The sequence below is a fragment of the Agrobacterium leguminum genome (assembly GCF_015704895.1).
GTDB lineage: Bacteria > Pseudomonadota > Alphaproteobacteria > Rhizobiales > Rhizobiaceae > Agrobacterium > Agrobacterium leguminum.
Window position 1 is genome coordinate 228,262 of sequence record NZ_JADQWB010000006.1, and the last position, 56,343, is coordinate 284,604.

Below are 56,343 nucleotides of genomic sequence, written 5' to 3' on the forward strand. Positions count from 1 at the left end.
GAGCTCGGTTATGCCCTGCTGCTGAAACGATATGTCGACGATCCGCGCCAGGCGAATGAAGAGCAGATCGCCAGGGCGGCGGCGGATACCATTCCGCATGTTCCGACCCTGTTCTGGGCGTTCCGCATCATGGTCGGCCTTGGCATCTTCTTCATCCTGCTGACGGCGACGTTCTTTTATCTTTCGGCCCGCCGCCGTCTGGATCATTATCCGTTGCTGCTGAAAGTGGCGGTCTTCGCCATTCCCCTGCCGTGGATCGCTGCGGAAATGGGCTGGGTGGTGGCCGAATTCGGCCGTCAGCCATGGATCATCGAGGGCGTGCTGCCCACGGCGGCGGCCGTCTCCAGCCTCAGCGCCTCCACGGTCCTCATCACGCTCCTGTGTTTCATCGCCATCTACACGGTGCTGTTCATCGTCGAAATGGGGCTGATGCTGAAGGCGATCCGCAAGGGGCCTGAGCCGGACCATGAGCCGGAAGCGCCGCTCGTTCCTGAAAAACTCGTCGCTGCGGAGTAAACGATCATGATATTGCACCAACTCATCGACTACGAAATCCTCCGCGTCATCTGGTGGCTGCTGCTCGGCGTGGTGCTGATCGGTTTTGCCGTGACCGGCGGTTTCGATCTCGGCACCGGCGCGCTGCTGCCCTTCGTGGCGAAAACGGACATTGAGCGGCGTGTCGTCATCAATTCCATCGGCCCCGTCTGGGAAGGCAATCAGGTCTGGCTCATCCTTGGCGGCGGCGCGATCTTCGCCGCCTGGCCGCCGCTTTATGCGGTGTCGTTTTCAGGGTTTTACCTGGCGATGTTCGCCACCCTGTTTGCGCTGATCCTGCGGCCGGTCGGTTTCAAATATCGCTCCAAGCGTGAAAGCGCCGCCTGGCGCACCGGCTGGGACTGGGCGCTCTTCATCGGCGGCTTCGTTCCCGCGCTGATCTTCGGTGTGGCCATCGGCAATGTGCTGCAGGGCGTTCCCTTCCACCTCAATGACGACCTCAGAATTTTCTATGACGGCACGACGCTGTTCGAGCTTCTGAACCCCTACGCCATCCTCTGCGGTCTCGTTTCCGTCGCCATGCTCATCATGCACGGGGCGGCATGGCTGGTGCTGAAGACGGATGGTCCGGTCGCGGCCCGCGCGCGCGGTTTCGGCAGCATTGCGGCGCTTGCCACCACCGTTCTTTTTGCGCTCGGCGGCGTCTTTCTGTGGCTCGGTGTCGATGGCTATCGCTTCACCTCGGAGGTCGTGACCGACGGTCCGTCCAATCCGCTGTCGAAGACGGTGGAGGTTGCGGGCGGTGTCTGGTTTGCCAATTATGCGGCGCATCCCTGGATGATGCTGGCGCCGGCGCTCGGTCTTGTCTTCCCGCTCGTCGCTTTCGTCTTGTTCCGGGCCCGCAGGGAAGTGCTGGCGCTGCTTTCCAGCTCGCTTGCCATTTTCGGCATCATCGCAACGGTGGGGCTGACGATGTTTCCCTTCATCCTGCCGTCTTCGGTCGATCCGAAATCGAGCCTGACGGTCTGGGATGCATCTTCCAGCCATATGACGCTGTTCATCATGCTGGTCGTCGCCCTCATCTTCATCCCGATCATCGTCGCCTATACGTCATGGGTCTATCGCGTGCTGTGGGGCAAGGTGGATGAAAAGGCGATCCGCGACGACAGCGGTCATGCTTATTGATTGAGAAAGAAGGAGATCGAACATGTGGTATTTCGCCTGGCTGCTCGGCCTGCCTCTTGCCGCCATCTTCGCCGTCATGAACGCCATGTGGTATGAGTTGATGGAAGAAAACGCGAAAAAGGCCGAAGCGAAGCTGGATAAATAGGGCCTCGGCGGAAGCCTCTCCTCCGTCATGCCGGATCTGGTCGGGGGTGACGGAGTGCGGATGATGCAACTCCGCCAAATATAAAAGGGCGGCATCCGGTTGGGATGCCGTCCTTTTGGGTACACAGCCGTGCCTGCGACGCGCGACGTCAGTGGATCGCGATGCCGCGCTTGTCCGCTTCTTCCTTGATGATGTCTTCGACGATGGCTCTCTTGAGATTTGGATTTCCCAGAAGATAGTCGTCGGCGATCTCGAAGATCGATTTCGGATTCTCGGTCCTGTGCAGGGTGTCGAGGTCCTGGCCGATCTGCTCTCGAAGGCTGTAATAGTCGTCCATCGCGGCGCTCCCGTTTATCGGTTCAATCCAGAAGGTCGGCCGGAACCTTGCCGCCATTTTCGGACAGTTTCTTGATGACGGCCTTGTGCAGCCAGATGTTCATGGTCGCCGAATCCGAAGTATCGCCGGTATAGCCGAGTTCACCGGCCAGCTCCTTTCGGGCGCTGAGGCTGCTGTCCAGATTGAGCGCTTTCAGAAGGTCGACGATCGAATGTTTCCAGTCGAGTTTCTGGCCATTCTGCTTGACCGCCGCATCGAGGATCGAAGCGACGTCGACATTGCCGGCGGGGGCCGGAGCCGCGGCTGTCGGCGCCGGTGCTGCCGGTGCGGCCGGGCTTGCCGTGGCTGCCGGCGTGCCGGCCGGAGCCGAAGTCTGCGGTGCGGCCTCGGCCTTGCCGAAAATAGCGTTCTTGATCTTGTCGAAAAAGCTCATGGTGTCCTCCCCTTAGCGGCGAAATGCCCGCCCGACGGCGATGAGAATGCAGGCGCCGATGAAACCGGCGATGAGATAGCCAATCCAGCCTCCGAGCGAAATGCCCACGAGCCCCAGAAGGAAATTGGCGACGATGGCGCCGACAATGCCGAGGATAATGTTCATGAAAAGACCCATATTGCTTTTCATGAACTGTTCGGCGAGCCAACCGGCTACGCCGCCGATGATGATTGCTGCAATCCAGCCAACTTGTGCGTCTTCCATAACAAGCCTTTCCTTTGTGAGAGAGGTCCGCAGGCATATGGACAGGCTTTTGCGCGCACTGATCCCCCCGCCTTGAATAGACCTCAGGCGGAGCAATAACGGCGATATGGGCGATTGGTTCCGTGCGGCGAACTATGCGCCGCATATTCTTTAGCTCTGGCTTTGAAAGTCGAGGCCGATATCGAGAACCGGCGCGCTGTGGGTCAGCCAGCCGACGGAGATGAGATCGATGCCGGTTGCGGCGATGGCTGCGGCCGTCTGCGGATTGATGCGGCCGGACGCTTCGGTAATGGCGCGACCGGCGACGATCCCCACCGCCTCGCGTAGCTGTTCGGGTGTCATATTGTCGAGAAGAACCGCATCGACGCCCTCATCCATGACCTCGCGCAACTGCGCAAGCGTATCGACCTCCACCTCGATCTTGACGAGATGCCCCACGCCCTGCCGGGCGCGGTGGATGGCGTCGCGCACGCCGCCCGCTACCGCGATATGGTTGTCCTTGATGAGAACGGCGTCATAAAGCGCAAACCGGTGGTTCATGCCGCCGCCGGCGCGCACGGCATATTTTTCCAGCGCTCTCAGCCCCGGCGTCGTCTTGCGGGTGCAGGCGACCGAGGCCTTGGTGCCGGCAATGGCGGCAGCGATTTTTGCGGTGACGGAAGCGATGCCCGACAGGTGGCCGAGAAAATTCAGCGCCGTGCGCTCCGCCGTCAGAAGGCCGCGCGAGGGGCCTTCGATCGTTGCGATGATATCGCCGGGCGCCACGGCGGCCCCATCCTGCACATGCCGTTTCATCACGATGGCCGGATCCACGAGCTGGAAAGCCAGTTCCGCCGCGTCGAGACCGGCAATAACGCCCGGTTCGCGCGCGGCCATGACGACGACCGAGCGATGATCGGCGGGAATGACGGCGGCGGACGTGATGTCGCCCGCCAGTCCAAGGTCTTCCAGAAGAGCGTTGCGCACGAGCGGTTCGATGATGAGGCGTGGCAAGGGTGAAAGGGTCATGTCAGGCGCTCCGCGCAAGGCTGGCCGAAGAATGGCTGGAAGAGGAGAATTCATGGGCGATGGTGAGGACGTCGCTGAGGTTCAGCCTGCGCCTCGTGGCCGTTGTATGTTTTTCAGGGAAATCGTCACGGAAATGCGCGCCGCGCGATTCCGTGCGCAGCGCCGCAAAGACGGCGATGGCCAGCGCGACAAGGGCAGGATCGGATGCCGGGCCGCTCCGCTCAGCCAGTGGCAGAAGATCGCGGATCGCGCCCGTCAGCCCTTCCGCATGTCTTACGATGCCGAGATGGCGGGAAACGATGGGCCGGACGGGGGAGAGGTCGGCTGCCGGGAAATCGGGCACTGGAAGTGCCGCGATATCCGCTGCCTGTTTTCCCACATATGCCGGCCTGCCGGCAATGTCTTGCGCCGCGCGCATGCCCATGGCCGCCGCTTCCAGCAGGGAATTGCTGGCAAGCCGGTTCGCGCCATGCAGACCCGTGCAGGCGGTTTCGCCGGCAACCCACAGGCCCGGCACCGTGCTTCGGCCTTTACCATCGGTGGCGACGCCGCCCATATGGTAATGCACCGCCGGGCGCACCGGAACAAGCTCACGGGCGGGGTCTATCCCGGCTTCGCGGCAGAGCAGGTCGATCGAGGGGAAGCGGGCGGAAAAGCCGGAGCCGAGCGCCTTGCGGGCATCGAGAAAGACCTTGCCGCCACGCAATATTTCGCGGTCGATGGCGCGGGCGACAATATCGCGGGAGGCGAGTTCCGCACCCGGAACGGCAGCCATGAAACGTTCGCCGTTTTCGTTGAGAAGCAGCGCGCCTTCGCCCCGCACCGCTTCGCTCACCAGCGCCAGCGGCCGTCTGGGCGAGGAAAGCGCCGTTGGGTGGAATTGCACGAATTCCATATCGGCGAGGATGGCGCCGGCGCGGGCGGCGAGCATGATGCCCTGCCCGAAATTGCCTGAGGGATTGGTCGTCGCCTCATAAAGCCCGCCGAGGCCGCCGGTGGCGAGAACAATCTGATTTGCCGGCAAAGTGAAGCAGCCTTTTGGCCCGATGCAGGCGAGGCCGGCGATGACACCGTCTTCCGTCAGCAGGCGGCGAACCTCCGTGCCTTCCAGAACGGTTATAGAGGGCGTGCGAAGAACGGCGGCGGCGAGAGCCCTGACGATGGCCGCGCCCGACCCGTCGCCTTCGGCATGCAGGATGCGCCTTCTGCCATGGGCGGCCTCCAGCCCGAAAACGAGCCTGCCCTCGGCATCCCGGTCGAAGCGCACCCCGGCCCGCTCCAGCGCCTCGATGACGGCGGGAGCGGCGGAAACGATCTCTGCGGCCATTTCCGCGTCGCAGAGGCCGTCGCCAGCGGCGAGCGTATCGGCAAGATGCAGCGCGGCGCTATCGTCCGGCCCGAGGCTGGCGGCAATGCCGCCCTGCGCCCAGGCGCTGGAGGTCTCGCCGCCGAGAACGCCGCGTGTCAGAAGCAGTACGGGCTGCGGCGCGAGCGTCAGCGCTGCCATCAGGCCCGCAATGCCGCTGCCGACAATCACCGTCCAGCCCGTATGCGACGGGAGGCGTTCGCTCATACTTCCAGCATCCTTTCCACGGCGCGGCGGGCGGCGACAGCGATGGCCGGGTCGACCGTCACTTCGTGGCGGTTTTCCTCAAGGGCCGTGCGGATATTGCCAAGCGTGATGCGCTTCATATGCGGGCAGAGATTGCAGGGGCGGATGAATTCGACATCCGGGTGATGCACGGCGACATTGTCGCTCATCGAGCATTCCGTCAAAAGCACCACGCGGGCGGGGCGCTCGCGGCCGACATAATCCGACATGACGGCGGTGGAGCCGGAAAAATCCGCAGCCTCGACGACATCGGGCGGACATTCCGGATGCGCCAGCACGGTGACGCCCGGATGGCTTTCGCGCAATTCGCGAATATCATCGGCGGTGAAAAGCTCGTGCACCTCGCAATGGCCGCGCCAGGCGATCAGTTCGACATTGGTTTCCCGCGCCACGTTCTTCGCCAGATATTCATCCGGCAACATCAGCACGCGCGGCACGCCGAGCGATTCCACCACCTGGCGGGCATTGCCGGAGGTGCAGCAGATGTCAGACGCCGCCTTCACCGCCGCAGACGTATTCACATAGGTCACGACCGGAACGCCGGGATAGGCCTTGCGCAGAAGCGCGATGTCCTCGGGCGTGATGGAATCGGCCAGCGAACAACCGGCGGCCATATCCGGAATGAGCACGGTTTTCTCCGGATTGAGCAGCTTTGCCGTCTCGGCCATGAAATGCACGCCGGCCAGAACGATGACATCCGCCTCCACTTCCATCGCCTTGCGGGCAAGGGCGAGGCTGTCGCCAACGATATCGGCGACGCCGTGGAAGATTTCCGGTGTCTGGTAATTATGGGCGAGGATGACGGCGTTGCGCTTGCGCTTCAGCTCGAGGATCGCCTCCACATCGTCCTGAAAGCCCATCCATTCGGCCTTGGGAATGACGCGGGCAACGCGGTCATAAAGGCTTGCGGCGGAAATCTGCTCGTTCACGGTGCTCTCCCATTTATACTCTTTTTGAGTATATCTAGGACAAAGACATATTCTCATTGTGAGCATATGTCAATTGCGGGAGAGCGGCAGTTTCGTTCCGGAAAGGGCGCGTTCATCGAGAACGGTCTGTCGGAAGCGGAAGAGCTTTGCCGGGCGTCCGCCGGTTTCGGTCGCCATCTCGCCGGTCTCTTCCACCAGCTGCTGCTGTTCGATCAGCCGACGGAAGTTCTGCTTGTGCAGCGTAAGCCCCGCCAGCGCCTCGATGGCGCGCTGTAGCTGCAGGAGCGTGAAGGCGTCGGCCATCAGTTCGAACACCACCGGGCGATATTTGATCTTGGCCCGCAGACGCGCGATGCCGGTGGCAAGGATGCGGCGGTGATCGGCAAACATCGGCCTGCCGAAATTGATCCGCGGTTCGCCCTGCGCCTCTTCGACCAGCCCGGCTTCATACAGCAACTCGTAACGCTGCAGGGTCAATTCCTCGTTCCAGCCGCCGCCATCGAGGCCGAAGGTGAAATCGGCCCGTAAATGGCGCTGGCTTTTGGAGGCGGGATCGGAATCCGCCCAGGCGCGCAGCCTGTCGATGATGCTGTCCAGAACTTCCGGGCGTCCCTGACGGTGATCCTCCCAGGGGAAATATTCGTACCAGCCGTGCCAGAGCGGGCGTTTGCCGCCGGAGGCTTCCTGTTCGCGAACCAGCCCGAGATAACCGATTGAGATGGTTCTGCCGCCTAAAATGTCGTTGTTGCGGTCGCGATCGGCGAAAGTATAGAGCTGTTCGAGATAACCGACGGGGTGATGGGTCTGTTCGTGAATCCATTCCCGCAAGCCGCTCTGGAGGGTTCTGTGCCCGAATTCGAACGGTCCCGACGGAAGTGCCGCACCTTCCCGAACGGTCATGACCCGCGGCTCATCCGTGGTGATGGCGGTGACGACGGCGATGAGTTCGGCATGGGCAAGCCCGATGGTCACGGCGGCTCCTCTGGTCGTTGGCGCAAGATCAATCTTCTTTGGCACAGGAAGGTTGCTTCGCCAACATGGCGGCCGAAAAGGGCTGTCGATAAGTAGTCTGACTGAAAACGGGACGCCATCAGATAAAAGGATGAATTCTTGTGGTTAGTCGTCCGTCATCTGATATGTTACAGACCCGCACGAGCATTTCAGACTGTAGAAGGCCGATGTTGGAAAACATATCTCTCGAAGAGACACTTGTGGGTTACTACACCTGGAATGTCGGGCAAAATCTGGTTTATCTGGATGCCGTGGCCGCCCGCCTGCGCGAATTTTCGCCGGAAGAAGCCGCCTGCGGCATTCCGGTCGAAGATTTCATCGCGCAGATCGAAAGCGGCTCGCGGGCGCGTGTCGCCAAGGCGGTCTATAATTCGCTGACGAATGGCGTGTTTTATGATCAGGAATACCGTATTGAGCTCAAAGTTGGCGGTTTCCGCTGGCTGCGGACAACGGGAAGAGTGATCCTGGATGGCGACCGGATCCCGATCATGGCCATGGGCACGGTGCGGGATGTCAGTGCCGGCAAGATTTTATTGATGTGATAAGCGGCGGACCTCTTCGCGAGGCGGCGGCCGATCGATTTTAAGTCGTTCATTGTTTTGATGTTGCGGTGACATGGTCCGGCAGATCGCAATTTTGCTGTTTCAGATCGTTCTGGCCATTGGCCTCGGCATAGCCGGCATCCGCATCGCCTCGCTCATCAATGGCGAGGCGACATCGGCGCCAGCAGGCCTTGCGGCCAATACGGAACTGCTGTGGACGACCTCGCCGGTGCGGGTCGATCCGCGTAGCCAAAATTACGAGCGCATTCCGACGCCTCCCGATCTCTATCCGCTGAAAATGCATGCGGACCAGCGCCTGCGCGTGATTTCCAGCAGCCGCTTCACTTTCAAGGGCAAGGAATTCCGCCTCGCCGGCGTGGAGGATGTCGAGCGCAACCGCGTCTGCACCGGCCTCGACGGCCGCCGTTACGCCTGCGGCCTCAACGCTTTCAAGGCGCTGGAGAACCGGCTGCGCGGCAGATATCTCGAATGTCGGACGGTGGAGGAAGGTGGTGCCGGCGGTTCCGTGGAGTGCCGGATCAACGGGCAGGATGTGCGGGCGCTGCTGCAATAGGCGATCAGCTTGCGAGATGCGCGAGAGCGACTGGCCGAAGAGAAGATATTTTTTGTCTGGGAAGGTTTGGTGGAGCTAAGCGGGATCGAACCGCTGACCTCTTGCATGCCATGCAAGCGCTCTCCCAGCTGAGCTATAGCCCCATAAGGGTTCCGGCATTTCTTCCGGTTCCGGGAACCGAAGCGGTTGTTGTTCCGTTCGGTGGCGGCTTACTACTGCGGCTTTCCGACGAGTGCAAGCATAAAAAACGGCCCGGCGTCATTTTTTTGTCGTCGGGCCGAATTATCAAGTAAAATCAAGCTTCTTCGTCGTCGCCCGATACGCCGATGATGCCGGACATGTCGTCGTCGTCATCTTCGTCGTCGGTTTCGAGGAAGGTGTCGTCGTCGTCATCGATTTCGACGTCATCGTCGTCGCCGAGATCGGGGATATCGTCGCCGTTGTTGTCGCCATCGGCATCTTCCAGCGAGACGAGTTCGACTTCTGTGTTTTCGGTATCGACTTCCGCCACTTCCTCTTCTTCAGCCTGCTCCATCTTGGCCTGGGCGGTGCTTTCCTCGAAGAAGGAGAGCGGCCAGGACTTGCCGGTGTAGGGAGAAACGACCGGATCGCGGTTCAGATCGTAGAACTTCTTGCCGGTATCGGGGTCTGTGCGCTTGGTACCAAGTTCCGCTTTTGCCACTGTCTAAGCCTCAAATTGTCGAATGAGTTTCGGTGTGTACGCCGTAAAACCGGCATAGACGGTAAAATTTATAGCCGGTCCCCTTAATCGTTGCGCTCTTTCGTGTCAAAGACAAACTTCGGGTGCCGCCTGCCTCGGCGCAACCCCTATGCGGGGATGCTGATATAAATAGGAAGGCGTTGCGCACTCTATTATATGAATGACGAATGCACAGGCGGAAAGCTTCATGACCTTCACGATCGCCATAGACGGGCCGGCTGCGGCGGGCAAAGGAACCCTGTCGCGCAGGATTGCCGAGACCTATGGTTTCCACCATCTCGATACCGGGCTGACCTACAGGGCGACCGCCAAGGCGCTTCTGGATGCCGGCCTGCCGCTCGATGACGAAGCCGTGGCTGAGAAGATCGCGCTGGAAGTCGATCTTGCAGGGCTCGATCGCGCCGTTCTTTCCCGGCACGATATCGGCGAGGCCGCATCCAAAATCGCCGTGATGACGCCGGTGAGGCGTGCGCTCGTGAAGGCGCAGCAGCGTTTTGCCGCAAAGGAACCGGGCACGGTGCTTGACGGCCGTGACATCGGCACGGTGGTGTGCCCGCAGGCGCCGGTGAAGCTCTACGTCACGGCCTCTGCGGACGTGCGGGCGCGACGCCGTTACGATGAAATTCTGGCCAATGGCGGCAGCGGCGATTATGATGCAATTTTCGCTGAAGTGAAAAAACGCGACGAGCGCGACATGGGCCGCGCCGACAGCCCGTTGAAGCCGGCTGAAGACGCGCACTTGCTAGATACGTCGGAAATGAGTATAGAGGCGGCGTTTCAGGCCGCGCGGACGATCATCGACGCCGCCCTGAAGAGATAGGTTTCTCGCGGAACGGCTTCCTGCCGTCTGCGTTTAGTCCGGAATTGCCCGAAGACATGTCCTTGCGCCGGAAAGCCTTTTAAAAGGCGGGCATGGGGTCGGGTATCAACAACACTAGCCCACCGGCGCTTTTGTATTCGCCATAGCGCGGATGCAATCAGGAGATTTCATGTCAGTATCTACCCCCACGCGCGAAGATTTCGCAGCGCTTCTCGAAGAATCCTTTGCCTCCAACGATCTTGCCGAAGGCTATGTTGCCAAGGGTATCGTAACGGCAATCGAGAAGGACGTTGCCATCGTCGACGTCGGCCTCAAGGTTGAAGGCCGCGTACCGTTGAAGGAATTCGGCGCGAAGTCCAAGGACGGCACGCTGAAGGTCGGCGACGAAGTCGAAGTTTACGTCGAGCGCATCGAAAACGCCCTCGGCGAAGCCGTTCTGTCGCGCGAGAAGGCTCGCCGCGAAGAAAGCTGGGTCAAGCTCGAAGCCAAGTTCGAAGCTGGCGAGCGCGTCGAAGGCGTTATCTTCAACCAGGTCAAGGGTGGTTTCACCGTCGATCTGGACGGCGCTGTTGCCTTCCTTCCGCGTTCGCAGGTCGACATCCGTCCGATCCGCGACGTTACCCCGCTGATGCACAACCCGCAGCCCTTCGAAATCCTCAAGATGGACAAGCGTCGCGGCAACATCGTTGTTTCGCGCCGCACGGTTCTCGAAGAGTCGCGTGCCGAGCAGCGTTCTGAAATCGTTCAGAACCTCGAAGAAGGCCAGGTTGTTGACGGCGTCGTCAAGAACATCACCGATTACGGTGCGTTCGTTGACCTCGGCGGCATCGACGGCCTGCTGCACGTCACCGACATGGCATGGCGTCGCGTCAACCATCCTTCGGAAATCCTCAACATTGGCCAGCAGGTCAAGGTTCAGATCATCCGCATCAACCAGGAAACCCACCGTATCTCGCTCGGCATGAAGCAGCTCGAGTCCGATCCGTGGGATGGCATCTCCGCCAAGTACCCGGTTGGCAAGAAGATCTCCGGTACGGTCACGAACATCACCGACTACGGTGCATTCGTTGAGCTGGAGCCGGGCATCGAAGGCCTGATCCACATTTCCGAAATGTCCTGGACCAAGAAGAACGTACATCCCGGCAAGATTCTGTCCACGAGCCAGGAAGTCGACGTTGTCGTTCTCGAAGTCGATCCGTCCAAGCGCCGTATCTCGCTCGGCCTCAAGCAGACGCTGGAAAACCCGTGGCAGGCATTTGCCTACAGCCATCCGGCCGGCACTGAAGTTGAAGGCGAAGTCAAGAACAAGACCGAATTCGGTCTGTTCATCGGCCTCGAAGGCGATGTCGACGGCATGGTTCACCTGTCGGATCTCGACTGGAACCGTCCGGGCGAGCAGGTCATCGAAGAGTACAACAAGGGTGACGTCGTCAAGGCTGTCGTTCTCGACGTTGACGTCGAGAAGGAACGCATCTCGCTCGGCATCAAGCAGCTTGGCAAGGATGCTGTCGGCGAAGCCGCTTCTTCCGGCGACCTGCGCAAGAACGCAGTCGTTTCCGCTGAAGTCATCGGCGTCAACGATGGCGGCATCGAAGTGAAGCTCGTCAACCACGAAGACCTCACCTCGTTCATCCGTCGCGCTGACCTTTCCCGTGACCGCGACGAGCAGCGCCCCGAGCGCTTCTCGGTTGGCCAGGTTGTCGACGCCCGCGTCGTCAACTTCTCGAAGAAGGACCGCAAGGTCATGCTTTCGATCAAGGCTCTGGAAATCGCTGAAGAGAAGGAAGCCGTCGCACAGTTCGGTTCGTCCGACTCGGGCGCTTCGCTCGGCGACATCCTCGGCGCGGCTCTGAAGAACCGCGGCGAATAATCGCTCCGATCCTTTGAAATGAAGAACCCGCCGGAATCTCCGGCGGGTTTTTTGTTGGGTTCAACAGGCCTTGCCCGCTTGAGCGCGAAGGGTAAGGCTTCTCTCGAGGTCATCCTCGGCCCTGTGCCGAGGATCTAATCACGTCGAATAAAATCAATCGGTCGCAAATCCTCGGAACAGGGCCGAGGATGACGTCGGCGTGATTGGCGCGACTTACATTCCAATCTGACCACGCCGAATTCAGAGCATGCCGCTCATCTTCAGATAATAATTTTCCGCGCTGTCGTCGGAAGCCACCGCCGTCGGACTTTCCTGCGTGTCGATCCCGTCATTGGCGGCGATGCGCTCTTCTTTTTCGTCCTGACTGTCAGAATTATCAGCGCCGGCTTCGGCCTCGTCGTTTGCCTCATCCTCGGAAAACGGACCGCCTCCGCGCGGCGGCGTTTCCGACTCATAGTCCTCATCCGCCGGCGGATAGGCGACGAGCGGCAGCGGTGTGCCGTCTTTTACCAGAGCCGCGGCGATCAACGATTGCGAAGCCGATTGCTCCAGCATCGCCATCCTCGCTTCCGGGTCCAGCATGGCCCGAGGCAGCGGCTGGGTTTCGGGGCGATGGGTCGCCGTTTCCGTTTCCTCACCCGAGGGGCGGGCGGCGGCTGTTGCGAGGGCCGATTTTTCGGCGGGCTGATCGTCGGACGGTTGCTGCGCAACACCCTGCGGCGCGGGCGGAGGCTCTTGCGTGCCGGTCGGCTTGAGCGGAAGTTTGCCGGCGGTGGCGGCAAGCAGCAGGCTGTTCACGGTCTCGGCGTCGTCTGCGAACAAACCGGATGGCGGGATAAGGCCCGCGCGGATTTCTTTCTGCTCCGGCTTCATCGTCTCCCGATGCGCAAGGGCAGGGCGGGCTTCGCCGGTTTCGGCGCGGGGCGGATTTGCCGGGCGGGCCTCGGCCGACACTTCCTTCATCGCGCTGCCGGTTTGTGGCGGAAGCGGACGTACCGTGTTTTCGGCTTTTCCATCCGGCTTTGCGGCATTGGTCGGCGTACCATGTGTATCGGCAGGCGTGGTGGAAGGCGTGGGCCGGGGGTCCAGTTGCGCCGTTAACGCCGCCACCGTTGCTTTCATCGCTGCACCACTGAGGGCGAGCGGCCCGATGAGCATTGGCAGGAGCCGGCTGACGGTGGCGGAATTTGCCGCCTGCGCTGTCGCGGCCGGAGACGGGCGAGTTTCCGCATTCTGGCTCTGCGGGTTCTGCTGTTTCGGCTGGGCCGATTGCGCGGGGGCGGGATTGGAGGAATTGTTCTGCTGATAGGAGGAAACCACAGCCTTTGCCGCAAGGTCCGTTCCCTTGTAACGGGAAAGCTCGATCAGCAGTGCAAGGCGGGCTGCATCCGGCCCGGTCGGCTGTTTCAGGATTTCGGCAAGCATCGAAAGGGTCAGGCCCTGCAGGGCCTTGCCGACCTGCTGTTCCAGCGCCAGGCGTTGTGGCGCCGGCAGGGTGCGGAGTGCCTCCGTCAGCCGCGTCACATAGGTCTCTATGGCTTCGCCATCCCGCCGGGGCAGGTTCATCAGCTTGCCGAGCGCTTCCGCCAGAACGGCGGTGCTGCGCGAGAGCTGAAATTCACTGGCAAGGGAGGCGATTGCCGCGCGGGCAAAAAGGCTGCTGTTTTCAGGGGCGGGAGTGTTCGGTTGCGGCGGTGCAGTCTGTTTCACCTGCTCGCGCGGTGTCAGTGAAACCGTGGTTCCATAGGCGGCATCGGTTGCCGCAATTTTCGGTACAGGCGGTAACATGCTGCGCTCCGTTTCTATCGGTGACCGCCGCTGGCTGCGAAAGGGCCAATCCCCATTGGCTCTGTGATCCGCATCTGGCTTGAATGTTGAAAAATCGCCGCGCCGGTGATGGACAGGTGTCATCTCGCCCGCTCATGCGGGAGCGCCGTATACGCCTCTGGCCGCAATGCCGGTTGCAGCGCATACAGAATCATCAAGCTCAATCTTGGCTTGCAGATATTAAGATTTGGCTAACCAAGGAATTGCGCGTCCGGTCAGGGCGAAACGCCGATGAACATGCGGTAAAGGCCGTTATCGTCGGAATTGACCGAGGAAATATGGTCGGGATCGCTGGGTGCCGTCTCAAATGCTTCCGGCGGCATGGCATCGAGCCAGCTTGCCTTGGGAAGATTTCGATCCGGTTGAATGTTCACCGGGTCGATGAGGCTGTCTTCCTCAGCGGGCGCGGTGAAGGCCGCATCATCCGGAACGAGCGGCGGGGCGGCCATGGATAGCAGCGCCTGCGCGGCATTGGGTTCTGTGTCGTAAGCGGCGCTGCCGGATAGGCCGGAAATATCGGTCATGTCTGAACTCACATCATGTTTCGCTCAAGTGACGATCGGACGCGGCAATCATGCCGCCTTTTTCTTCAGCAGTTCATAAAGGCCATTGTCGTCGATCGAGATCGGCAAAATGGCGTTGCGGGTGTCTTCGACAAGCGCCTGCGCATCGAGCAGTTTTTCGCCGTCGTCTTCCGCATCGGCTGGATCGGTGCCTGCGTCTGTCTCCGCAGGCTCATTTTCGTTTTCCGCCGGGGCGGCTTGCTCAGCAGGCGCAGCCGCAAGCACGGCGATCAGGGCCGTTTCCGACGATGTGTCGACCGGTGCCTGCGGGTCGACGCTTTCCGTTTTTTCGTCGCCGGAAGCATCGATATGCTCCTTCACGACGTCCTGGAGCTCCTGCACGTCTTCAAGCTTGCCCTGCGCATCGCGCGCCTGAATATCCTGTTCCCGCTCCGCCTTCACCTCGGCATCGTTGATTTCGCCGATACGATCCTTGCCGCGTTCGGCCTGCAACTCTTCCCTGGTTTTGGGATCGGCGACATCTTCGAGACGCTGAATGACCTTCAGGGTTTCACGCGTCATGAAGCGGGTACCCTGCGCCTGTTCGTCCAAGGCCTCCTTCACGGCGCGCGCCTCATCGCCATAGGGGTTGGCGATGGCGGAGATCATCTGCCGGGCGGAGACGCCGAGTTGTTTGAGGCCGGTCGATTCTTCCAGATCGTCGACGTTTTTCGGCAGGGTCGCGCGCGCCGCCATGATGGCTTTCGACATCTGCTCGCCGAAATCCTCTTCCGTGCCTGTGAGGCCTGCACCCTTCGCGATGCGGGCGGCAAGGGCGGCCATCGGATCGGTCTTGCTGTTGACGCCATTGTTCAGCACTTCCACGACCTCAGCCTCGGAAACGCCGAAGGATTTCAGGGAAATCTTCGTGGCTTTCCCCTGCGCATCGGTTTTTTCGAAGCTGTCGGTCAGGATCAGCGCATCCTGAAGTCTTCGCGCGAAGGAAAAGCTCGATTCGTCCTTTTCCTGTGTGATGCCCAGCGCGGAGGAAAAACGGGAGACAAGCGAGGCGAAAGCATCGGCATCCGGCTTCATGACGCCGAAGAGATAGGCGCTTATCTTCTCATTGGCGGCGCGCTGGCTTTCGTCCGGCTGCGGGTTTGTCTTGACCGCATCGTCCTTTTTGGTGCCGTTGGCCTTTTCCTGCTCTTCGCGCTGGCGTTCCTCGATGGTTTCGACCATCGAGCGCATGAGGTCGCTGACTGCAATGCCCGCCGTCTGCTGTAGCGGAGTAATCATCCCTCAAAGTCCCCGGCCGCCCAAAGTTGCGGCCGAGAATAGGCAATTCTGGTAAATCAGTGCTTAAACCGGATGCGGGCTCGCTCAGCTATGGGCGAAAATATCGGTTTCTTCCCAGCCGAGGAGGTCGAGCTTCGCGCGGGTCGGCAGAAAGGCGAAACAGGCGTCGGCATGGTCGAGGCGGCCGTCACGCACGAGACGACCTGTCAGCTTGTCGCGCAGCGCGTGCAGGTGCAGCACGTCGGAGGCGGCATATTCGAGCTGCGCCGGCGACAGGGTCTCGGCCGCCCAGTCGGAAGATTGCTGGGCCTTGGAAATATCGACTTCCAGCATTTCCTTGAGGTTATCCTTCAGCCCGTGCCGATCCGTATAGGTGCGGGTCAGTCGCGAGGCGATCTTGGTGCAGAAGACCGGTGTGGTCGTCACGCCGAAGGTGTGGAACAGAACGGCGATATCGAAACGGCCATAGTGAAAAATCTTCTGGCGGGCAGGGTCGGCAAGCATCCGGACGAGGTTCGGCGCTTCCTTTTGACCGGCGGCAATGCGAATGACGTCCGCCGTGCCGTCGCCCGGCGAAAGTTGAACGACACAGAGGCGGTCTCGGCGCGGCACCAGTCCCAGCGTTTCCGTATCGATTGCGATGGCGCCGGTGTAACGCGCGGCATCTTCGGCGGAAATATCGCCTTCGTGGTAACGGATGGGTGCTGCCATGTCCTGCTCCAGAAATTCCAGTTTCTTGCTCCGGCTATAACGGAAAGAGCGGCGGGACGATACCGTTTTATCGGCTCGTCCGGTGCGTCACGCTGCACGCCCTTGGCACTTGCCTTTGCGAAAGTCCCCGGGTTAGGGTCGGGAAATCCTTTCCTGACAAATCGCATGAATTCCCTATGACAAAGAAAATCTATCTCGCCGGACCGGAAGTCTTCCTCCCGAACGCGCGCGAAATGCTCGACCTCAAGGCCTCGCTGGCGCGGGAAGCCGGTTTCACGCCGCTTTCGCCGGGCGATCTGCAAATTCCGCCGGCGGATACCAGGGTCGGTCACGGTTGCAACATCAATGCCGTCGATGAGCGGATGATGCTGGAAGCGGATGCGGTGATCGCCAATCTCACACCGTTTCGCGGCATCGCCGCCGATACGGGAACCAGCTATGAGCTGGGCTTCATGTGCGCACTGGGCAAGCCGGTTTTCGCCTATACCAATGTCGCGGCCAATCACTTCACCCGCATCAAGGCGCATTATGGCGGCGTCGCCACCCTGGATGAAACGGGCCGCTATCGCGGGCCGGACGGGCTGTCGATCGAGAATTTCGACATGGTTGACAATCTCATGCTGCATGGCGGGATTTTGCGGCGCGGCGGCGTCATCATCGTTGGCGATGCTCCCGAAGAGGCCTTGTATACGGATCTCGAGGCCTACAGGCGCTGTCTCGCGGCGGCGGCCGAAAAGTTACTGACACCGATTGACCCTGAAAAAACCAATAGAGTGGAGGCATCATCATGAGCGGAACCATCCTCATCACCGGCGCGACATCCGGCTTCGGACAGGCCACGGCGCGGCGCTTCGTTAAGGAGGGCTGGAAGGTCATCGGCACGGGCCGGCGGGCGGAACGGCTGGAGGCGCTTTCCGCCGAGCTCGGTTCCGCCTTTCATGGCCTCGCCTTCGATATCACCGACGAGGAGGCGACAGGAAAGGCGCTGTCCGGATTGCCGGAAGGCTTCCGGGATATCGACGTTCTCGTCAACAATGCCGGTCTCGCACTCGGCACCGCCCCCGCACCGCAGGTGCCCTTGAAAGACTGGCAGATCATGGTGGACACCAACATCACCGGTCTCCTGAACATTACCCACCATCTGCTACCGACGCTGATCGGGCGCAAGGGTATTGTCGTCAACCTCTCGTCTGTGGCTGCGCATTACCCCTATACGGGCGGCAATGTGTATGGCGGTACCAAAGCGTTCCTGCGGCAGTTTTCGCTCGGCCTGCGTTCCGACCTGCATGGCAAGGGCGTGCGGGTGACATCCATCGAGCCCGGCATGTGCGAAACGGAATTTACGCTGGTGCGCACCGGCGGCAATCAGGAAGCCTCGGACAATCTCTACAAGGGCGTCAATCCGATCACGGCGGACGATATTGCCAACACCATCTATTGGGTCGCCTCGCAGCCCAAACATATCAACATCAACAGCCTCGAACTCATGCCGGTCAACCAGTCCTTCGCCGGTTTCCAGGTCTATCGGGAAAGCTGATTTTCCCGCGATTTTGGGGAGTGCTGAAAAACCGGGCAGGAATTTTCGAGCTATGCAGAAATGCAATGCTGCATTGCGAGACTTGCTCTGTTAAAAATCACGGATACCGCTATATTCAAATCATCGAAGCGACGCACTCCTCCTCCCAGCGTCGCTCGATGTGGATCGGTGGTACTCCTCCTCCCAATCACCGATCAAGTTTGAAGCCTGCCGCACCTCCTCCCGCGGCAGGCTTTTTCCTTTTCTGGGCGTCTTTTCCTTAAATGTTTTTGGCCGTTTACTTCCCGTGCACCGGCTCGGTGCTGAAGACGCTCCGCAGTCTCCCCTTGGATTTCCGGGGGGATTTTGAGTTTCTGCGTCAAGGCAACGAATGTTGAAATCAGGCGTGCATCGATCACATTTTCGTTATGTCTAGATAAATTTGCACAGTTTTGTGGTGGCGCGCCCTGCCGGGCCATTGCTTACCCCCCGCCCTGTGTTTAAGCATGGGCAAAAGAACGCTTGGGAGGTTGCCGGCACGCTTGTGTCTGCGGCCCGAAAGCGGCGGGGAGAGAATGGCAGACTTTCAAGAGGCGCTGAAGCGGTTTCAGCCGATCGCGGTTTCATCGATCGCTGAAGACGAGCTCAGGTTGCGACTACGCGGCCTGCAGGCGCGAATGATCCAGCAAAATATCAAGGCGGTCTGGCTCGATGCATCATCGTCGCTAACCTATTATACCGGCCTGTCGCTTGGTCTTTCCGAGCGCATTCACGGCGCCCTGGTGCCGGCGGAAGGTGCGCCGGTCTATGTCAGCCCGACCTTCGAGGAGCCGAAGCTTCAGACGCTCATCCGCATAGCGGGTGAGGTTGCCGTCTGGGAAGAGGATGAAAGCCCCTTCGACCTGATGGCAAGGCGCATTGAGGCGCTGGCCTGTCCCGGTCATCTTGTCGCCATCGATCCCGCCACCCCCTTCGTCTTCGCATCGGCCCTCATGCAGCGTCTTGAAGGGCGCATCATTTCCGCCCAGCCGATGATCGTCGCCCAGCGGCAGGTCAAATCCGCAGCCGAGATCGCCATCATCCAGACGGCGATGGATGCGAGCTACGGCGTGCAGAAGGCCGTGTTCGAGGGGCTGCGTTCCGGCGTTTCCACCACGGAAGTCGCTGATTTCGTTAACGCGGCGCATATTGCGCTTGGCCTGAAGCCGCTTTTCGTGGCGGTGCAGTTCGGCGAGGCGACGGCCTATCCGCATGGCGTGCCCCATGCGCAGACGCTCAGCGAAGGCGATATGGTGCTGGTCGATCTCGGCGGCATTCTTCACGGCTATCGTTCCGATATCACCCGCACCTATGTCTTCGGCAAACCGACGGAACGGCAGCGTTTCCTCTGGAACGCCGAGCGCGACGCGCAGGCGGCGGCCTTTGCCGCAGCCAAAGTCGGTGCTGCCTGCTCGGATGTGGACAGGGCCGCGCGCGACAGCCTGAAAGCGGCTGGTTTCGGCCCGGATTATCAGCTTCCCGGCCTGCCGCACCGCACCGGCCACGGGCTTGGGCTGGATATTCACGAAGAACCCTATATCGTTGCAGGAAATGCCACGGCGCTGGAGCCGGGCATGTGTTTTTCCATCGAGCCGATGCTGTGCGTTTATGGCGAATGCGGCGTCCGTCTCGAGGATATAGCCTATATGACGGAGGCGGGGCCGCGCTGGTTCTGCCCTCCGGAGAAGAACCTCGACCGGTTGTTTCAGCCGGTCGCCGGGTAATTGGTCGGGAGGCAAAGGACCGAACAGCGACACGGGGCTCCCGCGTCGCTGCTGACCAGAAGAGGTAGGCCCCCGGACGGGGCCGCAGGAACTCAGAAAAAGAGGGAAAGGACCACCAGATGAAAACGCTGACCCGCAGTTTGCTTATCGCCTCTGCGATTGCGATCACTTCCGCCATGCCCGCCATGGCGAAGACCTTCGTTTATTGCTCCGAGGCATCGCCGGAAGGCTTCGATCCGTCGCCTTACACCGCTGGCGGCACCTTCGACGCTTCCGCGCATCCGGTCTACAACCGCCTGACCGAGTTCAAGAAGGGTACGACCGAAGTTGAGCCCGGCCTTGCCGAAAAATGGGAAGTTTCGAGCGACGGTCTGGAATATACCTTCCACCTGCGCAAGGGCGTGAAGTGGCACGCCAACGACAAGTTCACGCCGAGCCGCGAATTCAACGCCGATGACGTGATCTTCAGCTACGACCGCCAGCGCGATGCGAAGAACCCGTGGAACCAGTATATCGCAGGCATCACCTACGAATATTTCAACTCCATGGAAATGCCGTCGCTGATCAAGGAAATCGTCAAGGTCGACGATTACACCGTCAAGTTCGTGCTGACGCGTCCGGAAGCGCCGTTCCTCGCCAACATCGCCATGCCTTTCGCCTCCATCGTATCGAAGGAATATGCCGATACGCTGGAAAAGGCCGGCACCAAGGAAGACTTCAACAACCTGCCGATCGGCACGGGCCCGTTCAAGTTCGTCGCCTATCAGAAGGACGCGGTCATCCGTTACCAGAAGAACGCCGACTACTGGGGTGAAGCACCGAAGATCGACGACCTGATCTTCGCGATCACGCCGGACGCCGCCGTTCGTCTGCAGAAGCTGAAGGCCGGCGAATGCCACCTGATGCCTTACCCGGCACCGGCTGACCTTGCCGCCATCCGCGCCGATTCCAACCTCAAGCTCGATGAACAGTCGGGTCTGAACGTCGCCTACTTCGCCTACAACACCACCGTTGCGCCTTTCGACAAGCCGGAAGTCCGCAAGGCGCTGAACATGGCGATGAACAAGCAGGCCATCATCGACGCCGTGTTCCAGGGCGCCGGTCAGGTTGCCAAGAACCCGATCCCGCCGACGATGTGGTCCTATAACGACAGCATCAAGGACGATGCGTACGATCCGGAAGCGGCCAAGAAGGCTCTCGAAGCCGCTGGCGTCAAGGATCTGTCGATGAAGATCTGGGCAATGCCGGTTCAGCGTCCTTACATGCCGAATGCACGCCGCACCGCCGAACTCATCCAGGCGGATTTCGCCAAGGTCGGCGTCAAGGCTGAGATCGTCTCCTATGAATGGGGTGAATACCTCAAGAAGTCGACCGAAGTGAACCGCGACGGCGCCGTCATCCTCGGCTGGACCGGTGACAACGGTGATCCGGACAACTTCATGGGCGTTCTGCTCTCCTGCGCTTCGGCAGGCGAAGGCGGCACGAACCGTGCGCAGTGGTGCAACAAGGAGTTCTCCGAGCTGATTTCCAAGGCGAAGCAGGCGACTGACGTTGCCGAGCGCACCAAGCTTTACGAGCAGGCGCAGGTGATCTTCAAGGAACAGGCTCCGTGGGCGACGCTTGCGCATTCCACGCAGTTCGTTCCGATGTCCGCCAAGGTTTCCGGCTTCACCATGAGCCCGCTTGGCGACTTCACCTTCGAAAACGTCGACATCGCGGAATAATCCCAAACAGCGGACGCGCGGAAGGACCCTGTTCTTCCGCGCGTCTTTTCAGGAAAAAGCCATGATCCGGTTCATTCTCGGCAAACTTCTCTATCTCGTTCCGACATTTCTCGGGATCACCTTTGTCGCCTTCTCCTTCGTGCGCGTCCTGCCGGGAGATCCCGTGCTGCTGATGGCGGGCGAACGCGGCATTTCACCCGAACGGCATGCGCAGCTTGCCGAACAGCTCGGCTTCAGCCAGCCCATCTGGCAGCAATATCTTCATTTCCTCGGACGGCTGCTTCAGGGCGATCTCGGCAATTCGCTGGTCACCAAGAAGCCGGTTCTCACCGAGTTCCTGTCGCTCTTCCCCGCGACGGTCGAGCTTGGTCTCGTCGCCATCATCATCGCAACCTTGATCGGCGTTCCTATCGGTGCCCTTGCTGCCATTCGTCGCGGTTCCTGGTTAGATCAGATCGTCATGACGACTGCGCTGGTCGGTTTCTCCATGCCGATCTTCTGGTGGGGTTTACAGCTCATCGTCCTCTTCTCTGGTGCTTTGCAGTGGACGCCTGTCACGGGGCGAATCTCGCTGATGTATTTCTTTCCTTCCGTTACCGGTTTCATGCTGATCGACAGCTTAATTTCGGGACAGAAGGGAGCGTTCGCGTCGGCTGTGTCCCATCTCGTCCTTCCTTCCATTGTGCTTGCCACAATTCCGCTAGCTGTGATTGCCCGACAGACACGATCGGCGATGCTGGAGGTTCTGGGCGAGGACTATGTCCGTACGGCTCGAGCCAAAGGCATGTCACCTGCGCGCGTCGTCGGCATCCATGCATTAAGAAATGCGATGATTCCGGTTATAACTACCATAGGCCTGCAGACTGGTGTGCTGATGGCCGGCGCTATTCTGACCGAAACCATCTTTTCCTGGCCGGGCATCGGCAAGTGGATGATCGATTCCATCATGCGCCGTGACTATCCATCTGTGCAGAGCGGTCTGCTCCTGATCACAGGTCTGGTGATGATCATCAATCTGCTCGTCGATCTGACCTACGGCCTAATCAATCCAAGGATCCGTCACAAATGACCGATGTGACCACAACTCCCGGCATCCGCCTTTCGGACGCCGCCATCCGCCGCCGGATGCTTGCCGATTTCTGGTTCTATTTCCGCCAGAACCGCGGCGCCGTCATCGGCCTTGCCGTCTTCATCCTTCTGGTGTTGTTGGCAGTCTTCGCGCCGTTGATCGCGCCGCATGATCCCACCCAGCAATATCGTGATGCTCTTCTCGTCCCGCCGGTCTGGCAGGAAGGCGGCCGTGCCGGCTTCTTCTTCGGCACCGATGCGGTGGGTCGCGACATGCTGTCCCGCCTGATCTACGGCGCGCAATATTCGCTATTTATCGGCGTCGTCGTCGTCTCCATCGCCCTTGTGGGCGGCATCGTCATCGGTCTCGTCGCCGGTTTCTTCGGCGGCTGGATTGATACCGTCATCATGCGCGTAATGGACGTCATTCTCGCAGTTCCATCGCTGCTCTTGGCGTTGGTGCTGGTCGCGATACTTGGACCCGGCCTCACCAACGCCATGATTGCCATCGCCATCGCCTATCAGCCGCATTTCGCGCGTCTGGCACGTGCTGCCGTCATGAGCGAACTCCGGCGTGACTATGTCACTGCTGCCCGGGTGGCCGGCGCCGGCAATTTCCGGCTGATGTTCAAGACTATCCTGCCGAACTGCCTTGCGCCGCTGATCGTTCAGGCGACGCTTTCCTTTTCGTCCGCGGTTCTCGATGCCGCCGCTCTCGGCTTCCTCGGCATGGGCGCGCAGCCGCCCGCCTCCGAATGGGGCACGATGCTGGCGGACGCGCGTGAATTCATGCTGCGCGCCTGGTGGGTCGTGACCCTTCCGGGCCTGACGATCCTGATCTCGGTGCTCGCCATCAACCTCATGGGTGATGGCCTGCGCGATGCGCTCGATCCCAAACTGAAGCGGAGCTGAGCGATGAGCCTGCTGAAAATCAAGAACCTCACCGTCAAATTCGCCACCGCCACCGGCGCTTTCACGGCCGTCAACGGCATCGATGTTTCCGTCGACAAGCACGAGGTGCTGGCCATCGTCGGCGAGTCCGGTTCCGGCAAGTCGGTATCGATGCTCGCCGTCATGGGGCTTCTGCCCGATACGGCGACGATTACCGCCGACGAGATGACCTTCGATGGCAAGAACCTTTTGGCCATGTCGCCGCAGGAGCGCCGCCGGGTGATCGGCCGCGAGATCACCATGATCTTCCAGGAGCCGGTCGCCTCGCTCAACCCGTCCTTCACGGTCGGTTTCCAGATCGAGGAGGTTCTGCGCCTCAATCTCGGCATGAGCGGCGCTGCCGCACGTGCCCGCGCTCTGGAACTGTTCCGTGCTGTCGGCATTCCCGAGCCGGAAACCAAGCTCAAGGCCTATCCGCACCAGATGTCGGGCGGCCAGTGCCAGCGCGTGATGATCGCGATTGCGATCGCCTCCAAACCGCGCCTGCTGATCGCCGACGAGCCGACCACCGCGCTCGATGTGACGATCCAGAAGCAGATTCTCGATCTGCTGATGAACCTGCAGGCGGAATATGGCATGGCGCTGATCCTCATCACCCATGACATGGGTGTGGTGGCGGAAACCGCAGATCGCGTCGTCGTGCAATATAAGGGCCGCAAGATGGAAGAGGCGGATGTCTTGAGCCTGTTCGAGGCCCCGCAGCATCCCTATACCAAGGCACTGCTTTCGGCCCTGCCGGAAAATGCCACCGGCGACCGTTTGCCCACGGTTTCCGATTTCTTCGGCAAGGAGGGCGTTCAATGAGTATCGTTGTCGAAGGCAAGGGCATTACCCGCGACTATCATGTTCCCGGCGGCCTGTTCGGCGGCGCCAAGACGGTGCAGGCCCTGAAGGGCATCGACTTTACCGTCGAGCGCGGCAAGACGCTGGCCATCGTCGGTGAATCCGGCTCCGGTAAATCGACGCTGGCGCGCATCATCGCGCTGATCGATCCGGCATCCGGCGGCGAACTGAAGATCGAGGGCAAGCCGGTCGATATCGCGAGACGCCGTCCCGATACGGAGATGCGCTCCAAGGTGCAGATGGTGTTCCAGAACCCCTATGGCAGCCTCAATCCGCGCCAGAAGGTGGGCGACGTGCTGATGGAACCGCTGGTCATCAACACCAAGATACCGGCTTCCGAGCGCCGCGAGCGGGCCGAAGCCATGCTGGTGAAGGTCGGTCTCGGTCCTGAGCATTTCAACCGTTATCCGCACATGTTCTCCGGCGGCCAGCGCCAGCGCATCGCCATTGCGCGCGCACTGATGCTAAACCCGGCGCTGCTGGTGCTGGACGAGCCGGTCTCCGCGCTCGATCTTTCCGTGCAGGCGCAGGTGCTGAACCTTCTCGCCGACCTTCAGGAAGAATTCGAGCTGACCTATGTTTTCGTCAGCCACGATCTTTCGGTGGTGCGTTACATCGCCGATGATGTGATGGTCATTTCGAAGGGTGTGGCGGTGGAGCAGGGCACGCGCGAGGAACTCTTCGCCGACCCGAAACATCCCTATACCCGCCAGCTTTTCGCCGCGACACCGATAACGGATGTCGATGCCATCCGCGCCCGCGTGGAACGCCGCAAGGCGGCACGGCTGGCAGCGACAGCCTGAAGACTGACGACCGAGGTTAAAAACAGGCCGGATTTCCGGCCTGTTCTTTTTCAGGACTTCAGGAAACGCGCGATTGCCGCAAGCGCGCCGTGTTCCCGAATGTCGCGGTAGGCGGCTTTCAGGGCTGGGACGAAGGTTTCGTTCCTGGGCAGGTCGCTGCCAAATGTGCGCTCGAAAGTCAGAAAACGGTCGACGACCGCATCCGGCGCCATTGCCAGTTGATCCGGCGCATCCCACTCCTTGAAAGCGGGATCGAGAATGGTGATCGGCTGCCCCTTTTCATTCTTGTCCGCGCAGGACCCGATCCAGAGCGCGACGGCGAAAATGACCGTCCGGCTTTCAGCCTTCTCCGCAAGCAATTCGCGCAAGGGGCCAAGAATGCGCAGCGGTACTTTCTGCGACGCATCGGAGGCGATCTGCATGGTCTTGTGCTGCAATGAGGGATTGGCGAAACGCTCCCGCAGGCCGGCTGCGAATTCCGCCCCGTCGACGGCGGGGTCGAGCGTCCGTTCGATCTCGCGCCAATAGGCGTCGATGAAATCGCGCACGGGCGTTTCACCCCAGGCATCCGCCACCGTCGCAAGGCCGGCAATCTGGCCGATGGCGGCGATGGCGCTGTGGGAGCCGTTCAGCATTCTGAGCTTCATATGCTCGTATGGTTCGACATTGCCGACGAATTCCACACCCGATTTCTCGAGCGCCGGCCTTCCATGCGGAAAACGATCTTCAATGACGAAACGGAAATAGGGTTCAGCTACCACCGGCCAGGCATCGCTGAGGCCGAGTGCGGTCGAAATCGCCTCGCGGTCGGTATCCGTGGTGGCGGGAACGATCCGGTCCACCATCGAGCAGGGGCAGGCAATGTTTGTTTCGATGAAGGAAGCCAGTTCCGGATCGGCCAGTTCCGCAAATTCCAGCAGCAGCTTTTGCAGCACATGGCCGTTGGCGGGCAGGTTGTCGCAGGAAAGGAGCGTCAGGGGCTGAGAACCTTGCCTGCGCCTGCGCCGTGTGGCCGCAAGGACGAAGCCGAAGATGGAGCGCGGCCGCTCCGGGTTTTCGAGATCATGGACGATATCGGGATGATCGCGCAGCAGGCTGCGAGAGGCGAGATTGGTCAGGTAACCTTTTTCCGTCACGGTCAGGGTGACGATGAGGACGCGCGGATCGGCCATCCGCTCCACCAGCCGCTCGGGCTCTTCCGGCGCGACGATGGTTTCGAGAATCGAACCGATGATGCGCAGGCGCTCGCTCTCACCGTCTCGCAGGCAAAAGGTGTAGAGATTATCCTGCGGCTCGATGGCGTCACGCGTGTCCGGGCTGCGCAGCGATGCGGCGACGATGCCCCATCGGGTTTCGCCGCGATTAAGGCAATCGTCGATGAAAACCGCCTGATGCGCCCGATGAAAGGCCCCGACGCCGAGGTGGACGATGCCGGGCGTGACGCTTTGGCGGTCATAGGCGGGTGTCGTGACGGATTGCGGCAGGCGGGGCAGGGTTGCAGCGGAAAGCCGGTCTGTCATCGATGCGAAATCCCCATGCGGAACGGGACGATTGTGGCTCGCGCCGCTCTCATTGCGGCGTCCGGCTTGTGGCGCATCATGTCGGTTCCTCCCTTATATGCGGAATGATCAGGCGCCGGCCTCTTTGAGCAGCCGGACCTGGCGCAGCGTATTCTGGCGGCTGCGCTCGAGATGCCGCCACAGGGCATCGACGATCTGGGCCTTGCTGCCGGCGGCGATGGCATCGGCGATATTCTGGTGCTCCTCGACCGAGCGGGCGTAGTCGCCGAGGATCGAGACGAAAACCGTGTGGGTCTGGTCGAGAATGCGCTCATGCGAGCCGGAAATGACCGGAATGCGCGCGGCCGACACAAGGGTCGTATGGAAGCTGCGGTCGTAAAAAAGCGCTTTCGACAATTCGTCGAGCGTCGAGCCTTTGGCGAATTCGCGATGTTTCGCCAGGCTTTCCAGCAGTTCCGCGTGCAGCGCTCCATCCAGTTGCCCGGCGTCGAAGGCCACTTCCACCGCGCCTTTTTCGAGCAGCATTCTGGCGGCGTAAAGTTCCTCCACATCCTCTACGGTGAAATCGCGTACCACCATGCCGCGCCGGGAGGAATTGACCACCAGCCCATCGGCCTCGAGTTTCAGGCAGGCTTCCTTGACCGGCGTGGGGCTGATGCCGAGATCGGCGGCAAGCTCATTGGGCAGCAGGCGTTCGCCGCCGCGCAATCTGCCGCTGACGATGCGCGCGCGCAGTTCCTGATGCGCCTGTTCGGCGAGCGTGACTTTGACCAGCGAGTTCATGGCGGCATCATTGCCCAGCTTTAAAGGACTGGCAATGGCTGAATATTAAAAATAAAAAATTTTTTATTTTACAAAAGCCGTTTTTCCTTTAGCTCTATCCATCATCGGAAGCAGGCTGCTGGAGGAGGGCGGTCTGGCAATTTCCCGAAAGCCCATCTGCGCGGCCCGTGGTCGCGGGGACGCGGCGTCTATTCCTCCCCGGAAGCGATCAAGCATCGAGGAATGACCGATCATGAAAATTACCGCTGTCGAACCTTTCATCCTGCACCTGCCGCTGACATCGGAGTCCATTTCCGATTCTACCCACAGCATCACCCATTGGGGCGTCGTCGGCGCAAAGATCACCACGAGCGATGGCCTTGAGGGCTATGGTTTTACCGGCACCCACGCGCATCTGCCGTCGGACAGGCTGATCACATCCTGCATCAGCGATTGTTACGCGCCCTTGCTGGTGGGGGAGGATGCGTCGGACCATTCGAGGCTGTGGACGAAACTGGCCCGTTATCCGGCGCTGCAATGGGTCGGCAGGGCGGGCATCACCCATCTGGCGCTGGCCGCAGTTGACGTCGCGCTCTGGGACCTGAAGGCGAAAAAGGCGGGCGTGCCGCTCTGGCACTATCTCGGCGGCGCGCGCACGGCGGCGGTGGAGGCCTATAATACCGATATTGGCTGGCTTTCCTTCACACTGGAGGATTTGCTCGCGGGCAGCGCAAGGGCGGTGGAGGAGGATGGGTTCACCCGGCTGAAGATCAAGGTCGGGCATGACGATCCGAATATCGACATTGCCCGCCTTGCGGCAGTGCGCAAGCGTGTCGGTTCTTCCATCCGCATCGCCATCGACGGCAACGGCAAGTGGGATTTGCCCACATGCCAGCGTTTCTGCGCGGCGGCGAAAGATCTGGACATTTACTGGTTCGAGGAGCCTCTCTGGTATGACGATGTGACGAGCCATGCGCGGCTGGCGCGCAATACGTCCATTCCGATTGCGCTCGGGGAACAGCTCTACACGGTGGATGCGTTCCGCTCATTCATCGATGCCGGTGCGGTTGCCTATGTTCAGCCGGATGTGACCCGGCTTGGCGGCATCACCGAATATATTCAGGTCGCCGATCTGGCGCTCGCCCATCGCCTGCCCGTGGTGCCGCATGCCGGCGAGATGAGCCAGGTGCATGTGCATCTGAGCTACTGGCACCCGGCTTCGACAATTCTCGAATATATTCCCTGGATCAAGGATCATTTCGAAGAGCCGATCCATGTGTGGGATGGCGTTTACAAACGTCCGGAGCACCCCGGCGCCAGCACCACGCCGCTGGCTGAAAGCTTCGCCCGTTATGGCAAGGCGGTGAAATGAGCAGCGGTATACAGCCCGGATTTTAAAGGAGGGAAGCCCGTCCTCCGTCATGCCGGATCTAGTCCGGCATGACGGAGTGTGGATGATGCAATTTTTCCAAATTTAGCGCCAGCCGAGAGCCGGCGCTACCTGCTTCAGGATCGTCTCGATCACATGGGCGTTGTAATCGACGCCCAGCTGGTTCGGCACGGTCAGGAGCAGCGTGTCGGCCTCGGCGATGGCCTCGTCGGCTTTCAGCTGTTCGATCAGTTTTTCCGGCTCGGCGGCATAGCTGCGCCCGAAGATCGCGCGTGTCTTGTCGTCGATATAACCGATCTTGTCATCGCCTTCGTTGCCGTAACCGAAATAGGACCGGTCGCGGTCGTTGACGAGAGCGAAGATGCTGCGGCTGACCGACACACGCGGCTCGCGGGTGTGGCCTGCTTCCTTCCATGCTTCCCGGAAGGTGCGGATCTGCTGCGCCTGCTGGACATGGAAAGGCTCGCCCGTTTCGTCCGTTTTCAGGGTGGAGCTTTGCAGGTTCATGCCGAGCTTTGCCGCCCAGACTGCCGTTGCATTGGAACTCGAACCCCACCAGATGCGCTCGTGCAGCCCTTCGGAATGCGGCTCCAGCCGCAAAAGGCCGGGCGGGTTCGGGAACATCGGGCGCGGGTTCGGCTCAGCGAAACCTTCGCCCTTCAAAAGCTCGAGGAAGACTTCGGTGTGCTGACGCGCCATGTCTTCTTCGCTCTGGCCTTCGGCCGGACGGTAACCGAAATAACGCCAGCCATCGATCACCTGCTCCGGCGAGCCGCGGCTGATGCCGAGCTGCAGGCGGCCGCCGGCGATGAGGTCGGCCGAACCGGCGTCCTCCGCCATGTAGAACGGGTTTTCATAACGCATGTCGATAACGCCGGTGCCGATCTCGATCTTTTTCGTGCGCGCGCCGACGGCGGCCAGCAGCGGAAAGGGCGAGGCAAGCTGGCGGGCGAAATGGTGCACGCGGAAATAAGCGCCGTCGGCGCCCAGCTCTTCCGCCGCGACGGCGAGGTCTATCGATTGCAGCAGCGTGTCCGCAGCCGAGCGGGTCTGCGACTGGGGCGAGGGCGTCCAGTGGCCGAAGGACAGGAATCCGATTTTTTTCATGATGACCTTCCAGATGTCGGAGGATGCCGGTCTTCACAAACCGGCTTCGTTGTTGTCAGTCATATAGGCTGGCGCGCGCATCCTCCAACCGGCCACGCGTAGACACGGTGTCGCCGAAATGTGAACGATCGCTGTTCAGACCATCGTCCTGCGGTCGAGGATGAAGAGTTTCTCATGCGCGCGCGCCGTGGTGAGAATGAAGTCCATCAGCGAGCGCACACGCGGTACATTGGCAAGGTCTTGATGGCTCGTCAGCCAGTAGCCGCGCCGCAGTTCCACCTCACCGGCAAGCACCATCTGGAGGTCCGGAAAACGCGCAGCAATGAAATTCGGCAGGATGCACAGGCCCCGGCCGCTCAGCGTGGCCGTCAGCTGCGCGAAAATACTCGAGGACTGAAAGCCCGGACGCAGGCCGGGCAGCACATCGCGCATATAGTCGAGACCCGGCGAGAAGATCAGGTCCTGCACGTAACCGATGAAGAAATGATCGAGCAGGTCCTCCCGCTTGGTGATTTTCGGCCGCCCGGCGAGATAGGAACGCGAGGCATAGATATGCAGCGTATAATCGATGATCTGTTCGTTGATATAGGGACCGGCCTTCGGCGGATCGAGCGTGACGGCGACATCCGCCTCCTTTCGGGAAAGCGCCATGATCTGCTGGATCGTCACCATTTCCACCATGATGTGCGGATGGGTCACGGCGAAGTCTTTCAGCCTTTCCACGAAGAAAAAATTGGAAAAACCTTCAGGCGCGCTAAGGCGCACCACGCCGCGCAGCAGGCTGCCGCTTTCGGAAATATCCGATTGCAGCCGTTCGGCTTCCGCCTCGATACGCTCGACCGTATCCACCAGCCGCCGCCCGACGGTCGTGAGTTCATAACCGCGCGGGTTTCGCTCGAACAGCTTGGTTTTAAGCGAGAATTCCAGCCGGTCGATATGGCGGGAGACGGTGGCGTGGCTGGTGCGCAAGCTTCTGGCTGCCGATGAGAGCTGTCCGGTGCGGGCCACGGCCAGAAAATATTGCAGGTCGTCCCAGGTGAAAGGGGTGGCCATATTTGTCTCCCATCAAGAGTTCTGTTCAAAAATGAACAGTTCCTGTTCGCAATTTGATGATGCCCCGCTCTTGTGTCAACGGCCGAATTCGAGAAGTCTAGGCTCAGGATGCATCGCTTTGAGGAGGGCGGTGTGACCGTTCAGGTGCAATGGCATGCAGGTCCCCCACGCGGTTCGTTCACCGTTGCACAGACAATCTGAGGCTCGCAATCATCTCTGGGAGGAGAAGTCATGCGCAAGAGTATCGTTTTATCCGCGGCCATGGCGCTGGCCGCTGGCACCGCCGCTTATGCCGCCGAGATTTCTGACGGCAAGGTCAAGATCGGCATTTTGAACGACCAATCTGGCGTCTACGCCAATTTCGGCGGCAAATACTCTTATGAAGCCGCGAAGATGGCGGTTGAGGATTTCGGCGGCAAGGTGCTCGATGCGCCGGTGGAAGTGGTGACGGCCGACCACCAGAACAAGGCGGACGTCGCCTCCAATATCGCCCGCCAATGGTACGATACCGAACAGGTCGATTCGATTATGGAACTGACCTCGTCGTCGGTCGGTCTGGCCGTGCAGGCGCTGTCCAAGGACAAGAAGAAGATTACCATCAATACGGGTGCGGCAACCACCGAGCTGACCGGCAAGCAGTGCAGCCCCTATGGTTTCCACTGGGCCTATGACACCTATTCGCTGGCGGTCGGCACCGGCGGCGCGCTCGTCAAGCAGGGCGGCGACAGCTGGTTCTTCCTGACCGCCGACTATGCCTTCGGTTATTCGCTGGAAGAAAATACCGCCAATTTCGTCAAGTCCAATGGCGGTAAGGTGCTGGGTTCCGTTCGCCATCCGCTCGCCACGACGGATTATTCCTCCTTCCTGCTGCAGGCGCAGTCCTCGGGCGCGAAGGTCATCGGCCTTGCCAATGCCGGTCTCGATACCTCCAACGCCATCAAGCAGGCGGCCGAATTCGGCATCGTGGCCGGTGGCCAGCGGCTTGCGGCGCTTCTCTTCACGCTCGCCGAAGTCCACGGCCTCGGTCTCGAAGCGGCTCAAGGGTTGACGCTGACGGAAGGCTTTTATTGGGACCGCGACGATGAATCGCGCAAGTTCGGCGAACGCTTCAAGGAACGCACCGGCGCCATGCCGAACATGGTTCATGCAGGCACCTATTCCGCCGTGCTGCACTACCTGAAAGCCATCGAAAAGGCCGGCACCGACGATGCCGATGCCGTCGCCAAGGCCATGAAGGAAATGCCTGTCAACGACGTCTTCTCGAAGGACGGCCATGTGGCCGCCAACGGCCGCATGATCCACGACATGTATCTCATGGAAGTGAAGAAGCCGGACGAAAGCAAGCAGCCGTGGGATTATTACAAGGTACTGGCCACCATCCCCGGCAAGGAAGCCTTCATGGACCCCGCAAAGAGCGGTTGCCCGCTGGTAACGCAGTAAAGAAGAATAAAAAGGGGAAAGCTTGATGACGATCGCTCCCGCCCTTGCCGGGCAGGCCGAACCTCGCGTCGTTCTTTCGGCGCGCGGTCTCTCCAAGACCTTCGGCGCATTCGCGGCCGTGAAAAACGTCGATCTCGACGTCCACCATGCCCGAGTGCATGCGCTTATCGGTCCGAACGGTGCCGGCAAAACCACGGTCTTCAACCTGTTGACCAAGTTTCTCCAGCCGACAGGCGGGGCGATCACCTTCATGGGAACGGACATAACAAGGACGCCACCGGACAAGGTGGCGCGTCTCGGCCTCGTCAGGTCTTTCCAGATATCGGCGGTGTTTCCGCATCTGACGGTTCTGGAAAACGTGCGGGTGGCGTTGCAGCGGCCGAACAGCCTTGCAACGCAGTTCTGGCTGCCGCTCTCCTCGCTCGACAGGCTGAACGCCCGCGCCGAGGAGCTGATCGCCATGGTCGGCCTGACACGGGAAAAACATGCGCTTGCGGCCGATCTTTCCTACGGCCGCAAGCGTGTGCTTGAAATCGCCACCACGCTGGCGCTCGATCCGAAGGTTCTGCTGCTCGATGAACCGATGGCCGGCATGGGCGGCGAGGATGTCGCCCACGTCGCCGAACTCATCCGCGAGGTGGCAAAGACACGCGCTGTGCTGATGGTCGAACATAATCTGAAAGTCGTGGCCGATATCTGCCACCACGTCACGGTCTTGCAACGCGGTGAAATTCTGGCGGAGGGCGATTATGCCGCCGTTGCCGCCGATCCGCGTGTGCGCACGGCCTATATGGGCACGGAGGAGGCTTGATATGGCGGCAATGCTCGAAGTCTCCAACCTGAAATCCTGGTATGGCGAAAGCCAGGCCCTGCACGGCGTCGATCTGACCGTCGGCGAAGGTGAAACCATCACCATTCTCGGCCGCAACGGTGTGGGCAAGACCACGACGCTGCGCACCATCATGGGCATCATCCGCAATCGCAAGGGCGTCATCAAGCTGGGCGGCAAGGATCTGATGCCGGTGCCGCTGCATCGCACGGCGAAATACGGCCTCGGTTTCGTGCCGGAAGAGCGCGGCATCTTCGCGACGCTGAGCGTCGAGGAGAACCTGAAGCTGCCGCCCGTCGTCGCATCCGGCGGCATGACGCTCGATGAGATATACGAGTTGTTTCCCAATCTCTACGAACGCCGCACCAGCCCCGGCACCAAGCTATCCGGTGGCGAGCAGCAGATGCTCGCCATGGCGCGCATCCTGCGCACCGGGGTGAAGGTGCTGCTGCTTGACGAACCGACCGAAGGGCTTGCCCCGGTCATCGTCCAGCGCATCGGCGAGGTGCTGCAAAAGCTGAAGAGCCGCGGCATGACCGTTGTTCTGGTCGAACAGAATTTCCGTTTCGCCAGCCGTATCGCCGACCGTTTTTACCTGATGGATCACGGTCAGATGGTCAGCAATTTTCCGGTCAGCGAGCTTTCCGGCCGCATGGGCGAGCTCAACAAGGTGCTGGGGGTTTAACGATGACGATGATCTTCGGCGTTCCAATTCAGGCACTCCTCGGGCAATTGCTGGTGGGCCTTATCAACGGGTCGTTTTATGCGCTGCTGTCGCTTGGCCTTGCCGTCATTTTCGGCCTGCTGCGCGTCATCAATTTTGCCCATGGCGCGCAATATATGCTCGGCGCTTTCGTCGCCTTCCTCGGCCTGCAATATTTCGGCATCAATTTCTGGGTGGCGCTCATCGTCACACCTTTCGTCGTGGCGCTGTTCGGTGCGATCGTCGAACGTTTCCTGCTGTCGCGGCTTTACGATCTCGATCCGCTTTACGGGCTGCTATTCACCTTCGGTCTGGCTCTGGTGGTGGAAGGCACGTTCCGTTGGCTTTATGGCGCGGCGGGCCAACCCTATTCGGTGCCGCGCGAGCTTGCCGGCGGCACCAATCTCGGCTTCATGTTCCTGCCGAATTACCGCGCTTTTGTTGTCGTCATTTCGCTCATCGTCTGCATCGCCACCTGGGCGTTGATCGAAAAGACGCGGCTTGGCTCCTATCTGCGCGCTGCGACGGAAAACCCGACGCTGGTGCAGGCTTTCGGCATCAATGTGCCCGTTCTCCTGACGTTGACCTACGCGCTGGGTGCCGGCCTTGCCGGGTTCACCGGGGTTCTCGCCGCGCCGATCTATCAGGTGTCGCCGCTGATGGGCACGAACCTCATCATCGTCGTCTTCGCGGTGGTTGTGGTTGGCGGCATGGGGTCGATCATGGGCGCCATCGTCACCGGTTACATGCTGGGTGTCGCCGAAGGCTTGACCAAGGTGTTCTACCCGGAAGCCTCCAACATCGTCATCTTCGTCATCATGGCCTTTGTGCTGCTCATCCGCCCCGCCGGACTTTTCGGAAAGGACGCCTGATATGTCCAAAGCCACCCATAGCCCCACCGCCGGAGCAATGCCGCAGACGGAGGTTTCGACGACTGCCGGCACCATCAAAACCGTGCTTATTCTTGCAGGGCTTGCCGTGCTCATCGCCGCGCCGATGTTCGTTTATCCGATTTTTCTGATGAAGTTGCTGTGCTTTGCGCTGTTTGCCTGCGCCTTCAACCTCCTGATCGGTTACACCGGCCTTCTGTCCTTCGGCCATGCGGCGTTTTTCGGCGGTGCAGCCTATTTCACCGCCTATTCGGTGAAGGAATGGGGCGTGACGCCCGAGATCGGCCTTGTCATCGGTATGGCGGGGGCGGCGCTGCTCGGTCTCGTCATCGGCTTCTTCGCCATTCGCCGCCAAGGCATCTATTTCGCCATGATCACGCTGGCGCTGTCGCAGATGTTTTATTTCTTCTGCCTTCAGGCGCCCTTCACCCATGGTGAGGATGGCTTGCAGGGCGTGCCGCGCGGCCACCTTTTCGGCCTTCTCGATCTCAACGCACCACTCAATATCTATTACACGGTGCTGGCCGCCTTTGTGCTGGCGCTTCTTGTCATCTGGCGTTTCGTCAATTCGCCCTTCGGCATGATCCTGAAATCCATCCGCGAAAACGAACAGCGCGCTATTTCGCTGGGTTACAGCGTGCAGCGCTACAAGCTCGGTGCTTTCGTGATGTCGGCGACGCTGGCCGGTCTCGCGGGCGGTCTGAAGGCGCTGGTCTTCCAGTTCGCGACGCTGACGGATGTGACCTGGCAGATGTCCGGCGAAGTGATCCTGATGACGCTACTCGGCGGCATCGGCACCATGATTGGCCCGATTTTTGGCGCGGGTCTCGTCGTCACCCTGCAGAACTATCTCGCGACATCGGATTTCCCGGTCACCATCATCACCGGCCTCGTTTTCATGGCCTGCGTTCTGGTGTTCCGGCGCGGTCTGATCGGCGAATTTTACGCGTCGCGGCTTGGGAGAAAACTCGGCTTCCAGCACCGCGGCTAAACATTTTTGAAAACACAGACAAGGCCTCCTCCGCGCCCGGGACGGTGCGGCAAGGGTGGCGCATGGAGAAGAGCATGGGCGAATATGACTATATCGTCATCGGAGCGGGGAGTGCCGGATGCGTTCTCGCCAACCGCCTTTCGAAAGATCCGAACAACCGCGTGCTGCTTCTGGAAGCGGGCGGCAACGACAATTACCACTGGATCCACATTCCGGTCGGTTATCTCTATTGCATCAACAATCCGCGCACCGACTGGTGTTTCAAGACAGCGGAAGAGCCGGGGCTGAACGGCCGCTCGCTGATCTATCCGCGCGGCAAGGTGCTTGGCGGCTGCTCCTCCATCAACGGCATGATCTATATGCGCGGCCAGGCGCGCGATTACGATATGTGGCGGCAGCTCGGCTGCGAGGGCTGGGGGTGGAACGATATCTTGCCTTATTTCCTGAAGTCGGAAGACTTTTATCGCGGCAAAAACGAGATGCATTCCGCCGGCGGCGAATGGCGGGTGGAAAAGGCGCGGGTGCGCTGGGATGTGCTGGATGCTTTCCAGAAGGCGGCGGGCGAGGCGGGTATTCCCGCGACCGATGATTTCAACCGGGGCGACAATGAAGGTGCCGGTTATTTCGATGTGAACCAACGGGCGGGCTGGCGCTGGAACACGGCGAAAGCCTTCCTGAAACCGGCGCTTGGCCGCAAGAACCTGACGGTTCTGACCAAGGCCCATGTCAAGCGCCTCATCATCGAGGAAGGCCGCGTTACGGGTGTCGAATTCCACCATGACGGCGTCTTGAAAACGATGCGGGCACGGCGCGAGACGGTGCTGTCCGCCGGTGCCATCGGCTCGCCGCATATTCTGGAGCTTTCCGGCGTCGGCCGTGGCGATGTGTTGCAGGCGGCCGGTATCGACACGGTGGCGGAGGTTCAGGGCGTGGGCGAGAACTTGCAGGACCATCTGCAACTGCGCATGGTCTACAAGGTCTCCGGCGTCCTGACGCTGAATGAAAGGGCCTCCACCCTGTTCGGCAAGGCGAGGATCGGCCTCGAATATGCGCTGACGCGCTCCGGGCCGATGTCGATGGCGCCGAGCCAGCTTGGTGTCTTCACCCGTTCCTCGCCTGAAAAGGAAACCGCCGATCTGGAATATCATGTACAGCCGGTTTCGCTCGACAAGTTCGGCGATCCGGTTCACACTTTTCCGGCCATTACCGCAAGTGTCTGCAATTTGCGACCGGAAAGCCGGGGCTCAGTGCATGTGAAAGGACCGGATTTCGCCATGCAGCCGGAAATCCGCCCGAACTATCTTTCCACCGAAGGCGACCGCCAGGTGGCCATCGACGCCATGCGCCTGACGCGCCGCATCGTCGCCCAACCGGCCTTCGCGCGCTTCAAGCCGCAGGAATACAAGCCGGGTCCCTCCTTCGAAAACGACAATGATCTTGCCAAGGCGGCGGGCGATATCGGCACCACCATCTTCCACCCCGTCGGCACGCTGCGCATGGGGTCGGATATGGAAAGCGTGGTCGATGCGCGGCTGAAATTCCGCAGGCTCGCCGGGCTGCGCGTCGCCGACGCATCGGTGATGCCGCGCATCACATCCGGAAATACCAATTCCCCGACGATCATGATTGCCGAAAAGGCTGCCGACATGATCCTTGCGGATAATCGCTGAAAGGAGCGCTCCGATGAAGACCGTCGCTTTTATCGGGCTGGGACATATGGGCCTGCCCATGGCCGCCAATCTCGTCAAGGCCGGATATGCCGTCAGGGGTCACGATCTTTCCGACGCCTGCCGCGCGGCGGCGAGAGAGGCGGGCGTTCCCGTTGCCTCGGATTCCGCCGAGGCCATCGAAGCCGCTGACGTCATCATCACCATGCTGCCGAAGGGCGAACACGTCGTGTCGGTCTATGGCGATCTGGTTCGGAAAATCCCGGCCGGAACGCTTCTCATCGATTGCTCGACGGTGGACATGGAAAGCGCGCTTAAGGCGCACGAGCTGGCCGCTTCCGCCGGTTGCCCCTCGGTCGATGCGCCCGTTTCCGGCGGAACGGGCGGGGCTGCGGCAGGCACCCTGACCTTCATGTGCGGCGGCGAGGCTGCGGCCTTCTCTGCGGCAAAGCCGGTGCTGGAGGCGATGGGCAAGAAGATCGTGCATTGCGGCAAGGGCGGCAACGGCCAGGCGGCCAAGATCTGCAACAACATGATCCTCGGCATTTCCATGATCGCCGTTTCGGAAGCTTTTGTTCTGGGCGAAAAACTCGGCCTCTCGCATCAGGCGCTGTTCGATGTCGCTTCCACCTCTTCCGGGCAATGCTGGTCGCTCACCACCTATTGCCCGGTGCCGGGTCCGGTGCCGACATCGCCCGCCAACAAGGATTATCGGCCCGGATTTGCGGCGGCCCTGATGCTGAAGGATTTGAAGCTTTCGCAGGAGGCCGCGAATGGAGTCAGCGCCTCCACCCCGCTCGGTGCGGCAGCGGCGGCGCTTTATGAAAACTTCGTCGGCGAAGGAAGCGGCGGGCGCGATTTTTCCGCCATCGTCGAAATGCTGCGCGGGAGCGAAGCATGACGGACGCGCCATCCGACATCTTATGGGGGCCGCCGGAGAAGAGGCTGGAGCGCTCAGCGCTTTTCGCCTTCGCGACGAAAACGGCAAAGCTGCACGGGCAGGCCGCCGATGACTATGCCGGCCTGCTGCGCTGGTCCATCGACGCGCCGGATGAATTTTACGATGCGCTGTGGGACGAACTCGGCATTATCGGCACGCGCGGCGATACGGCATTCAAGCCCGGCAAGACCATACGGGAGGCCGAGTTTTATCCGGGCGCAAGACTTAATTATGCCGAAAACCTGCTGCGCGATGCCGACGGGCGGCTGGCCATCATCGCTCATCGCGACGACGGCACAAGGCGCGAGATTACCCGCAGAGAGCTTTACGACGAAGTGTCCCGCATGGTGCAGGCGCTTGGCCATGCCGGTGTGAAGGAAGGCGACCGCGTCAGCGCCATCGTGACCCATGATATCGAGGCGATTGTCAGCTATCTGGCCGCGAGCGCCATCGGGGCGATCTGGTCGTCCTGCTCGCCGGATTTCGGGCCGGCGGGAGCCTCCGACCGCCTGTCGCAGATCGGCCCGAAAATCCTCGTCGCCGTGCCGGAATATGCTTATGCCGGCAAACGCATCGATGTCGGCCCGACCATTCGGGCGGTGGTGGAAAGTGCGGCTCCTGAAAGGATTGTGCTGATCGGCGACGCCGTGCCCGAAAACCTTGCCGATCTCGGCTGCGTGACGCTTACGGATTTCGTCGCGCCTTATGCGGCGGGCGAGATCGCCTTCAACCGTCTGCCCGTCAAGGCGCCGCTGGCGATCCTTTATTCCTCCGGCACGACCGGCAAGCCGAAATGTATCACCCATTCCGGCGGCGGCTTGCTTCTTCAGCACATGAAGGAACTGAAGCTGCAATGCGATATTCAGGAAGGGGAGCGCTTTTTCTATTTCACCACCTGCGGCTGGATGATGTGGAACTGGCAGGTCTCCGGTCTGGCGCTTGGCGCTACGCTCGTCACCTATGACGGCAATCCCGGTTATCCCAACCCTGCGCGGCTGATCGACCTCATCGACGCCGAACGGATCGCCACTTTCGGCACGTCGGCGAAGTTCATCGACGCCTGCCTGAAGGCCGGGCTGAAGCCGCGCGAAAGCCACGATCTTTCATCGCTGCGGACAATTCTCTCCACCGGCTCGCCGCTCATCCCGCAATCCTTCGATTATATCTATCGCGACTGGAAGGCCGATGTGCACCTCGCCTCCATTTCCGGCGGCACGGATATCTGCGCCTGTTTCCTCGGCGGCAACCCTTTGCAGCCGGTGCATCGCGGCGAATTGCAGGGCGCGATGCTCGGCATGGATATCGACACGCTGGATGATGAGGGCCGTTCCGTTCGTGGCGTTGCCGGCGAACTCGTCTGCCGCAATGCGCATCTGTCCATGCCGGTGAAGTTCTGGGGCGATGAGGATGGCTCGCGCTATCAGGCCGCCTATTTCGACCGGTTCCCCGGCATATGGGCGCATGGCGATTTTGCCGAAATGCGCCCCTCCGGTGGATATGTCATCCATGGACGTTCGGACACGACGCTCAATCCCGGCGGGGTTCGCATCGGGACTGCGGAAATCTACCGGCAGGTGGAAACCGTGCCTGAGGTCGAAGAGGCGATTGCTGTGGGGCAGGATATCGAGGGCGACCAGCGGGTCATCCTCTTCCTGCGCATGAAGGGCGGCGCGGTTTTGACGGAAGAGCTGGAAAAGACGATCCGCAGCCGCATCCGTTCGGGCGCCACACCGCGGCATGTGCCGGCAAGGATCATCGCCGTCAGCGCCATTCCCCGCACCCGTTCCGGCAAAATTTCCGAAATCGCGGTGCGCGACACCATCCATGGCCGGCCGGTGAAGAATGCCGATGCGCTCGCCAATCCCGAAGCGCTCGAACTTTTCCGCAACCTGCCGCAGCTAAAGGACTAGGCCGATGGAGGATCAACCGAAAACCGTGCTCGTCACGGGTTCCACCAGCGGCATCGGGCTTGCCATCGCCAAGCGTTTCGCCGAGGCGGGGTATCTGGTCGCGGTGCATGGCATAGAGACGGCGGAGGAGGCGACGCAGGCGCTGGAGGCGGTCGCGAAGGTGGCGCGGCACAGGCCAGTCTATTTTGCCGCCAACCTCGCCAATTACGATGAAAGCGCCCATCTGCCGGAAACCGTCATCGCCGAATTCGGTCATATCGACGTCCTCGTCAACAATGCCGGCATTCAGAAGGTCGCGCCGATCGACGAGTTCGATTTCGCCGATTTCTCCCGCATCGTCGCCATCTCGCTCGACAGCGCGTTTCACACCATCCATGCGGCCCTGCCGGGCATGAAGGAAAGAGGCTGGGGCCGCATCGTCAACATCGCTTCCGCGCATGGCCTGCGCGCTTCGCCCTTCAAGGGGCCTTATGTCGCGACCAAACATGCGGTGGTGGGGCTGACGAAAAGCGTGGCGCTGGAAGTGGCCGAACTCGGCATCACCTGCAACGCCATCTGCCCCGGTTATGTCTGGACGCCGCTTGTCGCCGCCCAGGTCGCCGATCAGGCGCGCGTGCATGGCATGAGCGAGGAGGAGGTGGTGAAGAAGGTGATGCTTGCGCCGCAGCCGACAAGGCGGTTCGTGCAACCGGAAGAAGTGGCGGAAATGGCGCTTTATCTCGCGGGCGATATGGCCCGCTCCATCACCGGCACCACCATTTCCATCGATGGCGGCTGGACCGCGAAATAATTTTCGCGCACGCGCTTTAAGCGAACCGTCTCATCGGCTTCCGGCATTGTTGAGTGGTTTCAATCCTGTATAGTTTTCGTGGACGGCGGGGTCAGCGCCGTGTTCACGGAAAAGCGTCATGATGAACACAGGGTCTTTTGAAGCGCCGCTGGCGCGCTCGCGCTTCGATACGCGCCAGGTGCCGAAACGCGACGCCATGGGGCTTTGGCGGGATTCGATCAACGTGCTGTTCGATGCCCGTCTGCGTCGCCCGCAGGATGACGGTTTCTTCGCCAGCGTCGATGCGGCTTTCATCGGCAATGTCGCGCTCGGCCGCACTCAGTCCTCTGCGCAGGATTTCGACCGTTCGCGTCACAAGCTTGCCCGCGACGGCATGGACGGTTTTCTCCTGCAATTCTACGCCAGCGGACAGAGCATGTCGCGGCGCGGATCGGGCGAGACCGCAGGCCCCGGCGACCTCTATCTCATCGACATGGCGCAACCGCTGGCGACCGCGACGACAGACCACGATCATCTCAGCCTCGTCGTGCCGCGCCGGCTGCTGGAAGGCAGGCTTGTCGGTTCCGGCAATCATCATGAACGTGTGCTGCCGGCCGGTCTGCCGCTGGTATCGCTGCTGCGTGAAACGATGACGAGCATCTATCGCCATTTCGACGTGATGAACGCCAGTGAAGGCGCAGCGACGGTTTCGCCGCTTCTGGAGCTTGCTGCGGCCGCCATCAACAATCATGTCGGGCACGACAATGCGCAGGGCGTGCAGCGGGCGCTCAGGGCATCCATCCGGCGCTATATCGACAATCACCTGCTCGATCCGGCCCTGTCAGTGGAAAAGGTGATGGGTGAATTTGGCGTGTCGCGACGCACCGTCTACCGGCTGTTTGAGCCGCTGGGCGGGTTTTCGGCCTGCATCACCCATCGGCGTCTCGAACGTGCAATGGATTTCCTGCGGGCACCGCAATCGGCACATATGACGATTGCCGAGGTGGCGGCGTCCTATGGTTTCACCAATCCGGAAAATTTCAGCCGCGTCTTCAAGAAGACCTTCGGCCTTTCGCCGCGTCAGATGCGGCATTTCGCTTCGGAAAACCGCGACCTCACGTCGGATATTGTGAAGCCGGATAGCGCGGAATGGACCCGCTGGATCGTGCAGCTCGGCCGCTGACCACGCTTTTTCGGATGCCCTTCTGACACTTTATGCGGGTTTGTTGGCACAATCCGACCATTCGCTGAGGCTGCTGCGCGATAGGGATGCGCATATCTTCCAGACGTGGCAAACAGGGCAGGTTATTTTTATCAATATATTGCCTGACAATCATGATGCTGAGAATCCTCGCTTTTCTGGACCTGTGTCGCCAATGGCGCCATGCGTTGAAACAACACCTCTCCTTTTCCGGAACCCGATTTCGCAGGCGGCCATCACCCTTGCCGTTGGCGAATTCAGACAGCCCCGCAGACGATCCATCGGAAACGGATGATGGAGCGCGGCGGCCGGTTTCCTGGCTCGGCCTTGGGCAAAGCTTTAGTGCGGTGGATATGGCGGACTGTGACAGGGCGCGTTTGCCGGCCGAGTGAGGCTAACGTCGTTTTTCCGCGTCTGGAACAAAACCCTGACCCCAATGATTAGATCAACAGGGTTACAGGGAGTGAAAGACATGGCCAGAGAAAATGCCAGCTATCTCGACGGTCGGGATGCGCCTAAAAGCGAAACGGCAACGCGTGCGCGGCAGGGATCGCGCGGACGTCCCGTCCTCGTCATTCTGATCGTCAGCGTGCTTCTTGCATTGGTGGTGTGGGCCGTTGTCGAATATTCGGTTTTCGAACCAGACGAGAACCTGCCGCAGAACCCGCAGACTGAGACTGCGCCCACGCCGCAGGATTCGACCGGAGCACCGCAAAACCCGTGACCACCATGGCGTGAAGTTTTTTCGCGCCGATGATAATTTTCATGGAACCAGATCGCGCCCGATTTCATTTCACGCAAAGTGACAGGAATCGGGGGTTTCATTCATGGCAGTCACCGTCACTGCAGTTGTTCTCACGCTGATCGGTCTTGCGCTGTTCGGTTTCGGCTCTCAGCTCGTCATGCTGGGCGGGAGCTTTTATTACGTGCTTTCCGGACTGGCCTTTCTGTTGACGGCCGTTCTGCTGTTCAAGCGCAATCGCGCAGCCCTTCACGTCTATGCCGTCTTCATTGTCGCGACGCTCGCCTGGGCCATCTGGGAAGTCGGCTTCGACTGGTGGCAACTTGGCCCGCGCGGCGGCATCATCATTCTCATCGGCCTCTGGCTTCTGGTTCCCTGGGTCAGAAAGCCGCTCGGTTTTTCGAGCCCGACCGGGCTTAGCTATGGGCCGAATGCCTGGCCGCTTGCCCTTTCCGTCCTCGCCTCCATCGTCGTGGCCGGATATTCCATGGCGCAGGATCCGCACGATACCGCAGGTTCCCTGCCTCAGGAAACGGCCTCCGCCACGCCCGCCTATGGCGGCAATGTGCCTGACGGTGACTGGCATCAATATGGCCGCACGCCCTATGGCCAGCGTTATTCGCCGCTCACCCAGGTCAATGTCGACAATGTCTCGCAGCTCAAGGAAGCCTGGCGTTACCAGACGGGCGATGTGAAGCTGCCCGATGATGTGGGTGAAACCACCTATCAGGTGACGCCGCTGAAGATCGGCAACACGCTTTATATCTGCACGCCGCATAATTGGGCGATTGCCATCGATGCCGCCACCGGCAAGGAAAAGTGGAAATACGACCCGAATGTCGGTCTCAATCCGGACCGCCAGCACCAGACATGCCGCGGCGTTTCCTATTATGCCGAGCCGAATGCCGCTCAAGGCACGGCCTGCGCCGAGCGCGTCTACCTGCCGACTTCGGATGCGCGGCTGATCGCGCTCGACGCCGCCACCGGTCAGGTCTGCACTTCCTTTGCCGATCAGGGTGTGCTGCATCTTGAGCAGGGCATGAAATACAATCCCGCCGGTTATTATTATTCTACCTCGCCGCCCGTCATCGTGGCGGGCAAGATCATCATCGGCGGCGCGGTGAACGACAACTATTCCACGCAGGAACAGTCCGGCGTCATCCGCGCTTTCGATGTGAACAGCGGCGCGCTCGTCTGGAACTGGGATTCCGGCAACCCCGCGAAAACCGAACCGATTGCGGCGGGTGAAACCTACACCACCAATTCGCCCAACAGCTGGTCGGTCTTCAGTTACGATGAAGGCCTCGGCCTCGTTTATATCCCGCTCGGCAATCAGGTGCCGGATCAGCTCGGCATGGGCCGCAGCGAGAATGTGGAGAAATATTCCTCCTCCATCGTTGCGCTGGATATAAACACCGGCAAGGATCGCTGGGTGCGCCAGACGGTTCATCACGATCTCTGGGACATGGACGTGCCGGCCCAGCCGGTGCTGCTCGACATCACCAAGGATGGCCAGACCGTGCCGGCTCTCGTCGGCCCCACCAAGCAGGGCGATATCTACGTTCTCGACCGGCGCACCGGCGAGCCGCTTCTGCCCATCACCGAAGAGCCCGCGCCGGGCGGCGCCATCCCGGAGGACTTCACCTCTCCGACGCAGCCGACGACGGCCCTGTCCTTCAAGCCGGCGCCCTTGCAGGAAAAGGACATGTGGGGCGTCTCCATGTTCGATCAGCTCGCCTGCCGGATCCGCTTCCATCAGCTGAACTACAAGGGCCGCTATACGCCGCCTTCGCTGACCGGCTCGATCATCTATCCCGGCAATTTCGGCACCTTCAACTGGGGCAGCGTGGCGGTCGATCCCGAGCGTCAGGTGATGTTCGGCATGCCGACCTATCTCGCCTTCACCTCGCAGCTGGTGCCGCGCGCCGACATTCCGCCGAAGGGTCAGGACGAAAAGGGTAGCGAACAGGGCCTCAACCGCAATGACGGCGCACCCTATGGCGTGTTCATGGGTCCGTTCCTCGGTCCGTTGCAAATTCCCTGCCAGGCCCCGCCATGGGGTTATGTCGCGGGTGCTGATCTGCGCACCGGCGATATCGCTTACAAGCACAAAAACGGCACGGTTCATGACATGACGCCGCTGCCGCTGCCCTTCAAACTGGGCGTGCCGGGCATTGGCGGGCCGATGATCACCAAGGGCGGCGTCGCCTTCCTCGGTGCTGCCGTCGACAACTACCTGCGCGCCTATGACCTGACGACCGGCAGGCAGCTTTGGGAAGCGCGCCTGCCGGCCGGCGGCCAGGCAACGCCGATGACCTATGCGCTGGATGGCGGCAAGCAATATGTGGTGATGGTTGCGGGTGGTCACGGCTCCGTCGGAACCAAGCCGGGCGACTATGTGATCGCCTATACCCTGCCGTAACTTCCGCAGGTTTCAAGACACTAAAAAAACCGGAATGGTCGCCCATTCCGGTTTTTTGTTTGTGTTTCAGACAGCGTCATGCCGCCTTTTTCTGGGCTGCCGCATTGATCGAAGTCTTGGCGAGCGAAGTCAGCGCGTCATCGGTCTTGGACTCTTCCTTCAGCGTGGCGTCCAGCAGGGAAACGACATTGCGGTGTCCAAGCTTTTCCGCCCAGGCTTTCAACGTGCCGTAGCGGGCGATCTCGTAATGCTCGACCGCCTGCGCCGACGAGATGAGACCGGCATCGAGAGCCGCGGTGCCCTTGAAATCGTCGATGATCTCCTCACCTTCGGCAATGATGCCCTGGATCGCCTCGCAGGTCTTGCCCTGCGCCCGCCTGCCGATGATCTCGAACACTTCCTGCAGGCGTTCGATGTGTCCCTGCGTTTCTTCCTTGTGTTTTTCAAAGGCCTGTTTCAGCTTCGGATCGGTCGCCGCCCGCGCCATTTTCGGCAGGGCTTTCAGGATCTGCCTCTCGGCGTAGTAGATATCCTTCAGCGTATCGTAAAACAGGTCGTCGAGTTTCTTCTCGGCCATTGTTCCTTCTCCCATGTGTGAAAATGCATGACGTGCGCCCATGCGCACGGGAGACAAACCCTTTGCTGCGCCCATGGTTCCGGATCGGTTGCGCGCAACGTTTATATTGTGGCCGGCGCGACCGGCGGGCGGAGAAGGGAACAAACGGGCATGTCCCGCTGTTTTATCCCCGATGCAGGGGAGGCAGCATGGCAGCCAGACAGAGTGACGGCGAATACCACGGTGACAACGAAAACAAGGGTTTCTGGTCGATCGATTTCGGCAATTCACCGGTTATCGGCACGGCCATTCACGACGGTCATCGCATTAGACCGGACGTATCCGGGCTCATCGCCCTTTCCCCGGAACAGCGGCTGCGGGAGGAGGACCCTTTCACCGGTGAGATGGTTGCGGGACTGACGAACCGTCTCGTCGTTCACCATTCGCGTTTCGAAATCGATCTCAACCGTGCGGCCGATCAGGCGATCTATCTGAAGCCGGAACAGTCCTGGGGGCTTGAGGTCTGGAAAGAGGAGCCGGCGCAGGAAGCCATCCGGCAGTCGCTCGATTTTCACGCCGACTATTATGCGATGCTGGAGACCGTGCTCTCTGCAATCGAAAGGCGGCATGGGGCTTTCGTGGTGCTCGATGTGCACAGCTATAATCATCGCCGGCAGGGCGCCGCTGCGCCGCCGACGGCGCAGGCGGAGGCGCCCGATATCAATATCGGCACCTTTTCCATGGATCGCAGCCGCTGGGGCGATATCGTGAGCGCGGTCGGGCATCATTTCGCGTCAGCGACCATCGGCGGACGCCGCCTCGATGTTCGCGAGAACGTGGCGTTTCAGGGCAAGGGGGAGCAGACCCGTTTCATCCACGAAAGGTTCGCCGAAAATGGCTGCGCCATCGCAATCGAGTTCAAGAAATTCTTCATGGACGAGTGGACGGGAAAGCCGGATGCGCGTGTGGTGGCGGATATTCGTCAAGCGATAACAGCACTCCAGCCGGTGCTCGAAGAGTGCCTGAGGTCGCGGCGATGAATCTCTCTCCCGCCCGCAGCGCACCGTCTCCCATCGCCGATCTGGTCGATGATGTCGTGTCCTGCCTGGAGGCCGGCAAAGCCATCCGCCGCGATGTCGGCAAAGACGGTCGTCTGCATATCGACCGGCCGCTGCCGTTCCTCTGCCTGCATTTGACCGGCGGCACGAAAAATCTCGCCGCCCGCGATATCGCCGCCGCCCACGCCTCCTATCTGATCGCGTCGACCATTCAGGAGGCAGCACCGCTGATCGAGGCCGTTGGCACGGTCATGCGGCAGCGCTTTGGCGCTTTCATGGTCCTTGATATCGGTGAGCTGGAGCATGACATCCTGCTGGCCGACGATTCGCCTTTCCTGCCGCATTATGAGGTTTCCGTCTCGGCGACGGCTGAGCCAGAAACGCAGAATGCCCGCCGGGTCTTCATCAAGGCGGTTTGCGATGCCGAAGTGCGTTTTCGCACGCCGCGCATCACCCGGCCGGAACCGGATGCCGATCCGGTTCTGCGGTTCAAAAAAGCGGGCCTTGATTTTCCCTGTATCAGCGTGCGTTTTGCGCCGATCTACCGCCAGCCGGAATCCGGTGCGGATTATCCGGGCCTGCGGGTGACGATGATCGCCGATCTTTTCGATGCCGGTCTCCAGGCTTTTTCATCCTTCGCTTCGGGCAAGGATGCGCTCAAGGTCACCAGCCATCGGGCGCTGGGGCGCAAGGCCTTCGTCGATGCCGTCAGGCGTGCCGACCGGTCCGTCGACGATATTGTTTCATCCTTCGATTTTCTGCTTTCCGTCACGCCCATCAATGCTCGCCGGGCCTTCGAAGAGTTTCGCGATGGCGGCTTTCAGTTCGCGCCGCGCCTGCTTTACCGGCCGCTCGGCGTCGATGTCGAGGAGCAGAAACGCAAGCTTTATTCCGTTGTTTTCGATCATCTGGAAGACCCGGTGCTTTATAATCTCTACCGGGAGAAACAGCAGGAGATCGATCTGCAGCTGACGATGCTCGCCAATCTGCACCATCGCACCTTCACCGATTTTTCACGCGCCCTTTATGGCGCTGTCGAACCGGCCCTCCTTCAGCTGGCGCTGCGGGTGCTTGCGGATTGCCCGCGCGGGGAGGAGACCGGTGAAATCGCCATGGTCGATTGTTACGCGGTCGCCAAGAAGTCGCGGGAGATGGTCGAGACCTATCTTGCGGAAGACCCGGAATTCAAGGCGCGCGTCGAGATCCGCGACGACCTGCCGCCGGGCCTGATGGTGACGGGCGAGAAGCTTCTGATTTCCCGCCACACCGTCATGGAACAGCGCCGTGTCGAGGCGCTGCTGTCGCATGAGATCGGCGTGCATCTTCTCACCTATTTCAACGGCTCGTTTCAGGGCTTGCGCCTCTTCCGCACCGGCCTTTCCGGTTATGAGGGCGTGCAGGAGGGGCTGGCGGTGCTGGCGGAACATCTGGCCGGCGGCATGACGCGCGAGCGCCTGCGGCTGATCGCCGGTCGCGTTATTGGCTGCGCCGCCATGCTGGATGGGGCAAGCTTCGTGGAGACCTTCCGCATCATGACCCGCGATCACGGTTTCGATGAGGCCGGGGCCTTCAACATGGTGCTGCGCATCTATCGCGGCGGCGGTCTTTCCAAGGATGCGATCTATCTGCGCGGGCTGGCGGAGGTGCTGGAGCATCTGCGCAGGGGCGGGGCGCTCGATCCGTTCTGGATGGGCAAGATCGCCGCCGCCCATTTTCCGGTGATGCAGGAGCTGGCCCTGCGCGGCCTCCTTCGTCCGCCGGCTGTCAGGCCCGCATTTCTGCTGCCCGCCCGGGCCAATGAGCGGCTGGAAAAAATACGGGCGGGATTATCCATTGCCGAACTGGCGACATTATAGGAGGGGCTTCATGCGTATCGCATTTTTCGTCAATTCCATCGAAACCGAGGGACCGAACTACGCGACCGGCCTGCTTGCCATGGCGGCGCTCAATCGCGGCCACGAGGTGGTCTATCTGACGCCCGGCGATTTCACGTTGCGCTCGGACGACAGTTTGACCATCCATGCGACCGTGCTGCCGAAGGCGAAATACAAGAAATCGGATGCGTTCCATGCTGCCCTGCAGGACAAGGCGCTGGAACGGCGGACCATGGATGTGGAGGAAATCGATGCGCTGATGCTGCGCAACGACCCCTCTCTCGACCAGACCACACGGCCATGGGCGGTGCATGCCGGCATCCTGTTCGGGCGGCTTGCCGAACAACGGGGCGTCGTGGTTCTGAACGATCCCGAAGGTCTGGCGCTGGCGCAAAACAAGCTCTATTTCCAGAGCTTTCCCGAAATCGTCCGCCCGACCACGATCATTTCGCGCAATGTCGAGGAAATCCGCGCCTTTGCCGACGCGCACCCCAAGGGCGTCATCGTCAAGCCGCTGCAGGGCTCCGGCGGCAAGAATGTCTTCAAGATCGGCTCCAGCAAGGAGACCAATCTCAACCAGATTTTCGAGGCGGTGAGCCTCGAAGGTTATCTGATCGCGCAGGCCTATCTGCCAGCCGCCAAGGACGGCGATATCCGTTTCTTTATGATGAATGGCCGCCCGTTGATGCGTGAAGGCAAATATGCCGCCCTTCGCCGCGTGCCGGCCAAGGGCGACCTGCGCTCCAATATCCATGCCCATGGCACGGCGGAGGCGGCGACGGTGACCGATGAAATCGTGGCGCTCGCCGAAATGGTGCGGCCGAAGCTGGTGGAGGACGGCATGTTCCTCGTCGGGCTCGATATCGTCGGTGACAAGATACTGGAAGTGAACGTGTTTTCGCCGGGCGGGCTTTCCAATATCCGCGATCTCACGGAGATGGATTTCAGCGACACGATCATCGAGGCCGTGGAAACCAAGATCGCCATGCAGAGCGCTTCCGGCGGCACCATCTCCAACCGCCTGCTGGCGACGTTGTGAGGTTATTCCCGTAATTCGGCCGGGTGCATCTCGCGATACCAGGCGACGAGGGCTTTGATGCCCTCCTCGACCGGGGTTTGCGGCACATAGCCGGTCAATGCCTTCAGAAGGTCGGGCGAGGCGAAGGTGCGGGGAACATCGCCCTGCTGCATCGGCAGCATGTTGCGGATCGCGGGTTTCCCGACTGCCTTTTCGACCGTTTCGACGAAATGCATCAGCTCCACCGGCTGGCCGCCGCCGATATTGACCACGCGGAAGGGTGCATGGTGCGAAAGCGTGTCGGTGACGCCTTCGTGTGTAACACGGTTTTCCTCGGAAGGGATGACCGTGCTCAACCGGACGATGCCCTCCACCAGATCGTCTATATAGGTGAAATCGCGGCTCATATTGCCTTGCCCGTAAATATCGATCGGCCGGCCGTTGGAAACGGCGTCGACGAATTTGATCGGCGCCATGTCCGGCCGTCCCCACGGGCCGTAGACTGTGAAGAAACGGAAGGCGGTGGTGGGCAGCTTGTGCAGATGGGCATAGCTATGCGCCATCAGCTCCATCGATTTTTTGGTGGCGGCGTAGAGCGTCATCGGCTCGTCGGCCTTGTCGCTTTCCGCGAAGGGTATTTTTTCGTTGGCGCCATAGATGGAGGAGGTCGATGCCAGCATCAGGTGCTTGACCTGCAAGCTTCTCGCGAGCTCCAGCATGTTGAACGAGCCGATGAGATTGGAATCGATATAGGCGCGCGGATTTTCAAGGCTGTAACGGACGCCCGCCTGTGCGGCGAGGTGGATGATGATCTCCGGTTCTGCGGCCTCTGCCGCGCGCTTCAGCGCATCCGTATCTTCCAGCATGCCGATTTCGGCCCGGAAGCCGTTGGAGCGGGAAAGAATGGCGTGGCGTTTTTCCTTGAGGCTGACATCGTAATATTTCGTCATGCCGTCGAAGCCGGTCACGAAATGGCCGGCGTCCAAGAGCCGCTTCGCAACATAAAAGCCGATGAAGCCAGCCGTGCCGGTAACCAGATAACGCATGATGATTATATCCCGAATCCGTTGGTGCGTTTGCGGTCTGACCGAAGCGCAGAAAACCTTTTAATGAAATGGCGAAAACGAAACCTCTATGCGCCCTTGTCGGAACCGCCTTCGTGCGGGCGACCGACCGCGGCATAGATGAAACCATGCGCGGCGACCTCATCCGTGCGGTAGATATTGCGCAGGTCCACAAGAACAGGGGTTTTCATGATCGCCTTCAGCCGCGGCAGGTCGAGCGCGCGGAACTGGTTCCATTCCGTCACGATCACCACGGCGTCGGCATCTTCCGCCGCCTCGTAGGGGCCGGCCGCGTATTCGATGTCTTCCATCAGGTGGCGGGCATTCGCCATGCCTTCCGGGTCGTAACCCACCACTTTTGCGCCGCCGTCCTGCAGGGTCTGGATGATGGCGATTGCCGGGCTGTCGCGCATGTCGTCGGTATTCGGCTTGAAGGTCAGCCCAAGCACGGCGATCTTCTTGCCGCGCACATCGCCGCCCACGGCGTTGATGACCTTGCGGCCCATGGCGCGTTTGCGGTTGTCGTTGATGGCGATGGTGGTCTCGATCAGCCGCACCGGCGCATCATAATCCTGCGCGGTCTTGGCAAGCGCCAGCGTGTCCTTCGGGAAACAGGAGCCGCCATAACCGGGGCCGGCATGCAGGAATTTCGGACCGATGCGGCCATCCAGCCCGATGCCGCGCGACACGTCCTGCACATTGGCGCCGACCTTCTCGCAGAGGTCAGCCATCTCGTTGATGAAGGTGATCTTCATCGCCAGGAAGGCGTTGGCGGCATATTTGATGAGTTCGGAAGCGCGCCTTGTGGTGAAGAGCAGCGGCGACTGGTTGAGATAGAGCGGGCGGTAAACCTCGGTCATGACGGGGCGGGCGCGCTCATCCGAAAGGCCGACGACGATGCGGTCCGGCCGCTTGAAATCCTCGATGGCGGCGCCTTCGCGCAGGAATTCCGGGTTGGAGACGACGGCGAAATCGGCCGAGGGGTTTTCCTCGTGGATGATACGCTCCACCTCGTCGCCGGTGCCGACGGGAACGGTGGATTTGGTGACGATGACCGTGAAACCATCAAGCGCATGGGCGATTTCCTTCGCCGCCGCATAGACATAGCCGAGATCGGCATGGCCATCGCCGCGCCGCGAGGGTGTGCCGACCGCGATGAAGACGACATCGGCATTGGCAACGGCTGCGGAAAGATCGGTGGTGAAGCTCAACCGCCCGGCCTTGGCATTGTTGGCGACGATGGTCTCCAGACCCGGTTCGAAGATCGGAATATGGCCGTTTTTCAGGGCCTCGATCTTCTCCGGCATCTTGTCGACGCAGACCACGTCATGGCCGAAATCCGCAAAACACGCGCCGGACACGAGGCCGACATAACCCGAACCGATCATCACAATCCGCATTCTTTTTCCTTTCGGTTAGCGAGGCCATGGTAACGCAGCAATATCAGCCGGGGAAATCGGCGGGTGAAAATCACACGATAATATTTAGCCGCCTTCATGCCCGTCGCCAAGCGCCACGATGAACACCGGCTAACCTCTTTCCATGACGGGGATGTGATGGCCATGGCGGGACAAATTTGCCGCACCTTGCAGCCATTTTCATCGGTCGGGTCCAATAGGGCAATTTTGCCGTTTTTCCGACTTGCACTCATAGGTAGCCGGGTCTAGCCATAGGGCTGAGGATCAAATCTGCCAGACTGTCTGTCCCTTGAAGGGGCGTCCGGGTCGCGTTCCACGCGGCCGGGGGATGCTTTGCGTTGCGGTCGGTGTTTGGGGACGTTCAAATGCAAAAGGGTTTTCTGCTCGGTCTGTTCGCTTATGCGACCTTTTCCATGGGCGATGCCACCATCAAGTCGCTTGGATCGCAGATCAGCGTTTTCGAAATCGGCTTCTTCAGCATTCTATTTTCCGGCATCTTCATTTTCTTCAGCAAGCCGCGCGAGGAAAGGTGGCGTGAATTCTGGCGCATGAGCCGGCCCTTCGCCGTGCACGGGCGCGCGATCTCCGGCCTTTTCGCCGGTATTTTCGGTATCTATGCCTTCACCACAATTCCGCTGGCGGAAGCCTATGCGCTGATCTTCCTGTCGCCGCTCTTCGTGACCGTGCTTTCCGCCGTCGTGCTGAAGGAGAATATCGGCCCATGGCGGTGGGCGGCGGTTCTGGCTGGCATCGTCGGTGTCATCCTCGTCGTGCGGCCAGGCTTCAAGACACTCGAACTCGGGCATTTCGCCGCCATCGGCGTTGCGTTCCTCGCGGCAATGACCATCGTTTTGCTGCGCTCGCTTGCGGGCAAGGAAAAGCGCACCTCGATCATGGGCGTGCTGCTGATCTATGGCCTCACCTTCAACGGCATTGCCTCCCTCCCCGAATTCGTCATGCCCACCCTACACCAGCTATTGGCTTTCGCCTTCATCGGCCTTTGCACGGCCACGGGGCAGATCACCCTTCTGGTCGCGACCCGCATCGCGCCGGCAAGCCAGATCGCGCCATCGCATTATTCGCAAATCCTCTGGGCCGTGGCGATCGGCATGGCTTTCTTCCACGAATATCCGGATGCGGTCGCCGTGCTTGGTCTGGCCGTCATCGCCGCATCGGGACTGCTGACGATGATCCGCGAAAAGGTGAGGCTCGGCACCGTGCGCTGGAACCCGTTTTTCCGCAATCGCCTCTGAATTCACTGTTGATCGGAAACAGTGCGTCAACCGAAGCGCGGCTTGTGAAGCGGCGGCAACCCGGCCCATAAGGCTTTCATCTTTAGATGAACGGAGAGCCGCAAATGCTCGTGGATGGAAAATGGACCGCCGAATGGCATCCGGTGCAGGCGACCGACAAGAAAGGCGGCTTCGTTCGCCAGACCTCCGGTTTCCGCAATTGGGTAACGCCTGATGGTTCGGCGGGGCCGACGGGCGAGGGCGGTTTTGCGGCCGAAAGCGGCCGTTATCATCTTTACGTCGCGCTGATCTGCCCCTGGGCATCGCGCACGCTGATCGGCCGTAAGCTGAAGAAGCTGGAAGAGGTGATTTCCGTTTCCGTTGTCGAGCCGGCGCTTTCCGACGAGGGCTGGAAATTCGGCGACTATCCGGGCGCGGATCGTGATACGCTCAACGGCTTCACCTATATGCACGAGGTCTATACCAGCGCGGATCCGCACTATACCGGCCGCGCCACCGTGCCCGTGCTTTGGGACAAAAAGACGAAAACCATCGTCAACAACGAATCCGCCGATATTCTGCGCATGCTGAATTCCGGTTTCGGCGATCTGGCCGATAATAGCCTGGACCTCTATCCGGAAGCGCTGCGCGATGAGATCGATGCTCTCAATGACCACATCTATCCACGCCTCAACAACGGCGTTTACAGAACCGGTTTCGCCACCACGCAGATCGCCTATGAGGAGGCCTTCGCCGATGTGTTCGCAACGCTTGGGGAGCTCGAAAGCCGCCTCGTCTCAGGCGGACCTTTCCTTTTCGGCGATCACCTGACCGAAACGGATGTCCGGCTTTTCGTGACGCTGGTTCGTTTCGATGCCGCCTATTTTGGCCTGTTCAAATGCAATCTTCGCCGCATCGCCGATTATCCGGCCCTTCAGGCCTATATGATGCGGGTGCTGACCATTCCGGGCGTGCGCGACACGGTCAATATCGACCATATCAAGCGCGGTTATTATTCCATCAAGGCGCTCAATCCGACCCGCATCGTGCCCGTCGGTCCCGATCTTCCGGGGCTGTATGACGTTTCTCTCCGCTCATCGAACTGAGCGGATGATGGACTAGACCGGCTTGCCGACCTGATCGAGCAGCCATGCCTGAAAGGCGCGGGCCAGTGCATTGTCCTGCCGTCCTTCCGGCAGGGCGACGTAATAGCTCTTGTCGGTCTGCAGGGGCATGTCGAAGACGATTGCGAGGCGGCCGGAGGCGATCTCCGCCTCGATGAGATATTTCGGCAGAAGGGCAAAACCGATGCCGCTTGCGGCGGCCTCGATGATCATCGAGAATTGGTCGAAACGGCTGCCCTGATAGGCATTCTCCGCCGTCACCCCGTTCATCTCCAGCCATTCCGTCCATAGCTTCGGACGCGTCGTCACATGCAGCAGCGGCTGCCCTGTCAGATCCTGCGGCTGGTTCACGCCGGCGCGGCGCACAAGGGCGGGGCTTGCGACCGGCACGATCACCTCGTTGCACAAAAATGTGCAGGTGCCATGCGCCCAGACCGGTTGGCCGTAGTGAATGGCGAGATCGAAACCTTCCTCATCGAAATCGAAGGGATGCGAGCGCGAGCCGATGGTGATCGTTATTTCCGGATTGGCGTCGATGAAGCGGTGGAGGCGCGGCATCAGCCAGCGGCTGCCGAATGTCGGCAATGTGGCGACGGAAAGCGATGCGTGCGATGTGCCGGCCGACACCGCGCGCACCATCAACTGTTCGGATTGCTGCAACAGGCGCCGCACATCTGGCAGGAATTTACGCCCCGCCTCCGAAAGCACGACCCGCCTGCGGATGCGCTCGAAAAGCTGCATTCCGGTCTGCGCTTCGAGTTCGCCGATCTGCCGGCTCACCGCGCTCTGCGTGAGGTTGAGTTCTTCCGCCGCACGCGTAAAATTGCCGTGCCGTGCCGCGCATTCGAACGCCTGCAGGGTAACGATGTCAGGGACCAGTCTTCTGCGCGGATCCATTCCATTCTCGCATCAACTTACCCGCTTTCCTCATTGGAAAAGGGTCGTTATGGCCATATATGATTACGGGAAAGAATGGAACGGTGTAAAACATCAGTTTCACATAACGAATGGCAAATTCGGGGAAAGAAGAGTGACGGGAGTTGAAAGCGCCGTATCATAACGGCCTTTCCTCCCCTTTTAAGCCAAAAGGACGATGGACATGGATGCGACCACGAAGCTCGACGTGAAACAGGAAGCCGCGGCCCTGCTCGACAGGATGGGCGTTGCCCGCGATCTTTATACCGGCGGCGATATGGCCTCCTTCAGCCCGGTGACGGGTGAACAGGTCGCGAGCCTGAAGACCGTTTCGGTCGAAGGTGTCGCAGCCGTGATCGACCGGGCCGATGCCGCCTTCAAGGCATGGCGCAATGTGCCGGCGCCCCGTCGCGGTGAACTGATCCGGCTGCTCGGCGAGGAACTGCGCGCCTTCAAGGCCGATCTCGGCCGTCTCGTCTCGCTGGAAGCGGGCAAGGTTCCCTCCGAGGGCCTCGGCGAAGTGCAGGAAATGATCGATATCTGCGATTTCGCCGTCGGTCTTTCCCGCCAGCTTTATGGTCTCACCATCGCCACCGAACGTCCCGGCCACCGCATGATGGAAACCTGGCATCCGCTCGGTGTCGTCGGCGTCATCTCCGCCTTCAACTTCCCGGTCGCGGTGTGGTCGTGGAATGCGGCGCTCGCCATCGTCTGCGGTAATTCGGTGGTCTGGAAGCCTTCGGAAAAGACCCCGCTCACGGCGCTTGCCGTGCAGGGCATCTTCGAACGCGCCG

At 60.6% G+C, this 56,343-nt stretch carries 54 protein-coding genes and 1 tRNA gene (2 of these 55 cut by a window edge); 34 read left to right on the forward strand and 21 right to left on the reverse strand.

The window, feature by feature from the left end:
* The 3 genes in view from I3J13_RS11935 to cydX are tightly spaced (at most 22 nt apart) and all read left to right on the forward strand, a layout consistent with a single transcriptional unit that may run on beyond the window.
* Positions 1–516, forward strand: partial view of a cytochrome ubiquinol oxidase subunit I gene (locus tag I3J13_RS11935; protein WP_196378924.1) — the final stretch only. The gene continues 1,062 nt to the left of window position 1, outside the view; only the last 516 of its 1,578 coding nucleotides appear in the window; its start codon lies off the left edge, out of view; it ends in the stop codon at positions 514–516.
* Positions 517–522: 6 nt separating this feature from the next.
* Complete coding sequence (cydB, locus tag I3J13_RS11940; RefSeq protein WP_196378925.1) at positions 523–1,680, forward strand: cytochrome d ubiquinol oxidase subunit II; 1,158 nt, start codon at positions 523–525, stop codon at positions 1,678–1,680.
* A 22-nt stretch (positions 1,681–1,702) separates the two neighbouring features.
* The gene (cydX, locus tag I3J13_RS11945) at positions 1,703–1,825 is read left to right on the forward strand and encodes a cytochrome bd-I oxidase subunit CydX (protein ID WP_003508602.1); all 123 of its coding nucleotides are present in this window, start codon (positions 1,703–1,705) and stop codon (positions 1,823–1,825) included.
* Positions 1,826–1,973: 148 nt separating this feature from the next.
* On the opposite strand, the gene I3J13_RS11950 is transcribed toward cydX, so the two are convergent.
* From I3J13_RS11950 to I3J13_RS11980, 7 genes are all read right to left on the reverse strand, one after another.
* Positions 1,974–2,162 (reverse strand): hypothetical protein, encoded by a 189-nt coding sequence (locus I3J13_RS11950; RefSeq protein WP_196378926.1) that lies wholly within the window; start codon positions 2,160–2,162, stop codon positions 1,974–1,976.
* 22 nt (positions 2,163–2,184) lie between these two features.
* Positions 2,185–2,595, reverse strand: a complete 411-nt coding sequence (locus I3J13_RS11955) for a DUF3597 domain-containing protein (protein WP_059756941.1) — start codon at positions 2,593–2,595, stop codon at positions 2,185–2,187.
* A 12-nt stretch (positions 2,596–2,607) separates the two neighbouring features.
* Positions 2,608–2,859 carry a GlsB/YeaQ/YmgE family stress response membrane protein gene (locus I3J13_RS11960; RefSeq protein WP_003522465.1) on the reverse strand — a complete coding sequence of 84 codons (252 nt, stop codon included), beginning with the start codon at positions 2,857–2,859 and terminating at the stop codon, positions 2,608–2,610.
* Positions 2,860–3,009: 150 nt separating this feature from the next.
* Entirely contained in the window at positions 3,010–3,867 is an 858-nt protein-coding gene (gene nadC / locus I3J13_RS11965; protein WP_196378927.1) for a carboxylating nicotinate-nucleotide diphosphorylase, read from the reverse strand.
* 1 nt (position 3,868) lies between these two features.
* Entirely contained in the window at positions 3,869–5,440 is a 1,572-nt protein-coding gene (locus I3J13_RS11970) for an L-aspartate oxidase (RefSeq protein WP_196378928.1), read from the reverse strand.
* Positions 5,437–6,408: a quinolinate synthase NadA gene (gene nadA / locus I3J13_RS11975; RefSeq protein WP_059756932.1), complete on the reverse strand. Its 972-nt coding sequence runs from the start codon at positions 6,406–6,408 to the stop codon at positions 5,437–5,439. The genes I3J13_RS11970 and nadA overlap by 4 nt, the downstream gene beginning before the upstream one ends.
* Before the next feature lie 69 nt (positions 6,409–6,477).
* The gene (locus I3J13_RS11980) at positions 6,478–7,380 is read right to left on the reverse strand and encodes an NUDIX hydrolase (RefSeq protein ID WP_003522469.1); all 903 of its coding nucleotides are present in this window, start codon (positions 7,378–7,380) and stop codon (positions 6,478–6,480) included.
* A gap of 206 nt (positions 7,381–7,586) precedes the next feature.
* Here I3J13_RS11980 and I3J13_RS11985 point away from each other — a divergent pair, with 206 nt between their 5' ends.
* Both I3J13_RS11985 and I3J13_RS11990 read left to right on the forward strand, forming a co-directional pair.
* The gene (locus I3J13_RS11985; protein ID WP_059756929.1) at positions 7,587–7,961 is read left to right on the forward strand and encodes a PAS domain-containing protein; all 375 of its coding nucleotides are present in this window, start codon (positions 7,587–7,589) and stop codon (positions 7,959–7,961) included.
* A 73-nt stretch (positions 7,962–8,034) separates the two neighbouring features.
* Entirely contained in the window at positions 8,035–8,535 is a 501-nt protein-coding gene (locus tag I3J13_RS11990) for a thermonuclease family protein (RefSeq protein WP_196378929.1), read from the forward strand.
* A gap of 67 nt (positions 8,536–8,602) precedes the next feature.
* On the opposite strand, the gene I3J13_RS11995 is transcribed toward I3J13_RS11990, so the two are convergent.
* Together I3J13_RS11995 and I3J13_RS12000 are read right to left on the reverse strand one after the other, a co-directional pair.
* Positions 8,603–8,678 (reverse strand) — tRNA-Ala (locus I3J13_RS11995).
* A gap of 152 nt (positions 8,679–8,830) precedes the next feature.
* Positions 8,831–9,217: a TIGR02300 family protein gene (locus I3J13_RS12000; RefSeq protein ID WP_003522472.1), complete on the reverse strand. Its 387-nt coding sequence runs from the start codon at positions 9,215–9,217 to the stop codon at positions 8,831–8,833.
* A gap of 199 nt (positions 9,218–9,416) precedes the next feature.
* Between I3J13_RS12000 and cmk the strand changes: the two genes are divergently transcribed.
* Both cmk and rpsA read left to right on the forward strand, forming a co-directional pair.
* A complete protein-coding gene (gene cmk, locus I3J13_RS12005; protein WP_161987950.1) occupies positions 9,417–10,076 on the forward strand; it encodes a (d)CMP kinase in 660 nt (219 codons plus the stop codon).
* 169 nt (positions 10,077–10,245) lie between these two features.
* On the forward strand, positions 10,246–11,946 hold the full coding sequence (rpsA, locus tag I3J13_RS12010; protein ID WP_003522474.1) for a 30S ribosomal protein S1: 1,701 nt from the start codon (positions 10,246–10,248) through the stop codon (positions 11,944–11,946).
* A 240-nt stretch (positions 11,947–12,186) separates the two neighbouring features.
* Here the strand turns inward: rpsA and I3J13_RS12015 are convergent, their stop codons facing one another.
* From I3J13_RS12015 to I3J13_RS12030, 4 genes are all read right to left on the reverse strand, one after another.
* On the reverse strand, positions 12,187–13,734 hold the full coding sequence (locus I3J13_RS12015) for a hypothetical protein (RefSeq protein ID WP_196378930.1): 1,548 nt from the start codon (positions 13,732–13,734) through the stop codon (positions 12,187–12,189).
* A 254-nt stretch (positions 13,735–13,988) separates the two neighbouring features.
* On the reverse strand, positions 13,989–14,297 hold the full coding sequence (locus tag I3J13_RS12020; RefSeq protein ID WP_196378931.1) for a hypothetical protein: 309 nt from the start codon (positions 14,295–14,297) through the stop codon (positions 13,989–13,991).
* A 48-nt stretch (positions 14,298–14,345) separates the two neighbouring features.
* Positions 14,346–15,575 (reverse strand): hypothetical protein, encoded by a 1,230-nt coding sequence (locus I3J13_RS12025; protein ID WP_196378932.1) that lies wholly within the window; start codon positions 15,573–15,575, stop codon positions 14,346–14,348.
* An 84-nt stretch (positions 15,576–15,659) separates the two neighbouring features.
* A complete protein-coding gene (locus tag I3J13_RS12030) occupies positions 15,660–16,286 on the reverse strand; it encodes a ribonuclease D (protein ID WP_003522478.1) in 627 nt (208 codons plus the stop codon).
* A 176-nt stretch (positions 16,287–16,462) separates the two neighbouring features.
* Between I3J13_RS12030 and I3J13_RS12035 the strand changes: the two genes are divergently transcribed.
* From I3J13_RS12035 to I3J13_RS12070, 8 genes are all read left to right on the forward strand, one after another.
* Positions 16,463–17,077 carry a nucleoside 2-deoxyribosyltransferase gene (locus tag I3J13_RS12035; protein WP_059756911.1) on the forward strand — a complete coding sequence of 205 codons (615 nt, stop codon included), beginning with the start codon at positions 16,463–16,465 and terminating at the stop codon, positions 17,075–17,077.
* Positions 17,074–17,823, forward strand: a complete 750-nt coding sequence (locus I3J13_RS12040) for an SDR family oxidoreductase (protein WP_196378933.1) — start codon at positions 17,074–17,076, stop codon at positions 17,821–17,823. The genes I3J13_RS12035 and I3J13_RS12040 overlap by 4 nt, the downstream gene beginning before the upstream one ends.
* A gap of 554 nt (positions 17,824–18,377) precedes the next feature.
* Complete coding sequence (locus tag I3J13_RS12045) at positions 18,378–19,565, forward strand: M24 family metallopeptidase (protein ID WP_196378934.1); 1,188 nt, start codon at positions 18,378–18,380, stop codon at positions 19,563–19,565.
* A gap of 119 nt (positions 19,566–19,684) precedes the next feature.
* Positions 19,685–21,289: an ABC transporter substrate-binding protein gene (locus tag I3J13_RS12050; protein WP_137453361.1), complete on the forward strand. Its 1,605-nt coding sequence runs from the start codon at positions 19,685–19,687 to the stop codon at positions 21,287–21,289.
* Positions 21,290–21,350: 61 nt separating this feature from the next.
* Complete coding sequence (locus I3J13_RS12055) at positions 21,351–22,358, forward strand: ABC transporter permease subunit (RefSeq protein ID WP_196378935.1); 1,008 nt, start codon at positions 21,351–21,353, stop codon at positions 22,356–22,358.
* Complete coding sequence (locus I3J13_RS12060; protein WP_196378936.1) at positions 22,355–23,269, forward strand: ABC transporter permease subunit; 915 nt, start codon at positions 22,355–22,357, stop codon at positions 23,267–23,269. Before I3J13_RS12055 ends, I3J13_RS12060 begins: the two co-directional genes overlap by 4 nt.
* Before the next feature lie 3 nt (positions 23,270–23,272).
* Positions 23,273–24,112: an ABC transporter ATP-binding protein gene (locus tag I3J13_RS12065; protein ID WP_003522485.1), complete on the forward strand. Its 840-nt coding sequence runs from the start codon at positions 23,273–23,275 to the stop codon at positions 24,110–24,112.
* Positions 24,109–24,954, forward strand: a complete 846-nt coding sequence (locus tag I3J13_RS12070; protein ID WP_003522486.1) for an ATP-binding cassette domain-containing protein — start codon at positions 24,109–24,111, stop codon at positions 24,952–24,954. Before I3J13_RS12065 ends, I3J13_RS12070 begins: the two co-directional genes overlap by 4 nt.
* 50 nt (positions 24,955–25,004) lie before the next feature.
* Here the strand turns inward: I3J13_RS12070 and I3J13_RS12075 are convergent, their stop codons facing one another.
* Both I3J13_RS12075 and I3J13_RS12080 read right to left on the reverse strand, forming a co-directional pair.
* The gene (locus I3J13_RS12075) at positions 25,005–26,474 is read right to left on the reverse strand and encodes a mannitol dehydrogenase family protein (RefSeq protein ID WP_196378937.1); all 1,470 of its coding nucleotides are present in this window, start codon (positions 26,472–26,474) and stop codon (positions 25,005–25,007) included.
* 108 nt (positions 26,475–26,582) lie between these two features.
* Positions 26,583–27,257 (reverse strand): GntR family transcriptional regulator, encoded by a 675-nt coding sequence (locus I3J13_RS12080; protein ID WP_020809100.1) that lies wholly within the window; start codon positions 27,255–27,257, stop codon positions 26,583–26,585.
* A gap of 232 nt (positions 27,258–27,489) precedes the next feature.
* Between I3J13_RS12080 and I3J13_RS12085 the strand changes: the two genes are divergently transcribed.
* Complete coding sequence (locus tag I3J13_RS12085; protein ID WP_196378938.1) at positions 27,490–28,608, forward strand: mandelate racemase/muconate lactonizing enzyme family protein; 1,119 nt, start codon at positions 27,490–27,492, stop codon at positions 28,606–28,608.
* A 102-nt stretch (positions 28,609–28,710) separates the two neighbouring features.
* Here I3J13_RS12085 and I3J13_RS12090 read toward each other — a convergent pair whose 3' ends face one another.
* Positions 28,711–29,733 (reverse strand): LLM class flavin-dependent oxidoreductase, encoded by a 1,023-nt coding sequence (locus I3J13_RS12090; RefSeq protein WP_196378939.1) that lies wholly within the window; start codon positions 29,731–29,733, stop codon positions 28,711–28,713.
* Between the two features lie 135 nt (positions 29,734–29,868).
* Entirely contained in the window at positions 29,869–30,786 is a 918-nt protein-coding gene (locus I3J13_RS12095; protein ID WP_059756893.1) for a LysR family transcriptional regulator, read from the reverse strand.
* Positions 30,787–31,017: 231 nt separating this feature from the next.
* Here I3J13_RS12095 and I3J13_RS12100 point away from each other — a divergent pair, with 231 nt between their 5' ends.
* The 12 genes from I3J13_RS12100 (at position 31,018) to I3J13_RS12155 (ending at position 45,290) form a co-directional block, all read left to right on the forward strand.
* Positions 31,018–32,226 (forward strand): ABC transporter substrate-binding protein, encoded by a 1,209-nt coding sequence (locus tag I3J13_RS12100; RefSeq protein WP_196378940.1) that lies wholly within the window; start codon positions 31,018–31,020, stop codon positions 32,224–32,226.
* 25 nt (positions 32,227–32,251) lie between these two features.
* A complete protein-coding gene (locus I3J13_RS12105; RefSeq protein WP_003522494.1) occupies positions 32,252–33,037 on the forward strand; it encodes an ABC transporter ATP-binding protein in 786 nt (261 codons plus the stop codon).
* Between the two features lies 1 nt (position 33,038).
* A complete protein-coding gene (locus I3J13_RS12110; protein WP_065657340.1) occupies positions 33,039–33,740 on the forward strand; it encodes an ABC transporter ATP-binding protein in 702 nt (233 codons plus the stop codon).
* Positions 33,741–33,742: 2 nt separating this feature from the next.
* On the forward strand, positions 33,743–34,630 hold the full coding sequence (locus tag I3J13_RS12115) for a branched-chain amino acid ABC transporter permease (RefSeq protein ID WP_003522496.1): 888 nt from the start codon (positions 33,743–33,745) through the stop codon (positions 34,628–34,630).
* A gap of 1 nt (position 34,631) precedes the next feature.
* Positions 34,632–35,639: a branched-chain amino acid ABC transporter permease gene (locus tag I3J13_RS12120; RefSeq protein ID WP_080839024.1), complete on the forward strand. Its 1,008-nt coding sequence runs from the start codon at positions 34,632–34,634 to the stop codon at positions 35,637–35,639.
* Between the two features lie 74 nt (positions 35,640–35,713).
* Positions 35,714–37,309 (forward strand): GMC family oxidoreductase, encoded by a 1,596-nt coding sequence (locus tag I3J13_RS12125; RefSeq protein ID WP_035223586.1) that lies wholly within the window; start codon positions 35,714–35,716, stop codon positions 37,307–37,309.
* A 13-nt stretch (positions 37,310–37,322) separates the two neighbouring features.
* Positions 37,323–38,207 (forward strand): 3-hydroxyisobutyrate dehydrogenase, encoded by an 885-nt coding sequence (mmsB, locus tag I3J13_RS12130; protein ID WP_196378941.1) that lies wholly within the window; start codon positions 37,323–37,325, stop codon positions 38,205–38,207.
* Positions 38,204–40,156, forward strand: coding sequence for an acetoacetate--CoA ligase (locus tag I3J13_RS12135; protein WP_196378942.1), 1,953 nt, complete (start codon positions 38,204–38,206; stop codon positions 40,154–40,156). Before mmsB ends, I3J13_RS12135 begins: the two co-directional genes overlap by 4 nt.
* A 4-nt stretch (positions 40,157–40,160) precedes the next feature.
* The gene (locus tag I3J13_RS12140) at positions 40,161–40,946 is read left to right on the forward strand and encodes a 3-hydroxybutyrate dehydrogenase (RefSeq protein ID WP_196378943.1); all 786 of its coding nucleotides are present in this window, start codon (positions 40,161–40,163) and stop codon (positions 40,944–40,946) included.
* A gap of 118 nt (positions 40,947–41,064) precedes the next feature.
* Complete coding sequence (locus tag I3J13_RS12145) at positions 41,065–42,108, forward strand: helix-turn-helix domain-containing protein (RefSeq protein WP_196378944.1); 1,044 nt, start codon at positions 41,065–41,067, stop codon at positions 42,106–42,108.
* Between the two features lie 490 nt (positions 42,109–42,598).
* A complete protein-coding gene (locus I3J13_RS12150; RefSeq protein ID WP_174058463.1) occupies positions 42,599–42,850 on the forward strand; it encodes a hypothetical protein in 252 nt (83 codons plus the stop codon).
* Positions 42,851–42,953: 103 nt separating this feature from the next.
* Positions 42,954–45,290, forward strand: coding sequence for a glucose/quinate/shikimate family membrane-bound PQQ-dependent dehydrogenase (locus I3J13_RS12155; protein ID WP_196378945.1), 2,337 nt, complete (start codon positions 42,954–42,956; stop codon positions 45,288–45,290).
* A 76-nt stretch (positions 45,291–45,366) separates the two neighbouring features.
* Here I3J13_RS12155 and I3J13_RS12160 read toward each other — a convergent pair whose 3' ends face one another.
* Positions 45,367–45,867 carry a YciE/YciF ferroxidase family protein gene (locus I3J13_RS12160; protein ID WP_196378946.1) on the reverse strand — a complete coding sequence of 167 codons (501 nt, stop codon included), beginning with the start codon at positions 45,865–45,867 and terminating at the stop codon, positions 45,367–45,369.
* A gap of 188 nt (positions 45,868–46,055) precedes the next feature.
* On the opposite strand from I3J13_RS12160, the gene I3J13_RS12165 reads away from it, so the two are divergent.
* The 3 genes from I3J13_RS12165 to I3J13_RS12175 are packed head-to-tail and all read left to right on the forward strand — an operon-like array spanning position 46,056 to position 49,817.
* Complete coding sequence (locus I3J13_RS12165) at positions 46,056–46,886, forward strand: N-formylglutamate amidohydrolase (protein WP_196378947.1); 831 nt, start codon at positions 46,056–46,058, stop codon at positions 46,884–46,886.
* Complete coding sequence (locus I3J13_RS12170; RefSeq protein ID WP_196378948.1) at positions 46,883–48,760, forward strand: flavohemoglobin expression-modulating QEGLA motif protein; 1,878 nt, start codon at positions 46,883–46,885, stop codon at positions 48,758–48,760. The genes I3J13_RS12165 and I3J13_RS12170 overlap by 4 nt, the downstream gene beginning before the upstream one ends.
* Before the next feature lie 10 nt (positions 48,761–48,770).
* A complete protein-coding gene (locus I3J13_RS12175; RefSeq protein ID WP_196378949.1) occupies positions 48,771–49,817 on the forward strand; it encodes a glutathione synthase in 1,047 nt (348 codons plus the stop codon).
* Between the two features lie 2 nt (positions 49,818–49,819).
* Here the strand turns inward: I3J13_RS12175 and I3J13_RS12180 are convergent, their stop codons facing one another.
* Both I3J13_RS12180 and I3J13_RS12185 read right to left on the reverse strand, forming a co-directional pair.
* The gene (locus tag I3J13_RS12180; RefSeq protein ID WP_196378950.1) at positions 49,820–50,842 is read right to left on the reverse strand and encodes an NAD-dependent epimerase; all 1,023 of its coding nucleotides are present in this window, start codon (positions 50,840–50,842) and stop codon (positions 49,820–49,822) included.
* A gap of 86 nt (positions 50,843–50,928) precedes the next feature.
* A complete protein-coding gene (locus I3J13_RS12185) occupies positions 50,929–52,260 on the reverse strand; it encodes a UDP-glucose dehydrogenase family protein (RefSeq protein WP_196378951.1) in 1,332 nt (443 codons plus the stop codon).
* A 383-nt stretch (positions 52,261–52,643) separates the two neighbouring features.
* Here I3J13_RS12185 and I3J13_RS12190 point away from each other — a divergent pair, with 383 nt between their 5' ends.
* Together I3J13_RS12190 and I3J13_RS12195 are read left to right on the forward strand one after the other, a co-directional pair.
* Positions 52,644–53,531: a DMT family transporter gene (locus tag I3J13_RS12190; RefSeq protein ID WP_196378952.1), complete on the forward strand. Its 888-nt coding sequence runs from the start codon at positions 52,644–52,646 to the stop codon at positions 53,529–53,531.
* A gap of 104 nt (positions 53,532–53,635) precedes the next feature.
* Positions 53,636–54,616 (forward strand): glutathione S-transferase family protein, encoded by a 981-nt coding sequence (locus I3J13_RS12195; RefSeq protein WP_196378953.1) that lies wholly within the window; start codon positions 53,636–53,638, stop codon positions 54,614–54,616.
* A 12-nt stretch (positions 54,617–54,628) separates the two neighbouring features.
* On the opposite strand, the gene I3J13_RS12200 is transcribed toward I3J13_RS12195, so the two are convergent.
* Entirely contained in the window at positions 54,629–55,531 is a 903-nt protein-coding gene (locus I3J13_RS12200; RefSeq protein WP_196378954.1) for a LysR family transcriptional regulator, read from the reverse strand.
* Between the two features lie 202 nt (positions 55,532–55,733).
* Between I3J13_RS12200 and amaB the strand changes: the two genes are divergently transcribed.
* Positions 55,734–56,343, forward strand: partial view of an L-piperidine-6-carboxylate dehydrogenase gene (gene amaB / locus I3J13_RS12205; protein ID WP_174058471.1) — the start only. 920 nt of this gene lie beyond the right edge of the window; only the first 610 of its 1,530 coding nucleotides appear in the window; its start codon is at positions 55,734–55,736; the stop codon falls past the right edge of the window.

Bases quoted from the DNA above. Each gene is read 5' to 3' on its own strand.
- cydB (WP_196378925.1), top strand. From the start codon at position 523: ATGATATTGCACCAACTCATCGACTACGAAATCCTCCGCGTCATCTGG.
- cydX (WP_003508602.1), top strand. From the start codon at position 1,703: ATGTGGTATTTCGCCTGGCTGCTCGGCCTGCCTCTTGCCGCCATCTTC.
- I3J13_RS11950 (WP_196378926.1), bottom strand. From the start codon at position 2,162: ATGGACGACTATTACAGCCTTCGAGAGCAGATCGGCCAGGACCTCGAC.
- I3J13_RS11955 (WP_059756941.1), bottom strand. From the start codon at position 2,595: ATGAGCTTTTTCGACAAGATCAAGAACGCTATTTTCGGCAAGGCCGAG.
- I3J13_RS11960 (WP_003522465.1), bottom strand. From the start codon at position 2,859: ATGGAAGACGCACAAGTTGGCTGGATTGCAGCAATCATCATCGGCGGC.
- nadC (WP_196378927.1), bottom strand. From the start codon at position 3,867: ATGACCCTTTCACCCTTGCCACGCCTCATCATCGAACCGCTCGTGCGC.
- I3J13_RS11970 (WP_196378928.1), bottom strand. From the start codon at position 5,440: ATGAGCGAACGCCTCCCGTCGCATACGGGCTGGACGGTGATTGTCGGC.
- I3J13_RS11985 (WP_059756929.1), top strand. From the start codon at position 7,587: ATGTTGGAAAACATATCTCTCGAAGAGACACTTGTGGGTTACTACACC.
- I3J13_RS11990 (WP_196378929.1), top strand. From the start codon at position 8,035: ATGGTCCGGCAGATCGCAATTTTGCTGTTTCAGATCGTTCTGGCCATT.
- cmk (WP_161987950.1), top strand. From the start codon at position 9,417: ATGACGAATGCACAGGCGGAAAGCTTCATGACCTTCACGATCGCCATA.
- rpsA (WP_003522474.1), top strand. From the start codon at position 10,246: ATGTCAGTATCTACCCCCACGCGCGAAGATTTCGCAGCGCTTCTCGAA.
- I3J13_RS12015 (WP_196378930.1), bottom strand. From the start codon at position 13,734: ATGTTACCGCCTGTACCGAAAATTGCGGCAACCGATGCCGCCTATGGA.
- I3J13_RS12020 (WP_196378931.1), bottom strand. From the start codon at position 14,297: ATGACCGATATTTCCGGCCTATCCGGCAGCGCCGCTTACGACACAGAA.
- I3J13_RS12025 (WP_196378932.1), bottom strand. From the start codon at position 15,575: ATGATTACTCCGCTACAGCAGACGGCGGGCATTGCAGTCAGCGACCTC.
- I3J13_RS12030 (WP_003522478.1), bottom strand. From the start codon at position 16,286: ATGGCAGCACCCATCCGTTACCACGAAGGCGATATTTCCGCCGAAGAT.
- I3J13_RS12035 (WP_059756911.1), top strand. From the start codon at position 16,463: ATGACAAAGAAAATCTATCTCGCCGGACCGGAAGTCTTCCTCCCGAAC.
- I3J13_RS12040 (WP_196378933.1), top strand. From the start codon at position 17,074: ATGAGCGGAACCATCCTCATCACCGGCGCGACATCCGGCTTCGGACAG.
- I3J13_RS12045 (WP_196378934.1), top strand. From the start codon at position 18,378: ATGGCAGACTTTCAAGAGGCGCTGAAGCGGTTTCAGCCGATCGCGGTT.
- I3J13_RS12050 (WP_137453361.1), top strand. From the start codon at position 19,685: ATGAAAACGCTGACCCGCAGTTTGCTTATCGCCTCTGCGATTGCGATC.
- I3J13_RS12055 (WP_196378935.1), top strand. From the start codon at position 21,351: ATGATCCGGTTCATTCTCGGCAAACTTCTCTATCTCGTTCCGACATTT.
- I3J13_RS12060 (WP_196378936.1), top strand. From the start codon at position 22,355: ATGACCGATGTGACCACAACTCCCGGCATCCGCCTTTCGGACGCCGCC.
- I3J13_RS12065 (WP_003522485.1), top strand. From the start codon at position 23,273: ATGAGCCTGCTGAAAATCAAGAACCTCACCGTCAAATTCGCCACCGCC.
- I3J13_RS12070 (WP_003522486.1), top strand. From the start codon at position 24,109: ATGAGTATCGTTGTCGAAGGCAAGGGCATTACCCGCGACTATCATGTT.
- I3J13_RS12075 (WP_196378937.1), bottom strand. From the start codon at position 26,474: ATGACAGACCGGCTTTCCGCTGCAACCCTGCCCCGCCTGCCGCAATCC.
- I3J13_RS12080 (WP_020809100.1), bottom strand. From the start codon at position 27,257: ATGAACTCGCTGGTCAAAGTCACGCTCGCCGAACAGGCGCATCAGGAA.
- I3J13_RS12085 (WP_196378938.1), top strand. From the start codon at position 27,490: ATGAAAATTACCGCTGTCGAACCTTTCATCCTGCACCTGCCGCTGACA.
- I3J13_RS12090 (WP_196378939.1), bottom strand. From the start codon at position 29,733: ATGAAAAAAATCGGATTCCTGTCCTTCGGCCACTGGACGCCCTCGCCC.
- I3J13_RS12095 (WP_059756893.1), bottom strand. From the start codon at position 30,786: ATGGCCACCCCTTTCACCTGGGACGACCTGCAATATTTTCTGGCCGTG.
- I3J13_RS12100 (WP_196378940.1), top strand. From the start codon at position 31,018: ATGCGCAAGAGTATCGTTTTATCCGCGGCCATGGCGCTGGCCGCTGGC.
- I3J13_RS12105 (WP_003522494.1), top strand. From the start codon at position 32,252: ATGACGATCGCTCCCGCCCTTGCCGGGCAGGCCGAACCTCGCGTCGTT.
- I3J13_RS12110 (WP_065657340.1), top strand. From the start codon at position 33,039: ATGGCGGCAATGCTCGAAGTCTCCAACCTGAAATCCTGGTATGGCGAA.
- I3J13_RS12115 (WP_003522496.1), top strand. From the start codon at position 33,743: ATGACGATGATCTTCGGCGTTCCAATTCAGGCACTCCTCGGGCAATTG.
- I3J13_RS12120 (WP_080839024.1), top strand. From the start codon at position 34,632: ATGTCCAAAGCCACCCATAGCCCCACCGCCGGAGCAATGCCGCAGACG.
- I3J13_RS12125 (WP_035223586.1), top strand. From the start codon at position 35,714: ATGGGCGAATATGACTATATCGTCATCGGAGCGGGGAGTGCCGGATGC.
- mmsB (WP_196378941.1), top strand. From the start codon at position 37,323: ATGAAGACCGTCGCTTTTATCGGGCTGGGACATATGGGCCTGCCCATG.
- I3J13_RS12135 (WP_196378942.1), top strand. From the start codon at position 38,204: ATGACGGACGCGCCATCCGACATCTTATGGGGGCCGCCGGAGAAGAGG.
- I3J13_RS12140 (WP_196378943.1), top strand. From the start codon at position 40,161: ATGGAGGATCAACCGAAAACCGTGCTCGTCACGGGTTCCACCAGCGGC.
- I3J13_RS12145 (WP_196378944.1), top strand. From the start codon at position 41,065: ATGATGAACACAGGGTCTTTTGAAGCGCCGCTGGCGCGCTCGCGCTTC.
- I3J13_RS12150 (WP_174058463.1), top strand. From the start codon at position 42,599: ATGGCCAGAGAAAATGCCAGCTATCTCGACGGTCGGGATGCGCCTAAA.
- I3J13_RS12155 (WP_196378945.1), top strand. From the start codon at position 42,954: ATGGCAGTCACCGTCACTGCAGTTGTTCTCACGCTGATCGGTCTTGCG.
- I3J13_RS12160 (WP_196378946.1), bottom strand. From the start codon at position 45,867: ATGGCCGAGAAGAAACTCGACGACCTGTTTTACGATACGCTGAAGGAT.
- I3J13_RS12165 (WP_196378947.1), top strand. From the start codon at position 46,056: ATGGCAGCCAGACAGAGTGACGGCGAATACCACGGTGACAACGAAAAC.
- I3J13_RS12170 (WP_196378948.1), top strand. From the start codon at position 46,883: ATGAATCTCTCTCCCGCCCGCAGCGCACCGTCTCCCATCGCCGATCTG.
- I3J13_RS12175 (WP_196378949.1), top strand. From the start codon at position 48,771: ATGCGTATCGCATTTTTCGTCAATTCCATCGAAACCGAGGGACCGAAC.
- I3J13_RS12180 (WP_196378950.1), bottom strand. From the start codon at position 50,842: ATGCGTTATCTGGTTACCGGCACGGCTGGCTTCATCGGCTTTTATGTT.
- I3J13_RS12185 (WP_196378951.1), bottom strand. From the start codon at position 52,260: ATGCGGATTGTGATGATCGGTTCGGGTTATGTCGGCCTCGTGTCCGGC.
- I3J13_RS12190 (WP_196378952.1), top strand. From the start codon at position 52,644: ATGCAAAAGGGTTTTCTGCTCGGTCTGTTCGCTTATGCGACCTTTTCC.
- I3J13_RS12195 (WP_196378953.1), top strand. From the start codon at position 53,636: ATGCTCGTGGATGGAAAATGGACCGCCGAATGGCATCCGGTGCAGGCG.
- I3J13_RS12200 (WP_196378954.1), bottom strand. From the start codon at position 55,531: ATGGATCCGCGCAGAAGACTGGTCCCTGACATCGTTACCCTGCAGGCG.